A 56,906-nucleotide genomic window follows, 5' to 3' on the forward strand; every position below is an offset into this window, starting at 1 on the left:
ACCTCCACCAGCGCGCAGACCACCTTCCCCTCCGCCAACGGCTCCCACCACCAGCACCGCACCAACTGCCGCAGCATGGCGAGCCCCCGCCCGTGCTCCCCGGGCTCCCGCCGCACCCGTCGACCGAAGAACCCCGGGTGCGCATCACTGACCCGAATCACCACCGCGCCCGCCTCGGCCACCTGAACCCCGACGCCGACGACCTGCCCACCGGCGTGCGAGACCGCGTTGGTCACCAGCTCGGTGACCACCAACTCCACCTCGAACGAGTCGGCGAGCTCAATGCCCCAGGCTCTGATCTCCGCCACCGTTCTGTGCCGCGCATAACCGACAGCCTCCTCCCGCGAGGGGACGACCCATGAGACCTGCCGAGGTTCGGTCTGGATGGACAGCACCGACTGCCTCCTATGAGCTCACGCACCGACACGAGCCGCGACGATGCCCTCACGTATCGCTACCTCCGGCAGCATGCCTCGGCACTCTCAGAGTGGGCAATATTCCCAGTCGGATTTCCCTCATTCGAGTTGCCTCAGGGCCCTCAGGTGGCACACTGCTGCCCATGGCATGGAAGAGGAACCCGGCACCACCCTCGGTGTACCGACGTCAGCTCTCCGCTCGCTTCAAGGAGTTGAGAGCGCAGGCCGGCCTGACGCTGACCGAGGTGTCCGCCGTGGTGGAGGTCAGTCAGGGCTCGCTGAGCCGCATCGAGAACGGCGACCGTGGGACAACCCCGGTGCTCGCGAAGGCTCTTCTGGACTGCTACGGCATAACCGACCCGGCAGCCCGCGAGGACATCCTCGACCTGGTCCGCGCCGACGCGGCGCAGCGGCAACCGTGGTGGAAGAAGTACTCCGCCGTCATCAACACGACCAAGTACGGCGGCTACCTGGCCCTGGAGTCCAGCGCGGACTCCCTCCGGACCTACGAAACCGAACTCGTTCCCGGCCTACTGCAGACCGAGGAGTACGCACGGCAGGTCATCGCCAACATGCGCTTCGACCTCACTCCGCAGCAGATCGAAGCCCTTGTCGAGGTGCGGATGGGTCGCCGCAACCTACTGGAGGGCGAGAACGCCATCAAGCTGTGGGCTGTGATCGACGAAGCAGCGCTTCACCGGATTCCGGAACCCGCCGTACTCTGCGGCCAGCTCGAGCACCTGCTTGCCATGGCAGAGCGGACGAACATCACCGTGCAGTTCCTGCCCTTCAGTGCAGGACTTCACCCGGGCCTCGACGGCCCGTTCGTTCTGATGGGCTTTCCCGACCCCAACCCGGAAGTCGTGTGGATGGAGAATGGCCCCAACTCGGTGTACTTCGAGGGTGCGGATGAGGTCGATCACTACACCGAGGTCTTCGACCACCTGCGAGCGCGCGCTCTCGGCCCGCCCGAGACCCATGCCCGTCTGACCAGCTTGCTCAAGGAGAAGCGCACGTGATCAACAAGCCCGACCCCGTCGAGATCGACTTCTCCGACGTCATCTGGGAGAAGTCCCCGTTCAGCGGCGGCAGCGACAACTGCGTGGAGTTCGGCACCGTCGGCCAGTTCATCGCTATCCGCGATTCCAAGAACCCGACGCAGACCCCACTCGTCTACACCCGCGCCGAAATCGGCGCCCTGCTCGACGGCGCGAAGTCCGGCGCCTTCGACCACCTGCGCTGAGACCCTCCAGCAGACACACATTCGGCCGCCTTCGTCCCACGCGACGAAGGCGGCCAGAGGTCTGCGCTATGTCGAGCCGCTACTCGTCCGCGAAGAGAAGCGTCGACTCAGCGAGGATGTCGCGGCCTGCCTCGCTCTTGTAGATCTCGTCGACGCTGCCGAAGCGGGCCTCGGAGTAGTCGAGTTCGAGCAGGGCGGCGGCCTGGCGGACGGACGCCTCGTCGGGGCCTTCGATCTCCACGAATGTAGGGAGGTCGGGCCAGGTGTCGAAGTCGAACGCGACCTCGCCCAGGCGCCACTCCTCGCGGTAGTTCTCCTGGTAGCGGACCTCCCGCAGGCCGAGGCTGCGGAGGATTTCGGCCATGGCCGGCAGATCGGTGACCTCGGTCTCGATCTCGGTGGTGCCGTCGATCGTGGTGGAGTCGGTGACCTGCTTGAGCGTCAGGGTGGAGCGGGTGCCCTCGTCGCGCAGACGGACCCATGCACCGCCGTCGAGTGCGTCGTTCTCGAAGATCTTCCTGGTGAGCAGGGTGCGGGGGAACGCCTGGACGGCTCCCAGGGCGGTCAGGCGCGCCTGGAGGTCGGACACGTCGACGGCGAGGAACTTGGCCTCGTACTCGTGCTTCATGAGTTCTTCTTCTCTTGCAGGTGAGGGGGGCCGGGCGTACGGGCTGCGAGGAGCAGTCCCATCCGGTGGGTGTGGTCCTGGAGCCGGCCGAGGTGGGCCCGCTCGGTGAACTCCGTCGTCCGCAGCGTCAACAACAGATGCCAGGCGCTGATGAAGTAGCGGCTGAGCTTCTCAGGTGACGTGTAGTGCTCGACCAGGTGGTGGCGCGGCTCCACCGGCATCATGAACTCCGCGCCGAACAGGCCGCCGGGGCGCACCAGGAGCTGCATGCGGGCGACGAATTCGGCGAGCGGGCGGTGGTGGTTGGCGCTGTAGTGCCAGGAGCAGCTGGTCCAGACCGCGTCGCAGGGCCTGTCGAGCGGTTTGGAAGCGAGGAAGTCCTCCTCGACGACTTGGACCCGGTCGTAGAGCCCTTCGAGCTTGAGACGGTCGATCAGCCCCATTGCTCGGGCAATGACGAAGCCAGGCAAGCGGACCTCACCGCCGTGAAGGGCGAGCGGGTCGCGTTCGACGGCGATGACGCGGTAGCCGGCGGCGGCCAGCGGAAGGACGAACTTGCCGTCACTCGCACCGATGACCGCGACGGTGGCATCAGGGGATGTGTGCTCCTTCAGCGCGGAGAGGAACTGGGGGAAGAAGGTGAGGGTGTGCTCCCACAGGCTCTGCGTCTGCATGGCGCTGGGCTCCCTGGGTATCGGTGGCGAGGATGGCCTGGACGACCTGCTCCGGTTCGAGACCAGTGGTGTCCACCCGGTGCATCGGGAACAGCGCGTAGGCGGTGGTGATCCGCCCTGCGGCGTCCTCACCGAGGACGTCCCACCGGGAGATCGGCTTGTCCCGCTCGGCAAGGCGGCGCAGGCGCTCCTTCTCCGTGCAGAACAGCAGGTAGGTGACGGGTTGGGGGAGGTCCGGCGGCAGTGTGACGCCGAGGCGCGCTCCGAGGGCGTGGTGGTTGGCCAGGCAGCGGGCGAAGTAGCTCTCCACCACGACCGGGATGCCGGCGGCGAGGTAGCGCTGTATCTCATCGACGGCGGTGAAGAGCGCGGAGAGGTAGAAGCTCATCCGGGCCTCGACGTTGTCCCGCAGGTCGATCTCGCGCCGCAGTGATTGGTAGAAGACCGGCACGGTGGGGACGAGGACTGCCTTGCGGGCTGCGGCGAGCATCGGTGCGACGGTCGACTTGCCGGTGCCGCGGAGCCCTTCGACGCTCTCGAACAGCGGGCGGTCAGACACGGGTGTACACCACGTCCGGCACAGCGAGGGCGAGCTCGTCGGTCGCGGAGGGTCGGTGGACGATGTGGCCGGCGAGCTTGTCGTACCAGAAGGCGTGCGAATCCTTGCCGACGGCCTTGCAGGACATGGTGAGCGCTCCGCGCGGGTCGGCCTCGATCCGCTCGATCTCCCGCGGTCCGCCGACGGGAGTACAAACCTCCGGGGCGCCGTCCTCGGACAGGTCCTCGTCGACGATCACCTCGATCGCGAGCTCCGCACCCTTCAGCTGTTCGCGTAGGGCAGCGTAGGCGGCGGGCTCGGTCACGAGCAGCTCGGGGTGGTCGGCCGCATTGCCGACCGGGCGCATGCAGTGGAGCTTCAACTGTCGGACCCCGAAGCCCTGGAGAGTGCGAGCCAGCGGGACCACCTCGTCGATATTGCGGGCGGTCACCGTCATGGTGGCCCCGGTGGCGACGCCGAGCTCCCGCGCCAGGTCGAGCGCGCTCAGCGCGCCCTGGTAGCTGCCGAACCTGCGGATGTGGTCGTTGGTCGCGCCGATGCCCTCCAGCGACACTCTCAGCAGGCCGAGGTAGGGGGCGATCTCCGTGAGGCGGCGCTCGATGCGGTAGCCGTTGGTGCAGATCTCGACCTGCAGACCGAGCTCCTGCTTGGCATGGCGGACGACCCGCGTCAGGTCCTTGTAGACGAACGGCTCGCCGCCGAGCAGGGTGACGGCCTCGGTGCCGTACCGGTCATGCATGAGGGTGAGAAGGTCGATGGCTTCCTCTGCGGAGAACGCATCGACGTGCTTGAGGCGCTCGCCGTGGAAGCAGTGCAGGCACTCGAAGTTGCAGCGGTACAGCAGCTGCAGGTAGAGCATCCGGATCCGCTGGATCCCGGTCACTTCGCCGATCATCTGGGTCTCTCTCGGCCGGTTGCGTGGCTGGTGACCTGATGGTGGCGGAGAGTGTCGGGACCGCGGCACCGCGTCCCAGGACGGTTCCGGGACGTCCTGGGACGTCTTCAGCGCGCTGCAAACGACCGCAGGAGTGCCAGCAGACCCGCACTGTCCGACAGATCGGGCAGCACGGTGCGCGCGCCGGCAGCAACGAGGTCGGCCTGGCTGTCGACTCCCGTGGCCACCGCGATGACCTCGGCGTTCGAGGCGAGCGCCGCCTCCACATCGCGAGGGGTGTCTCCCACCAGGACGACCGGGACATCGACGGACAGGCCGCGGTGCCGATGGACGCGTCCACGGGCGACAGCAACCAGCTCAGGTCGCTGGACCGCGTCGGCCCCGTAGGCGCCGACGGCCATGTCCAGCAGCCCGTCGAGGTCGAAGGCCGCGAGCTTCACCCGCGCGTTGGCCGCAATGTTTCCGGTCAGCACCGAGGAGACCCAACCGGGCTGGTCCGCTGCCGATGCGAGGGCCGCCCGGACGCCTGGCAGGGCTGTGCCGCGCCGACGCAGCTCGCCGAGCCGCTCAGCTCCCGCAGCTTCGAGGGCTGCCTGGACGGTCGGCCAGTCGGGCTCCGGCCGGTGGTTGCGGAGGAACATCTCGCGCATGATCAGGCGGTCGGTGCGGCCTTCGGTTCTTGCCGCCTGCATCGGCGGACGTCCCGCCAGGGAGGTGAAAGCAGCGGCGTAGATCTCCTTGCTCACTCCCGCGTTCTCGATGAGCGTGTGATCGATGTCCCAGAGGATGATCAGCGGCATGCCGCCAGCGTAAGCACCCTGTCGCCCCGTCAGCTCCATGAAACGTCCCGTGACGTCCTTGCGGGCCCTACTCCGCCTCGGCTTGTATTGGATCCGTGAACGAGCGACTTCGCTCCGTACTCGCCCAGCGAGGTGTCTCCCCCGAGTCTCTCGCCGCAGCATGCGAGGTGGACCCCAAAACCGTAGGCCGTTGGCTCGGCGGGCGCGTGCCGCATCCGCGACACCGCTTCGCTGCCGCCCAGCACTTACGAGTGGAGGAGGCCTTCCTCTGGCCTGTGCCACAGCCCCGGTCAGGCCGGCCGGACACGGTCGGCATCGAGCTGGTCGCCACCTACGCCAACCGTGCCAGCGTGCCCAGGGAGGTGTGGCTGTCTCTGCTGCAGGAGGCCGAGACCCAGATCGACGTGCTCGTGTTCTCCGGGACGTTCTTCGCCCAGACCAACCCGTACGTTGCCAGGATGCTCGTGGAACGGGCCGCCGCCGGCGTTCGCGTGCGCCTCTGCTTCGGAGACCCGAAGGGCCGGGCCGCCGCTGTCCGGGGCCGCGAGGAGGGCATCGGCGACACCCTGGCCGCGAAGATCCGGGCCTCGCTCACCTACTACCGGAGCCTGCCGACGAAGGCCGGCTGCGAGGTACGCCTCCACGACACCACGCTCTACAACTCGCTGTTCCGCTACGACAGCGATCTCCTGGTCAACCCGCACGTGTGGGGTCAGCCCGCGAGCGCCAACCCTCTGCTCCACCTCAAGCGAGTCGACTCCACGGGCTGGTTCGACAACTACGCTCAGAGCTTCGAAGCCGTCTGGGACAGCTCACGGCCCTGGACGCCCGAACCGGAGGGGACCACCACGCATGGGCAGGACTGAGTACCTCAACGACCCCGACGCCCCGAAGGCCAACACCCTGATCCCCGCCAGCAATCTGCTCGTGGTGGACGACAGCGGTGCCATCCTGCTGCAGCGCCGTCGTGACACCGGCCAGTGGGCGCTGCCCGGTGGAGCGCAGGACATCGGGGAGACCGCCGCCCAGTGCGCGGTGCGCGAATGCCTGGAGGAGACCGGCGTCATCGCCGAGGTGACCGGTTTCCTGGGCGTCTACACCAACCCCAACCACATCGTCGCCTACACCGACGGCGAGATCCGCCAGCAGTACGAGAACACCTACATCGGCCGCCCCGTCGGCGGCGAACCCACGATCAACGACGAGGCCGACGGCGTCCGCTGGATCCGGCCCGCCGACCTCGACCGGTACGACATCCACCCCAGCATGCGCCAACAGATCGGTGACTACCTCGCCGGCACCTACCCCTATCTCGGCTGAGCAGCCAGCAGCGCCTCCACCCGCGCCACCGCTGCGAGGATCTCCGGCATCGCCCGACGGATGAACCGGCCGACCACACTGTCCGCACCGTAACGGCCGACGATCTCCGTCAGCCTCGACTCCGCCGCCGTCGGCTCTCCGTCGGGCGTCGTCGTCATGTCGCACCACACCAACGCATCCACCAGGAGCCCGTTCTCCACTACGGGAAATTCCAGCTCAAGCGGTTCTCGCACACCTCGCTCCTCAGCCTCCAGAAGCGCGAACGAGTGGTTCGCCACCAGCCGAACAAGCCGATCGTCAGCGCCGTGGACATCACGGAGGAACCGAGCTCCGTCCAGCGGATGAAAGCCCGTCATCGCGAGCCTCGGGGCGTAACCGACATCATGAAGTACCGCGGCCGAGGCCAGCAGCTCCACCTGCCCGTCCAGGACCGGCGCAAGGTACAGAGCCCGCCGGGCGACCCCCTTCGAGTGCGCCCATCGTCGGGGAAGCGAAAGGGCGAGCTCCTGCTCGGCGACCGACTGCGCCCACGCGGAAAGAGCTGACTCCATGGGCAGGCCATTCCCCCGACCCCGGTAATCAACCCGCATGAAGGTGTCCGGAGCCCGCTCCGCCCCCGGCAACCGGGCCCGGCGGCCACTTTGCCAAGTCCGGCCGCGCTCGATCACGTACGGCTTAATCCGGAGGCACCCGCGCGACCCCTCCGGCTATCGTGGCGCCAGTCCCCGGGCGGCCGTCTACCGCCCGAACCAGTGGCGCGACCAACGCGCCCGCAATCAGGGAGTTGCCAACCATGACGCGCACCCTCGTCGCAGACCTTCCCAGCCACCTCGACGAGACGGTCACCGTCTTCGGCTGGATCAACACCCTCCGCCTCCAGCGGCGCATGCAGTTCGTGCTGGTCCGCGACCACACCGGTCTCGTCCAGGTCACCCACGCCCGGGGCGGTGAGGGCGACGGGATCGAGGCGGCCTTCGAGGGTGTCACCACCGAGTCCGCCGTGAAGATCACCGGCAAGGTCGTCGGCAACCCCCACGTCAAGCTCGGCGGGCTGGAGATCGTCCCCGAACGCGTCGAGGTCGTGTCACCGGCCGAGCCGAAGCTGCCCGTCGACGAGAACACCGGCCTGGACCAGCGCCTCGACTGGCGTTTCCTCGACGTCCGCAGGCCCTCGCAGCAACTCGTGTTCGCCGTCCAGACCACCGTCGAGCAGGCCATGCGCGAGGTCACCGCCGAGGAGGGCTTCACCGAGCTGCACACCCCGAAGCTCATGGGCACCGCCTCCGAGTCCGGGGCGGAGGTCTTCAAGGTCGACTACTTCGACCGCACCGCCTACCTCGCCCAGTCCCCGCAGTTCTACAAGCAGATGGCCATCGCGGGCGGCATCGACAAGGTCTTCGAGATCGGCCCCGTCTTCCGTGCCGAGCCGTCCTTCACCTCCCGCCACGCCACCGAGTTCACCGGCGTCGACGCCGAACTCGCCTGGATCGACGGCGTCGAGGACGTCATGGCCTTCGAGGAACGGCTCCTCCGGCGCGTTCTTCAGCGGGTCTCGGAGCGCCACGGCGACGCCGTCGCCGAGCACTTCGGCGCCCGGGTCGTCGTCCCCGAGCAGCCGTTCCCGCGCATCACGATGGCCGACGCCCTCACCCGGCTCCGGGCCACCGGCTGGGACCCCGAGGGCGTCAAGGAGGACCTCGACCCCGAGGGCGAGCGCAGGCTCTCCAGCCTCGTCGCCGAGGAGACCGGGCACGAGTTCGTGTTCGTCACCCGCTTCCCCGCCTCCGTCCGCCCCTTCTACCACCTGCGGCCCGAGGACGACCCCACCGTCACCGAGTCCTTCGACCTGCTGTGGAAGGGCGTCGAGATCACCACCGGCGCCCAGCGCGAGCACCGCCACGAGCGCCTCGTCGCCCAGGCCCGCGAGAAGGGCATGGACACCGGGCCGCTCGCCGGCTACCTCGACTGCTTCCGCTTCGGCACCCCTCCCCACGGCGGGCTCGGCCTCGGCCTCGGCAGGCTGCTGATGCTCCTGCTCGACGTCCCCAACCTCCGCGAGGTCACTTTCCTGTTCCGCGGCCCGCACCGTCTGGAGCCGTGAGGTCCGGGCAGACCGGCACCGAGTCCCGCGCAGGAAGTCGGCCACGCCGACTTCCTGCGCAACAAAAGCCACGCCCTACGCGGCGTCCAGCTCCGCCAGGAAGTCCAGGGCGACCGCCCACGCCTGCTCCGCCGCCTCGGCGTCGTAGTCCGGCAGCTCCGGGTCGGTGAAGAGGTGCCCGGCGCCGCGGTAGCGGTGCACCTCCACGTCCGCGCCGGCCTTGCGCATCCCCAGGTACCAGGCGTTCAGCCAGTCCTCCGACTCGAACGGGTCCGGCTCGGCGACGTGCAGCTGGACGGGGATCGCGGTGGCCGCGTCCTCGCGGATGTCCGAGGTGCCGTGCAGGAGCAGCAGACCGAGGGCCTTCTCGTCGGCGAGCGCGAGGTTCTGGGCGAGCGAGCCGCCGAGCGAGAGGCCGGCGTAGACGAGCGGTGTCCCGGTGCCCAGCAGCGGAGCCGCGGCCCCGACGGCCCGGCGCAGCAGTTCGTCGCTGCCGATCTCCTCCTTGTGGGCCATGGCCTCCTCGACGTCGTCGAAGGTCCGCCCGTCGAGGAAGTCGGGGGTGTGCACGGTGTGCCCGGCGGCGCGCAGCCGGTCGGCGGCGGCGTGGACTGCGGGGCGCAGGCCGTACACGGAGTGGAGGAGCAGGACGTGTGCCACGGGCGGGACTTCCTTGCGACGGGGCCGGAACAGCCTCCCATCATCGCGCATGTCCGCCGGGTGACCGCGCCCACCCGGCGGGGTGGCGGGACGTCACGTCACGGTGAAGCGACAACGAACAGTCAGTTCAGCATATGGAACACTGCATTACCCGCCGGTAGCCTGTCCGCCGTGACTGACCTTGTCAATGACATGACCGCCGCCCGCCCCCACCGACGCCAGGTGCTCAAGGCCACCGCCGTCGTCGCGGGCGCCGCCGCCCTGCCGCTCGCCCTCGGCGCCACCGCCCAGGCCGCCACCGCCCCGCAGTTCCTCCACGGCGTCGCCTCGGGCGACCCGCTGCCCGACGGCATCCTGCTCTGGACCCGGGTCACCCCGTCCCCCGAGGCGGTGCCCGGCTCCGGCCTGGGCGCCGGCACCGAGGTCCGCTGGGAGATAGCCGCCGACAAGGGCTTCACCCGGATCGCCGCCAGCGGCACCGTGACCAGCGACGCCGCCACCGACCACACCGTCAAGGTGGACGTCCGCGGCCTCACCCCGGACACCGCCTACTGGTACCGCTTCACCGCGGGCACCGTGGCCTCCCCCGTCGGCCGCACCCACACCACCCCGGCCACCGACGCCGCCCTCGACCGGCTCCGCTTCGGCGTCGCCTCTTGCGCCAACTGGGAGGCCGGCTACTTCTCGGCCTACCGCCACCTCGCCGCCCGCGGCGACCTCGACGCCTTCCTCTTCCTCGGCGACTACATCTACGAGTACAAGAGCGGCGAGTTCTGCGCCCGCGGCTCCGTGGTCCGCCCGCACGCCCCCACCCACGAGATCCTCAGTCTCTCCGACTACCGCACCCGGCACGGCCGCTACAAGACGGACGAGGACCTCCAGGCGCTGCACGCGCAGATCCCGACCATCGCGATCTGGGACGACCACGAGTTCGCCAACGACGCCTGGTCCGGCGGCGCCGAGAACCACACCCCGGGCACCGAGGGCGACTGGACGGCCCGGATGGCCGCCGCCAAGCAGGCCTACTTCGAGTGGATGCCGGTCCGCCCGTCCATCGCCGGCACCACCTACCGCCGCCTGCGCTACGGCAAGCTCGCCGACCTGCACCTGATGGACCAGCGCTCGTTCCGCTCCCAGCAGGTCAAGGTCGGCAACGGCGACGTCGACTCGGCCGACCGCACCCTCACCGGCCGCGCCCAGATGGACTGGCTGAAGTCCGGGCTCGCCGCCTCCGACACCGCCTGGCGCCTGATCGGCAACGAGGTGATGATCTCCCCGGTCGCCCTCTTCTCGCTGCCGGACTACCTGCTGCGCCCGCTGGCCAAGCTGCTCGGCCTGCCCGGCGAGGGCCTGGCCGTCAACACCGACCAGTGGGACGGCTACACCCACGACCGCCGCGAGCTGCTCGGCCACCTGAAGTCGAACGGCATCACCAACACCGTCTTCCTGACCGGCGACATCCACTCGGCCTGGGCCTCGGACGTCCCCGAGGAGGCCGCCACCTACCCGCTGTCGGGCAGCGTCGCCACCGAGTTCGTGGTCACCTCGGTCACCTCGGACAACATCGACGACTTCCTCAAGGTCGCGCCGCAGACCCTCTCGCTGGTCGCCGCCGCCGCGATCAAGGCCGCCAACCGCCACGTCCAGTGGGTCGACCTCGACTCCCACGGCTACGGCGTCCTGGAGGTCACCCCGGCCCAGACCCAGATGGACTACTACGTCCTCTCCGACCGGACCCGCAAGGACGCCACCACCAAGTGGTCGCGCTCCTACCGCACCAAGTCCGGCACCCAGCAGATCGAACGGGTCTACTCCCCCGTCAAGTAGTCCCACCAGCGACGGACCCCGCCCGCCGTCCCCCGGCGGGCGGGGCCACTCCCCCGGCGTCCGCTACGACACCACGTCCTTGCGCGCGAAGCCCCGGAACGCGAGCGCCAGCAGCACCACCGCGTAGGACAGCGACAGCGAGACCCCCTGCACCATCCCGCCCCACTCCATCCGCGGCTGCAGCGCGTCCGCCCACGCCCACTGCCAGTGCGCCGGCAGCCAGGCCCGCAGGTCTCCGAGGGCGGTGATGGCGTCCAGCACCCCGGCGACGATCGAGGCGAACACCGCCCCGCCGACCGCCCCCAGCGGCGCGTCCGTGGCCGTGGAGAGCCAGAACGCCAGCGCCGCGATCACGACCTCGCTGAGGAACACGAACGCCACCGCGACCGCCAGCCGGGGCAGCGCCTCGCCCGCGGTCAGGCTGGCCCCGGCCGGCAGCCGCAGGTCGCCCCAGCCGTACGCCGCCGTGCCGACCGCCAGCCCGACCAGCGGCAGCAGCACCACGGCCGCCGCCGAGAACAGCAGCCCGACCAGGAACTTGCGCATCAGCAGCCGCGCCCTCGGCACCGGCGCGGCCAGCAGGTACCGCAGCGAGGACCAGCTGGCCTCCGAGGCCACCGTGTCACCGCAGAACAGCGCCACCGGGATCACCAGCATGAAGCCGGTGCCCATGAAGAGCATGGTGGTCGCGAAGTTCGGCCCGGACGAGGTCGCGAGCTCGATGAACGTGGTCCGGTCGGCCCGCCCGGGCGTCCCGGCCACCGCGAACGCCGCCAGCACGACCAGCGGCATCGCGGCCAGCACCCCGCCGATCACCATCGTGCGGCGCCGCCGCAGCTGGCGGACCACCTCGACCCGGAACGGCAGCGTCCGTCCGGGCCGGTAGCCGGCCGCGTGATCGGCCGACACCTCAGCAACCGCGGCACTCACGCCGTACCTCCGATCAGCGACAGGAACGCGTCCTCCAGCCGGCGCTGCGGCCCGGCCGACTCCACCGGCACCCCGAGCCGCACCAGCTCGGCCAGCAGCCGGCTCGCCGCCATGCCGTCCAGCCCGACCAGCAGCCCGCCCTCCACGGCCTCCGCCGTGCCGACCCCGTCCAGCGCGGCGACCTTGTCGGCCGCCGCCGCCAGCTCCGCCGCGCCGTACGACGCCCCGGTGCCGATCAGCAGCTGCGAGCCCGCGCCGACGATCTCCGCGACCGCGCCCGTGGTGACCAGCCGGCCCCGGTCCATCACCACCAGGTCGGTGCAGCTCTGCTCGACCTCGGCCAGCAGGTGGCTGGAGACGATGACGGTCCGCCCGGCCGCCGCGTACCGGATCATCACCTCGCGCATCTCGCGGATCTGCGGCGGATCGAGCCCGTTGGTCGGCTCGTCGAGGATCAGCAGGTCCGGCAGCCCGAGCATGGCCTGGGCGATCGCCAGCCGCTGCCGCATGCCCTGCGAGTAGGTGCGCACCGCCCGGTCCAGCGCCTCGCCGAGCCCGGCGATCGCCAGCGCCTCGTCCAGGTGGGCGTCCGCCTCCGGACGGCCGGTGGCCTGCCAGTAGAGCCGCAGATTGGCCCGCCCGGTGAGGTGCGGCAGGAAGCCGGCGCCCTCGACGAAGGCGCCGACCCGGGAGAGCACGGGTGCCCCGGGCCGGATCAGATGGCCGAAGATCCTGATCTCGCCGGCGTCCGGCCGGATCAGCCCCATCAGCATCCGCAGGGTGGTGGTCTTGCCGGCACCGTTGGGGCCGAGCAGGCCGAGCACCTGGCCCCGTTCCACCCGGAAGCCCAGGTCGCGGACGGCGTACCGGTCGGCGGCGCCCTTGTAGCGCTTGCTCAGACCGGTGATCACCAGCGGCACCCCGGCGAGCGCCGGGTCGTACGCGGGTCCGTGCGCGCGCCGCCCGGCCCTGGCCGCCCGCAGCCGCGGCACCAGCACCAGACCGGCAGCCAGCGCGAGCGCGACCAGCGGCAGCACCCAGGTCCGGGACGGCAGCGGCGCGGCCTCGGTGGCCAGCCCGTCGACGGTGGGCAGGGTGACCGGCCCGGTGACGGCCGCCCGGTAGGTGGCGGGCTCGACCGGCGAGGCGTACGCGAGGTCGGTGGAGGCGAGCACCAGCCGCAACCGGTGCCCGGCGTCGAAGGTGTGGTCGACGGTGGGCAGCGCCACGGTGACGCTCCGGCCGTCGGGGGCGTCCGCCCCGGTCACCCGCAGCGGGGCGGACAGCTGCTGCGGCAGGCTCTGCTTGCCGTCCGGGGCGACGTCGTACAGCTTGGCGAAGAGCACCGCGTCCGGCCGGTCGGCCCGGACCCGGACCGGCACCGTCGGCTGCCCGGTCAGGTGGACCGAGGAGTCCAGCGGCGCCGATTCGAAGGTGGCGAACTGGCCGGGGAAGTCCAGCGCGAGACCGGCCCCCAGCGCGGACGCCTGGCCGAGCAGGCCGCCGAGGCCGGGCACGGCGGAGATGTTGGACGGCGCGCCGCCGGGCGGGTTGGCGAAGACCTGCTCGGGTGCACCGTCCGGGGCCTTCAGCTCGAACTGCCGCGAGCCGGTGCCGCCGAGGCCGGGGTAGCTGTCGGCGGTGGCCCCGCGCAGCACCGCCTGGAAGCCGGTCGAGTCGACCCCGCCGGTCCGGGTGACCCGGAACGCCGCGCCGGTGCCGGCCCCGCCGTCGCCCGCGCCCCCGGCACCCTTCAGATAGTGGTCGAACCAGGCCGTGACCCGGTCGTCCACCCGGTCGCTGGTGTCGGTCGCGCCGTCGTGCCCGCCCGCGAACCAGTCGACGGCCACCGGGGCGCCGTTGGCGGCCACCGCCCGGGCGATCGCGTCGCCCTGGTCGAGCGGGAACAGCGAGTCCTGCTGGCCCTGGACCACCAGCGTGGGCACCTTGAGCCGGTCCGCGACCGAGGAGGGGCTGGACCGGTCGAGCAGGGCCACGGCCTCCGGGTCGGCCCGCCCGGCGGTCGCCACCCGGTCGTACATCCGGCACAGCTCGTCCAGGAACCGCCCGCAGCCGACCTGCCCGTCGCCCTGCTCGGGGGCGAGGGCCGGACGCGCCGCGCCGCCGGACGGGCCGAGCTCGCCCACCGAACCGGTGGTGAAGAAGATCCCGGACCACAGCTTCTTGAACACGCCGTCGACCGCGCCCGAGCCGCGCACCCCCTGCGGGAACAGCGCGTCGGCCAGGTTCCACCAGGTGATCGCACTGGCCACGGCGTCGATCCGCCGGTCGTACGCGGAGCCGAGCAGCGCCACCGCGCCGCCGTAGGAGGCGCCGGTGATGCCCACCCGGGGGTCGCCGGGCCCGTCCAGCTGGACCTCGGGGCGCTGCGCCAGCCAGTCGACCAGGTGCTTGACGTCCTCGACCTCGCGGTCCGGCGCGTTCAGCCCGATCTTCCCGCCGGAGCGCCCGAAGCCGCGCGCCGACCAGGTCAGCACCGCGTACCCCTGCCGGGCGAGCTTCTGGGCGCGCTCCCGCTCGCCCTCCTTGGAGCCGCCGAAGCCGTGCCCGAGCAGGACGGCGGGGCGCGGGCTGCTGCCGGTGGTGAAGAAGGAGGTGTCGAGCTGGACGATCTGGGTGCTGCCGGGGGTCTCGGCCATCGCGAGGAACCGGTCCTCCTGACGGACGGGCTGTTCGCCCCCGGCGGCGACGGCCGCGGCCGTCCCGACCGCGACGACGGCCGTCAGGGCCACCGCCCCGGCCACCAGTCTCCGTCCGGCGACCGTCCCACGGCCTCGCCACCGGCGCCACGCCCCACCGAGCTCCATGGGCGTGATCGTAGTCGCCCCCGGAGTAGGCGTCCGATAAGAACACCGGACCCCGGGAGCGCGCGGGCCCCCGGGAGCTCTCCCGGGGGCCCGCGCCCTGTCTGTCGCCTCCGGGCGCTACAGCACCCGGGTCATCGTCCGGTGCGGAATCCCGGCGTCGTCGTACACCGGACCCTCCGCCGCGTACCCGAGTCGCTCGTAGAACCCGAGGGCCTGCACCTGGGCGTGCAGCTCCATCTCGCGCGCCCCGCGCGCCCGCCCGGCGGCCTCGACGGCCCGCACCAGCTCGGCGCCGAGCCCGGTCCCCCGGGCCGTCTTCAGCACGGCGAGCCGGCCGAGCAGCACCCGACCGGCGACCCCGCCGGTGATCCCGAGCGCCTGCTCCCCGAAGATCAGCCGCGCCGTGCCGACGGCCTCACCGTCCGGTCCGACCGCCAGCAGGTGCTCCGAGGTGGGGTCGAGGTCGTCCCACTCCTCCTCCTCGGCGATGCCCTGCTCGACGATGAAGACATCCCGCCGGACCTCGTGCACCAGCGCGAGGTCCGCCTCCCCCCGCGCGACCCTGATCGTCACCGTCATCCCGGTTCTCCCTCGGCTCTCCGGCTCAGCTCTCCGACGCGATGATGTCCAGCGCCTTCCGCAGGTCCGCGGGGTACTCGCTGGAGAACTGCACCCACTCGCCGTCCGACGGGTGCTCGAAGCCGAGCGAGACCGCGTGCAGCCACTGCCGGGTCAGCCCGAGCCGCTTGGCCAGGGTCGGGTCGGCCCCGTAGGTGATGTCGCCGACGCAGGGGTGACGCAGCGCGGACATGTGCACCCGGATCTGGTGGGTGCGGCCGGTCTCCAGCTTGATGTCCATCAGCGAGGCGGCCCGGTAGGCCTCGATCAGGTCGTAGTGGGTGACGGACGGCTTGCCCTCACGGGTGACCGCCCACTTCCAGTCCGCGCTGGGGTGGCGCCCGATCGGCGCGTCCACGGTGCCGCTGAGCGGGTCCGGGTGGCCCTGGACGAGCGTGTGGTACTTCTTCTCGGTCACCCGGTCGTGGAACTGCCGCTTGAGGTCGGTGTAGGCGCGCTCCGACTTGGCGACCACCATCAGCCCGGAGGTGCCGACGTCGAGCCGGTGCACGACACCCTGGCGCTCGGCGGCGCCGGAGGTCGAGATCCGGTAGCCGGCCGCGGCCAGCCCGCCGATCACGGTGGGGCCGGTCCAGCCCGGGCTCGGGTGCGCGGCGACGCCGACCGGCTTGTCGACGAGCACGATGTCGTCGTCGTCGTGGACGATGCGCATGCCGTCGACCGGTTCGGCGACGATCTGCACCGGCGCGGCGGGGGCCGGGATCTCGACCTCCAGCCAGGAGCCGGCGGTGACCCGGTCCGACTTGCCGGCGACGGCCCCGTCGAGCGTCACCTTGCCCTCGGCGGCCAGCTCGGCGGCCTTGGTCCGGGAGAAGCCGAACATCCGGGCGAGGGCGGCGTCGAGGCGTTCGCCCTCCAGGCCGTCGGGAACGGGGAGGCTTCGGGTCTGCGCTGCGGTACTCACCCGTACGAGTATGCCGGACTCGCGGGCCCCCGCCCGCGCCATGCCCGGCGGGAGCGGAGGCGGGCTCCGCCCCGCTCGCCCGGGGACGGAGGCTGCTCCGCCCTACTCGCCCTTGTCCGCCTGCTCGCCCTTGTCCGCCTGCTGGTGCACGGTGCCGTCCGGGTTGCTGCCCCGGAAGGAGAGCAGGACGACCAGGATCCCGCCGCAGACGATGGCGGAGTCCGCGAGGTTGAAGACCGCGAAGTGCTGGACGGAGATGAAGTCGACCACGTGCCCGCGGAAGACGCCGGGCGAGCGGAACAGCCGGTCGGTCAGGTTGCCGAGCGCGCCGCCCAGCAGCAGGCCGAGCGCGATCGCCCAGGGGAGGCTGTACAGCCGCCGGGCGATCCGCCAGATCACCACGATGACGGCCGAGGCGATCATGGTGAAGACGACGGTCAGCGCCTGCCCCATGCCGAAGGCGGCGCCGGAGTTGCGGATCACCTGGAAGGTCATCACATCGCCGATCACCTTGATCGCCGAGTGGTTCTCCAGCCGGGCCACGACCAGGAGCTTGCTGCCGAAGTCGACCAGGAAGGCGAGCAGCGCGACGACCAGGAGCACGCCGATCCGCCTGCGCCCCTTCGGCTCCTCCGCCCCGGCCGGCTCGACCAAGGGCGATGCCGGGGCCGACGCCGGAGTCGGCGCGGGGGTGGACACCGGAGCCGGCGCCGGGCCCGCGGCGGCCTCGGGGGCCTCCGGCCGGGCCGGGGCCCCGCCACCGGGCCCGGCCACGTCCCCGGCCGGGGCCACGACGTCGGCGGGCGTGGGGACGGAGTCGTCCCGCGTCTGGGGGGAACCTTGCGTACTGATGATCCGCTCCGCTGCCGTGACGTGGGGGGCCGATGGGCCGGTGGGAAACCCGATCTCCGAGGGATCATCCGACGGATCGGGCGACGTTACGGGGTCGAGCCTACGGCAAGCCCGACCCCTCCCGTCGTCCCGGTCGGCCGCCCGGAGCGGTCAGCGGCGTTCCTGCTTGGCCTTGCACTGGACGCAGAGCGTCGCCCGCGGGAAGGCCTGCATCCGTGCCTTGCCGATGGCCTGGCCGCAGGACTCGCAGGTGCCGAATCCGACGCCCTCCAGCCGGGCCAGCGCGTGCTCGGTCTGGGCGAGGCTGTCGCGGGCGTTGTTGGCCAGCGCCACCTCGCTCTCGCGCGAGATGTTCTTCGTACCGGCGTCCACCTGGTCGTCGCCGGCCCCGTCGTTGGAGTCCCGCATCAGACCGGTGATGGCCGCCTCGGCCGCGTCGATCTCCTGCTGGAGCCGCTCCAGATCGTTGATCAGCTCGGCGTGCAGCTCGCGCACCTCCTCGGAGGTCCACGGGTCCTCGCCGGGACGGACCGGCAGCTCGGCCGGGTCGACCGACTCGGCACCGCCGGTACGGGCGGCGGCCCCGGCCCCGGCCGGGGTACGGGTGCGGCCGGGGGCCACGAGAGTGGTGTCGGTGGTGTTCTTGCGCCGTGCGGTAGTGGTCACGGTCCCCTCCCCTGGATCGCCTGCCACGGCCTTGCGTGCCCGCTTGGTGGCGGTACCCGCGACGGTTGTCTTCTCAGCCATGGCTTCGACCCCATCTACGAACGAATCGAGCCGCCGGTTCCCGGCGGCCTCCAGTGCCGGAACGATAATCCCGATCAAAAATGGTCACAACATGACATACCGACGCCTCACCATGATCCCACCCAGCCAGCCGCCACACGCGACACGCCCACCGCGCCGAACAGAGTTGTGCCCCCCGCCCCGGCGCGCCGAAACCGACTTGCGACGGCCGATACACTGGGCCTGCAAGGCGCAGATGGGGACGAGTACCGCAGTACGCAGCCACCAGCGACCCGGGGACGGTGCGAGCCCGGGGGTGTGCACCGCGCGAAGATCACCCCGGAGCCGCCGGAAGAACGGTCCGCGATCCCCTTCGTCGGCCCGCTAGACCCGGCAGCAAGCCCAAACAAGAGGGCCGCGGACAGCATCGCGGCCAAGGAGGGTGGTACCGCGGGGCGGCATGCCGTCTCGTCCCTCCGTCGGATCCCGTCCATGCATCCGCCGGAGGTAGACGCCCGTCATGGCCAGCTCCTACAACCCCGTCCCCGCGCAGGTCGACCTGCCCGCCCTCGAACACCGGATCCTGTCGTTCTGGCAGGACAACAAGGTCTTCCAGCGCAGCCTGGAGCAGTCCGAGGGCCGCCCCGAGTGGGTCTTCTACGAGGGGCCGCCGACCGCCAACGGCATGCCCGGCGCCCACCACATCGAGGCCCGCGTCTTCAAGGACGTCTTCCCGCGGTACCGGACGATGAAGGGCTACCACGTCGCCCGCAAGGCCGGCTGGGACTGTCACGGCCTCCCGGTGGAGCTCGCCGTCGAGAAGGAGCTCGGCTTCTCCGGCAAGCAGGACATCGAGGCGTACGGCATCGCCGAGTTCAACGCCAAGTGCCGCGATTCGGTGACCCGCCACACCGACGCCTTCGTCGAGCTCACCAACCGGATGGGGTACTGGGTCGACCTCGACCAGGCCTACCGCACCATGGACCCGTCCTACGTGCAGTCCGTCTGGTGGTCGCTCAAGCAGATCTTCGACAAGGGCCTGCTGGTCCAGGACCACCGGGTCGCCCCCTGGTGCCCGCGCTGCGGCACCGGCCTCTCCGACCACGAGCTGGCCCAGGGCTACGAGACCGTCGTCGACCCCTCGGTCTTCGTCCGCTTCCCGCTGACCAGCGGCCCGCTGGCCGGCCGGGCCGCGCTGCTGGTCTGGACCACCACCCCGTGGACCCTGGTCTCCAACACCGCCGCCGCCGTGCACCCCGAGGTCACCTATGTGGTGGCCACCGACGGCACCGAGCAGCTGGTGGTCGCCGAGCCGCTGCTGGCCAAGGCCCTCGGCGAGGGCTGGGAGGCCACCGGCGAGTCCTTCACCGGCGCCGAGATGGAGCGCTGGGCCTACCGCCGCCCGTTCGACCTGGTCGAGATCGAGAACGCGCACTACGTCCTCAACGCCGAGTACGTCACCACCGAGGACGGCACCGGCATCGTCCACCAGTCGCCCGCCTTCGGCGCCGACGACCTCGCGACCTGCCGCAAGTACGGCCTGCCGGTGGTCAACCCGGTGCTGGCCGACGGCACCTTCGGCCCCGAGGTCCCGCTGGTCGGCGGCCAGTTCTTCAAGAAGGCCGACGAGGCCCTGGTCGCGGACCTCAAGGACCGCGGCCTGCTCTTCCGCCACCTCCCGTACGAGCACAGCTACCCGCACTGCTGGCGCTGCCACACCGCGCTGCTGTACTACGCGCAGCCGTCCTGGTACATCCGCACCACCGCGGTCAAGGACGCGATGATCCGGGAGAACGAGGCCACCAACTGGTTCCCGGACAACGTCAAGCACGGCCGCTTCGGCGACTGGCTGAACAACAACATCGACTGGGCGCTCAGCCGCAACCGCTACTGGGGCACCCCGCTGCCGATCTGGCGCTGCGAGGAGAACCACCTCACCTGCGTCGGCTCGCTGGCCGAGCTGTCCGAGCTCACCGGCACCGACCAGGGCGGCCTCGACCCGCACCGCCCCTTCATCGACGAGGTCACCTTCGACTGCCGCGAGTGCGGCGGCACCTCGACCCGGGTGCCCGAGGTCATCGACGCCTGGTACGACTCGGGCTCGATGCCCTTCGCCCAGTACGGCTACCCGTACCAGAACAAGGAGCTGTTCGAGAAGCGCTACCCGGCGCAGTTCATCTCCGAGGCGATCGACCAGACCCGCGGCTGGTTCTACACCCTGATGGCCGTCGGCACCCTGGTCTTCGACAAGAGCTCGTACGAGAACGTCGTCTGCCTGGGCCACATCCTGGCCGAGGACGGCCGCAAGATGTCCAAGCACCTGGGCAACATCCTGCAGCCGATCCCGCTGATGGACCAGCACGGCGCCGACGCCGTCCGCTGGTTCATGGCCGCCGGCGGCTCGCCCTGGTCGGCCCGCCGGGTCGGCCACGGCACCATCCAGGAGGTGGTCCGCAAGACCCTCCTCACCTTCTGGAACACCGTCGCCTTCCAGGCCCTGTACGCCCGCACCTCCGGCTGGGCGCCGTCCGCGGGCGACCCGGCCCCGGCCGACCGCCCGCAGCTGGACCGCTGGGTGCTCTCCGAGCTGAACACCCTGGTCCGCGAGGTCGACGCGGCCTTCGAGGCCTACGACACCCAGCGCGCCGGCAAGCTGCTCTCCACCTTCGTCGACGACCTCTCCAACTGGTACGTCCGCCGCGGCCGCCGCCGCTTCTGGCAGGGCGACGCCGCCGCGCTCGCCACCCTGCACGAGGCGCTGGAGACCGTCACCCGGCTGATGGCCCCGCTCACCCCGTTCATCACCGAGCAGGTCTGGCAGGACCTGGTCGTCCCGGTCGTCCCGGACGCCCCGGCCTCGGTCCACCTGGCCTCCTGGCCGGAGGCGGACGAGTCGCTGATCGACACCGACCTCTCCCGCCACATGGCGCTGGTCCGCCGGCTGGTCGAGCTGGGCCGGGCCACCCGCGCCGAGTCGGGCGTGAAGACCCGCCAGCCGCTGTCCCGCGCGCTGGTCGCCGCCCAGGGCTGGGACGAGCTGCCCGAGGACCTGCGCGCGCAGATCGCCGAGGAGCTCAACGTCTCCGCCCTGGAGTCGCTCGCGAACGTCGGCGGCTCGCTGGTCGACACCACCGCCAAGGCCAACTTCCGCGCGCTGGGCAAGCGTTTCGGCAAGGGCGTGCAGGACGTCGCCAAGGCGGTCGCCGCCGCGGACGCCGCCCGGCTCGCCGCCGAGCTGCGCGCCGGGGGCACCACCTCGGTCGAGCTGAACGGCGAGACGGTGGCCCTGTCCCCGGACGAGGTGATCATCACCGAGACCCCGCGCGAGGGCTGGGCCGTCGCCAACGAGTCCGGCGCCACCGTCGCGCTGGACCTCGCGATCACCCCCGAGCTCAAGCGCCTCGGCGTCGCCCGGGACGCGATCCGCCAGATCCAGGAGGCCCGCAAGAACTCCGGCCTGGACGTCGCCGACCGGATCGTCCTGCGCTGGCGGGCGACCAACGACGAGACCGCCGAGGCCATCGCCGAGCACGGTGCACTGGTCGCCGAGGAGGTGCTCGCCACCGACTTCGCCGCCGGCGCCGCCGACTGGGAGTCCGACACCTTCGCCGACGAGTCCCTCGGCCTCGCCTTCCAGCTGCGCAAGGCCTGACCGACTCCGGAGCCGCCGTCGCCCACCGGGCGGCGGCGGCTCCGCCGTTCCCCCTCCGCCGCACCCGAGCACCCGCGGAGACAGGCCCCCGCGCACACGAAAGCGCCCCCTCCCCGACCCCGAAGGGTCGAGCAGGGGGCGCCTGTGCCGACGGCTACCGCTTAGTTGTCGCCGTCCTCGTCGATCAGGAAGCCCCGCATCGGAGCCGGCGCCTGCTGCATCGGCTGCGGCGGCTGCGGCCGGACGGCCGCCATCGGCTGGGTCATCCCGGCCGGCTGCATCTGCGGCGCACCCGAGTTGCCCGCGGAGGACGGCCCGCCGAAGCTCGGCGCACCGTTCCCGCCGAAGGCGCTCTGCCCGCCGAAGGACGGCTGGCCGCCGAACGACTGCTGGCTGCCACCGAAGCTCGGCGACGGGCTGCTCATCGCGCTCGCACCGGCCGGAGCCATCGACGACGCGGCCGGCGGCAGCGAAGCGGTGGCCGGGATCCGCGGCGGCGCGAGCGAGTCGTCCGCCTGCGACTCCAGCTGACGCAGCTGGGTCTCCAGGTAGGACTTCAGGCGCGTCCGGTACTCACGCTCGAACGCCCGCAGGTCCTCGACCTTGCGCTCCAGCGTGGCGCGGGCGGACTCCAGCGAGCCCATCGCGACGCGGTGCTTCTCCTGCGCGTCCCGCTCCAGCGCGTCGGCCTTGGCACGGGCGTCCCGCTCCAGGCCCTCGGCGCGGCTGCGCGCCTCGCCGACGATCTTGTTGGCCTCGGAACGGGCCTCGGAGATCGCCTGGTCCGCGGTCTGCTGGGCGAGCGCCAGCACCCGGGCGGCGCTGTCGCCACCGGGGTTCTGCTGCTGCTGCATCGGGGCGCCCATCGGGCCGCCCATCTGCTGCGGGCCGCCCATGGGGCCGCCCATCTGCTGCATCTGCTGCTGGCCCATGCCCTGGCCCATCGGGTTGCCCATGCCCTGCGGGCCACCGGGGCCGCCCATCGGCTGGAGCATCTGACCGCCCATCGGCTGGACCAGCTGCTGCTGGCCGCCCATGGTCTGGCCCATCTGCTGCTGGCCGGGGCCGCCCATCGGGCCGCCCTGACCGGCGGGGAGCTGCGGGGCGCCGGACGGCAGGCCGAGCGGCTGGTTGCCCATCTGCTGCTGCTGCTGCGGGCCGGGACCCATCTGCTGCTGCTGCGGGCCGCCGGGGCCCATCTGCTGCTGCGGACCGGGGCCACCCTGCTGGCCGGGAACCGGCGGGCCGGATATGGCGGCCGGCACCGGGGCGCCGGGGCGCGCGTCCTGCGGCGGCTCCTTGCGCATGTTGGCCTGGTTCTGCGCGGCGGCACGGGTCGCGGCGGCCAGCTTGGCGCGCAGGTCCTCGTTCTCGCGGAGGAGACGGGTCAGCTCCGCCTCGACCTCGTCGAGGAAGGCATCGACCTCGTCCTCGTCATAGCCTTCGCGCAGGCGGACGGTCGTGAACTGCTTGTTCCGAACGTCCTCGGGGGTCAATGGCATCTCTTCACCTCAACGTGATCGTCGGCACACCGGCATCCTGTCGCATCGCTCACCTACGACTAGGGCCGCACAAGCGAGATCAGGACATACACAATGATCATCAGTACGAAGAAGGACAGGTCGAGCGCCACGCCCCCGAGACGCAACGGCGGAATGAACCGCCGCAGAAGCTTGAGCGGCGGATCCGTGACAGTGTACGTGGCCTCCAGGACCAGGACCATGGCCTTGCCGGGCCGCCACGAACGCGCGAACTGGAAGACCCAGTCCATCACCAGCCGCACGAGCAGGAACACCAGGAAGACGGTCAGTGCGTAATAGAGCACCGCCCACACGATCTCCATCGCGCTTCCCTCTCCCCGGTTGTCGGCCCTTGGGCCGCTCGCTGTCGCTAACTCACTGTCGATCAGATCCACACGTAAAGTCGTGGTCGGGTCAGCTCTGGTTGAAGAACCCACCCTCGGCGATCCGAGCCTTGTCCTCCGCCGTGACATCGACGTTAGCAGGCGACAGGAGGAACACCTTCTGCGTCACGCGCTCGATACTGCCGTGCAGACCGAAGACGAGTCCAGCGGCGAAGTCTACGAGCCGCTTGGCATCGGTGTCGTCCATCTCGGTCAGATTCATGATCACAGGAGTCCCGCCACGGAACTGTTCCCCGATGGTACGGGCCTCGTTGTAGGTCCTCGGGTGCAGCGTGGTGATGCGGTAGGGCTCTCGTTCGTTCACTACCTTGGGCATGATCACCGGGGCGCTCTTCTCCAGGTTGTGGCGGCGTTCGGGTGTGATGGACGACACTGGTGCCATCCTCGGGGTCTCCTGGCGAATCGGGACCGCGGCCGGCACCGGCTGCGGGGTGATGGAGGAGACCGGCGCGGGCGCCGGGGAGGCCGGCCGCGGAATGTCCTCGGTCCGTCCGGTCCGGATCGGCTCGGGATCCGCGTCGTAGTCGTCGTCGGGGTCGTACCCCTGGCCGTCGTACGTCTCGTCCTCCACGAGGCCGAGGTAGACCGCCATCTTGCGCATTGCGCCGGCCATGCTCCTGTCTCCTCCGCTTGTGGTGGACCGACTCCGTCCCGACGGCCGGGCCGAACGGCCCCGTCCGCGGATTCCGCGGTCCGCCCACGACGCTTCGTCAGGCCGACGGCCAATCAGAGTTCGTGGATGAGGGCCGCGGAGCTGCGATCCACGGTTGGCTAGCGCTCCGATAAGCTGCTAGCTTCTGTCCTATTTTGTCCTGCAGTCTGATCTACTACCCGGTGACGTTACCTGAGGGGTGACCGCACTCCGAGTACCGCCGTTCCGACGCGCACATGTGTCGCTCCGGCGGCAATGGCCTGCTCCAGATCGCCGCTCATCCCTGCCGAGACCATGGTGGCAGCCGGATGGGCCGCCCGTACGGCGGTTGCGATTTCCGCCAGCCGATCGAAGGCCGCGGCCGGATCACCGGCCAGCGGGCCCGCGAGCGGAGCGACCGTCATCACACCGTCCATGCGCAGTCCGGGCGTGTCGGCGATCGCGTCGGCCAGTGCGAGGACGTCCGCCGGGGCGACCCCGGCACGGTGCTCGCCCTCGCCGGCCTCCTTGTCCAGCGCCACCTGCACCAGGCAGCCGAGGTCGGCGCGTCCGGCCTTGGCGACCGCGGCGCCGAGCGACTCCACCAGCCGCGCCCGGTCCACCGAGTGGACGTAGTCCGCGTACCGGACGACCGAGCGGACCTTGTTGGTCTGCAGCTGGCCGACGAAGTGCCAGTCAAGAGGAAGGTTTCTGCACTGCTCCGCCTTGGGCGCGGCGTCCTGGTCGCGGTTCTCCGCGACATCGGTGGCGCCCAGCCCGGCCAGCAGCGCGGTGTCCTCGGCGGGGTAGGTCTTGGTGACCACGATCAGACGGACCTCGTCGCGGGCCCGCCCGGCGGCGGCGCAGGCGTCGGCGATCCGCCGCTCGACGACCTCCAGGTTGGTACCGAGTTCCTCGTACCGGGCCCGCTGGCCCTCCGTCAGCGCGTCCAGCCAGGACTTGTCCGGGAATCGGGCGGAATCGCCCGGGAACGGTCCGTAGATGTCATTCGTCATCAGTGTGAAGAGCCCAACCAGACGTAGCTCGCGAGCCGGCCCGTGCGCTGCTCGCGCCGATAGGAGTAGTGGTCGGCGGATTCGAGGGTGCAGACCGGTGACAGCACCGGCCCGGTGACACCCGCGGCGGCCAGCTGGGCCGCGACTCCCGCCGGCACGTCCAGGGCCGGGGTCCCCCAGGAGGTCTCCGCGTGGGCCGCGGGCACCCGCCCGGCGACCTCGGCCCGCAGCTGCGCGGGCACCTCGTAGCAGCGGCCGCAGACGGCGGGGCCGGTGGCGGCGGTGATCCGCGCGGGCTCGGCGCCGAGCGCCACCATCGCCCCGACCACCGCCGGGACCACGCCGGCCGCGAGGCCGGGCCGTCCGGCGTGGGCCGCCCCGACCACCCCCGCGACCGGGTCCGCCAGCAGCACCGGGGTGCAGTCCGCGGTCAGCACCGCCAGCGCCAGCGGCCGGTCGGTGACCACCGCGTCGACCGCCGGGGCCTCCCCCGCCGGCTGGCGCTCCGTCACCACGGCGACCTCCGCCCCGTGCACCTGGTTCATCCACACCACGTCGGCCGGGTCCAGGCCGAGCTCGCGGGCCGCGATCGCCCGGTTCTCCAGGACGGCCGCCGGGTCGTCCCCCACCGCGCCGCCGAGGTTCAGCTCCCCGTACGGCGAAGTGCTCACCCCGCCCCACCGAGTGGTGAAGGCGAAGTGAGCACCGTCGCGGACCGCGTGGTCGATCACTTAAGGAAGTCCGGCACGTCGAGTTCCTCGGCCGGGCTCTCCACGAACGGCTGCCGGGCCGGCTGCACCTGCGGCGGCACCGGGGCGGCCGTGGTGGTGGCCGGCGACTCGGCCGAACGGGAGGAGGAGGCGCTGTCGCCCTCCGAGCGGGAGGTGACCGAGCCGATGCCGCCGTACGAGGGGCGGCCGGCCGGACGCTCGGGGGTGCCCGAGGAGGCCGGCGGGTTGGCCGGGGTCGCGCTCGCCTTGACCACCGGCTCGCGGACGATCGCCGGCGGCTGGCCGCCGTCGAAGCCCGCCGCGATGACGGTGACCCGGACCTCGTCGCCCAGGGCGTCGTCGATGACGGCACCGAAGATGATGTTGGCCTCGGGGTGGGCGGCCTCGCTGACCAGCTGGGCGGACTCGTTGATCTCGAACAGGCCGAGGTCGGAGCCGCCGGAGATGGACAGCAGCACGCCGCGGGCGCCGTCGATCGAGGCCTCCAGCAGCGGCGAGGAGATCGCCATCACGGCGGCCGCCTTGGCACGGTCCTCACCGCGGGCCGAGCCGATGCCCATGAGCGCCGAACCGGCGTCCGACATGACGGACTTGACGTCGGCGAAGTCGAGGTTGATCAGGCCCGGGGTGGTGATCAGGTCGGTGATCCCCTGGACGCCGGAGAGCAGCACCTGGTCGGCGGAGCGGAACGCGTCCAGCACGCTGACCTGGCGGTCCGAGATGGACAGCAGCCGGTCGTTGGGGATGACGATGAGGGTGTCGACCTCTTCGCGCAGGGAGGCGATGCCGTCCTCGGCCTGGTTGGCGCGCCGCCGGCCCTCGAAGGTGAACGGACGGGTGACCACGCCGATGGTCAGCGCGCCCAGCGAGCGGGCGATGTTGGCGACGACCGGCGCGCCGCCCGTGCCGGTGCCACCGCCCTCGCCGGCGGTGACGAAGACCATGTCGGCCCCCTTGAGGACCTCCTCGATCTCCTCGCGGTGGTCCTCGGCGGCCTTCCGGCCGACCTCGGGGTTGGCGCCGGCGCCGAGGCCCCGGGTGAGTTCACGGCCCACATCGAGCTTGACGTCGGCGTCGCTCATGAGGAGGGCCTGCGCATCGGTGTTGATCGCGATGAACTCGACGCCCTTGAGACCGACCTCGATCATCCGGTTGATGGCGTTGACACCACCGCCGCCGATACCGACGACCTTGATGACTGCGAGGTAGTTCTGCGGTGCTGCCACGTCGAAGGCCTCTCGCCTCGAATTTCCAGGTCGGCCCGAATGCCCGATCAGGGCCGGACCGACGGATGTCGATGGGTAGGGAGCCTGGTTCCTGACGTAATGTCCGAAATGCCGACCGCCGACCCCAACCCTAAACTTGACCTTTAGGGTTAGTGCTGTGCCTCTGTCAGATCACCAGGGAACACAGTCTGGTGAGACAGGACACTAGGTGGCTCCGGCCACGTGTTTCAACGAACACGCCGAGCTTCCCTTTTTCTTTTGAGCCTATGTGATCATCGACCGGCGGATGACACCGGGGTGACCACCAAGGGTCGGGCCGACACGAACCCGCGTCAACCCCGCCCGCAGCCCGCCGCCGTCCTTCCGACGACGCGCTCCACGCGCACCCCTGCGCACAGAACCTACCGGATCATCCGGACACCGCAGGCGCGTCCGGAGCGCTCACATCGAAGTTCGTACCCTTCTGACGCAGCAGCGCCACCAGCACCCGGGCTTTGCGATCCGTCTGCTCGGGACTCCCCCAGCGCACCGTCGCACCCCCGGCCAACTGCAGCTGGATGTCGTCGAACGAATGCACCAGAACGGCCCCGGCCCGCTGCCGGACCTCCTCCGGCAGCCCGGCCGCCACCGCCACCGCGCCCTCCACCAGCTGCGTCCGGCCGATCACCGACTCGGTGTCCAGTGCCTGCTGGCTGAGCCTCAGCTCCACCACGGGCACCCCGGACGGGGCGGCCGGCTCGGTGGCGAAGCTCACTCCGACCGCGTCGACCTGGGTGAAGCGGCCGTCCTCGCCCTTCACCGCGGCGACCGCCGTGCGCTGGGTGACCTTCACCCGGAGGGTGTTCGGCCAGCCCCGCCAGACCTCCGCCCCGGCCACCCGGGGGATCGCCTCCACCCGCGCGCGGGCGTCGTCGAGGTCCACCCGGGCCAGCGGCCCCGAACCGACCCCGCCGATCGCCGTCCTGACCTCGTCGGCCGTCAGCCGCTCGTCCTGGAGGCCCTGCACCGCGACGGAGCGCACCTCCAGCACCGAGGAGAAGAAGACCAGCCAGGACAGCACTCCGAACAGCAGCGCGACCAGGGCGCCCAGCACCACCACACCCCGCCGGGAGAGCCGAAGCCGAGGAGCGTGCTCCTCGGCCTCGAACTCCTCGTCCAGGGGGTCGGCGAGCCGGGCGTCAGCCACGACGACGGCCGCCCCGGGCAGCCTCGATGGCCTCGTAGACCATGCCGACGAGCAGCTCGTCGGCATCCCGGCGGCCGAACTCGGCGGCCGACCGGCTCATGTCCCAGAGCCGCTGCGGGTCCGTCAGCACCGGCAGCACGTTCTGCAGCACCCAGTCCGGGGTCAGCTCGGCGTCGTCCACCAGCAGGCCGCCGCCGGCCTTCACCATCGGCTGGGCGTTCAGCCGCTGCTCGCCGTTGCCGATCGGCAGCGGCACGAAGGCGGCCGGCAGGCCGACCGCGGCCAGCTCGGCCACCGTCATGGCACCGGCCCGGCAGAGCATCATGTCGGCCGCCGCGTAGGCGAGGTCCATCCGGTCCAGGTACGGCACCGCGCGGTACGGCGGCATCCCGGGGATGTCGTCCACCTGGGGCAGCTCGTTCTTCGGGCCGACCGCGTGCAGGATCTGCACCCCGTACTGCTGGAGCCGGGGGGCGATCGCGGTGATCGTCTCGTTCAGCCGGCGGGCGCCCTGCGAGCCGCCGGTGACCAGCAGGGTGGGCAGCCGCTGGTCGAGGCCGAAGTAGTGCCGCGCCTCCGGGCGGGCCGCGTTCCGGTCCAGGGTCGCGATGGTCCGGCGCAGCGGGATGCCGATGTACCGGGAGTCGCGCAGCTTGCTGTCCGGCGTGGAGACGGCGACGAAGTCGCTGTACCGGGCGCCGATCTTGTTGGCCAGGCCGGGCCGGGCGTTGGCCTCGTGCACCACGATCGGCACCCCGGCCCGCTTGGCGGCCAGATAGGCGGGCATCGCGACGTAGCCGCCGAAGCCGACCACGGCGTCCGCGTTCACCCGCTCGATGATCTCCTGGGCGGCCCGGACGGTGCCGCGCAGCCGGCCCGGTACGGTGATCAGCTCGGGGGTGGGCTTACGGGGCAGCGGGACGGCCGGGATCAGCTCCAGCTGGTAGCCGCGCTCGGGGACCAACCGGGTCTCCAGGCCGCGCTCGGTGCCGAGGGCGGTGATCCCGACGGACGGGTCGTGCCTGCGGAGGGCGTCCGCGAGGGCCATGGCCGGCTCGATGTGACCGGCGGTCCCCCCGCCGGCGAGTACGACATGCACCGAAATTCACCGCTCCCTGCGTGCCGGTCCTGGGACCGGGCGCGCTGTGGTTCGTCGTCGTGGCAGCACCCGGGCCAGCTGCTTCCTGATCCGGGAGTTCTTGCTCCGGGCGGCCAGGGCCGCCTTCGCGCCCGAGCTGCTGCGTGCCAGGCAGAGCAGCACCCCGATCGCGGACATGGCCGACAGCATGGCGGAACCGCCGTAGGAGAACAGCGGGAGCGGGACGCCCGCGATGGGCAGCAGTCCCAGCGCCGACCCCAGGTTGATCACGGCCTGAGCCATGATCCAGGTGGTGGCGGCCCCCGCGGCGTACCTGACGAAGGGATCCCTCGTACCGATGGCCACACGGATACCCGCGTAGCCTAGTGCCGCGAAGAGACCGATCACCGACAGCGTCCCCACCAGACCCAGTTCCTCGCCGGTGGTGGCGAAGATGAAGTCGGTGTGCGCCTCCGGGAGCTGGCCCCATTTCTCGACGCCGGCGCCGAGTCCGGAGCCGAACAGGCCCCCGAGGCCGAACGAGTAGACGCCGTGCAGGGCCTGGAAGCAGGCGCCGGCCGGGTCGAGCTTGGTCACCCCGATGCAGGAGAGCCGCTCGGCCCGGTGCGGGACGGTGACGACGAGCGCGGTGCAGACCACCACGGCCACCCCGAGGGTGGCGACGAACAGCCGCAGCGGCGCTCCGACCATCCACAGCAGCCCGAACAGCATGGCCACCAGGATCATCGTGGTGCCCATGTCGCCGCCGAGCATGATCAGCACGATCAGCAGCAGGGTGCCGGGCACCAGCGGGATCAGCAGGTGCTTCCACTCGCCGAGGGTGTTGGTCCGCTGCTTGCGGGCCAGCAGGTCGGCGCCCCAGAGCACGAGGGCGAGCTTGGCGAACTCGGAGGGCTGGAACTGGAACACGCCGAAATCCAGCCAGTTCCGGTTGCCGTTGACCTCCATGCCGATGCCGGGGATCGCCACCAGCACCATGGCCCCGATCACCGCGAGCATCACCGGGTAGACGATCACCCGCAGCACGGCCACCGGGACGAGGGCGAAGCCGAGCAGCAGCGCGAAGCCGAGGACCACGGCGAGCAGCTGCTTGTAGAAGTAGAACTGGGTCGAGCGGTGCTGGCCCAGCGCGAGGATCTGCGAGGCCGAGAAGACCATCATCAGACCGAGCACGACCAGCAGCAGCGCCGTACCGGCGATCAGCAGGTACGGCGTCAGCGGCCGGTCCAGGGTGTACCGCGCACGGGCCCGGAAAGCCTGCAGGCGGGCCAGCGGACCGGCCGACTTGTAGGCGGTGGTGGTGGCCGAGATCACCCGCAGGGACTCGGCCGGGCGCCCCTTCTCCGGCGCGCTCGAACCACCCGCCCTGCCGCTCCCGGCCACAACGCTCCCCTTTTTTCGTGCCTGGTCGGCCTCCGGCCGGGCGCGGCGACGGCGGCCGGAGGCCGTCCGTCCCGCTACTTCTCCCCGTCCGCCAGCTCCCGGACGGACGCGGCGAAGAGGTCTCCGCGCTCGCCGTAGTTGGTGAACATGTCCATCGAGGCACAGGCCGGGGCCAACAGCACCGTGTCACCCGTTCGGGCGAGCGAGGCGGCCGCGCGGACCACCTCGGTCATCGCCACCGCGCCAGTCTGGCCCTCGGCCGCCTCGATCACCGGGACATCCGGCGCGTGTCGCGCCAGCGCCTCCCGGATCAGCGCGCGGTCCTCGCCGATCAGCACGGCGGCCCGCAGCCGGTCGGCCGCGTCCCGGACCAGGTCGTCGAAGGACGCGCCCTTGGCCAGGCCGCCGGCGATCCAGACCACCGGCCGGTACGCGGCCAGCGAGGCCGCGGCGGCGTGGGTGTTGGTCGCCTTGGAGTCGTCGATCCAGGTGACCCCGTCGACCACCGCGACCTCGGCGATCCGGTGCGCGTCCGGGCGGAAGGCCCGCAGGCCCTCGCGGACCGCCTTCGGCTCCACGCCGTAGGCGCGGGCCAGCGCGGCGGCGGCCAGCGCGTTGGTGATGTTGTGCGGGGCCGGCGGGTTGACGTCCTCGACCGAGCCGAGCTCGGCGGCGTTCTTGGCCCGGTCGGACACGAACGCCCGGTCCACCAGCAGGCCGTCGACCACGCCGAGGTTCGACAGGGCGGGCGCGCCGAGGCCGAAGCCGATCGCGCGGCAGCCCTCCTCGACGTCGGCCTCGCGGACCAGCGCCTCGGTGGCCGGGTCGGCCAGGTTGTACACGCAGGCGACGGTGTTGCCCTGGTAGATCCGGCCCTTGTCGGCGGCGTACGCCTCCATCGAGCCGTGCCAGTCCAGGTGGTCGGGGGCCAGGTTGAGCACGGCCGCCGAGTGCGGGCGCAGCGAGGACGCCCAGTGCAGCTGGTAGCTGGAGAGCTCGACGGCGAGCACGTCGTACGGCTCCTCGGCGAGCACCGCGTCCAGCACCGAGACGCCGACGTTGCCGACGGCGGCGGTGCGCAGGCCCGCGGCGGTCAGGATCGAGGCGAGCATCTGGACGGTGGTGGTCTTGCCGTTGGTGCCGGTGACGGCCAGCCAGGGGGCCGGCTCGCCGGTGGCGGGGTGCGGCCTGCGCAGCCGCCAGGCCAGCTCGACGTCGCCCCAGATGTCGAGGCCGGCCCGGTCGGCGGCCTCGAACAGCGGGCTGCTCGGCGGCCAGCCGGGCGAGGTGACGACCAGCCGGGTGCCCTCGGGCAGGGTGTCGCCGTCGCCGAGGCGGACGGTGACGCCGAGCGCCTCCAGCTCGGCCGCGCGGGCCTTCAGCCCCTCGCCGGAGCCGCCGTCGACGACCGTGACCAGGGCGCCGAGGCCGTGCAGGACCCGGGCGGCGCTGATGCCGGAGACTCCGAGCCCGGCGACGGTGACCGGCAGGCCGGACCAGTCGGGCAGGTCGGCGGCCCGGCGCTCGGGCCGGTCGGAGTCGGTCATCCGGTCACCCATCCCGCGTAGAAGAGGCCGAGGCCGACGGCCACGCACAGGCCCTGGATGATCCAGAACCGGACCACGACCAGGACCTCGCTCCAGCCCTTGAGTTCGAAGTGGTGCTGCAGCGGGGCCATCTTGAAGACGCGCTTGCCGGTCATCCGGAACGAGCCGACCTGGATGATCACCGAGAGGGTGATGATCACGAAGAGGCCGCCCAGCAGGACGAGCAGGATCTCGGTGCGCGAGCAGATCGCCAGACCGGCCAGCGCACCGCCGAGGGCCAGCGAGCCGGTGTCGCCCATGAAGATCTTGGCGGGCGAGGTGTTCCACCAGAGGAAGCCGAAGCAGGAGCCCATCAGGGCGGCCGCGACCACCGCGAGGTCCAGCGGGTCGCGGACGTCGTAGCAGTTGGCGGTGGCCGAGGCGACGTAGGCGCAGCTCTGGCCGTACTCCCAGACACCGATGAAGGTGTAGGCGCCGAAGGCCATCACCGAGGCACCGGTGGCCAGGCCGTCCAGACCGTCCGTCAGGTTGACGCCGTTGGAGGTCGCGGCGATCAGGAAGTACGCGAAGATGACGAACAGGACCGGGCCGACGGCCCACTCGAAGTCCCGGACGAAGGAGAGGTGCTCCGAGGCCGGGGTACGGCCCGCGTTGTCGGGGAACTGCAGCGCCAGCACCGCGAACGCCAGGCCGACGATGGACTGGCCGGCCAGCTTGGCCTTGGCCCGCAGGCCCAGGGAGCGGCGCTTGACGACCTTGATGTAGTCGTCGAGGAAGCCGACCAGGCCCAGACCGGTCGTCAGGAACAGCACCAGCAGGCCGGAGGCGGTCGGGCTCTCGCGCGTTATCGCCTTGGTGGCGAAGTAGGCGATCAGGGTCGCCAGGATGAACGCGATGCCGCCCATGGTGGGCGTGCCCTTTTTGCTGTGGTGCGCCTTGGGGCCGTCGTCACGGATGTACTGGCCGTAGCCCTGCCGGGCGAGCAGCTTGATCAGCGCGGGGGTACCGGCCAGCGACAGGATCAGACCGATCATGCCGGAGAAGAGGATCTGCTTCATTACTCGGCCGCACCGTCCGCGAGGAGGGCCTCGGCCACCTTCTCCAGCCCCACCGAACGGGACGCCTTCACCAGCACCACATCCCCCGGCCGCAGCTGACTGCGCAGCAGTTCGACCGCCGCGTCCGCGTCGGACACCAGCACCGACTCCTCACCCCACGAACCTTCGTTCCTCGCGCCCAGTTCCATGCAGGCCGCCTCGCGTCCGCCGACCGCCACCAGCTTGGTGACGTCGAGCCGGACCGCGAGCCGCCCGATGGCGTCGTGCTCGGCCAGGCTGTCCTCGCCGAGCTCCCGCATCTCGCCGAGCACCGCCCAGGTACGACGGCGCTCCGGGCCGCGCCCCCCCATCGAGATCAGCGCCCGCAGCGCGGCCCGCATCGAGTCGGGGTTCGCGTTGTAGGCGTCGTTGACGACGGTGACACCATCGGCCCGGTCGACGACCTCCATGCGCCAGCGGGACAGCGCACCCGCCTCGCTCAGTGCTTCGGCGGTGTCGTCGACGGTCATCCCGAGCTCCGTCGCCACCGCTGCGGCGGCGAGGGCGTTCGAGACGTGGTGCTCACCGTACAGGCGCAGCTGCACGGGTGCGGAACCGGCCGGGGTGCTCAGCGTGAACGATGGACGTCCGGTGGAGTCGAGGCGAACATCCCGTGCCCGGACCTCGGCCTCGGCGGACTCGCCGAAGTACACCACCCGGGCCTTCGTCCGGGAGGCCATCGCGCGCACCAGGCGGTCGTCCGCGTTGAGGATCGCGACGCCGTCGGCGGGCAGGGCCTCGACCAGCTCGCCCTTGGCCTCGGCGATCGCCTCCTGGGAGCCGAACTCGCCGACGTGGGCGGTGCCGACGTTGAGCACCAGGCCGATCCGGGGCGGGGTGATCGAGGTGAGGTACTCGATGTCGCCCTTGTGCCGGGCACCCATCTCCAGCACCAGGTGCCGGGTGGTGTCCTCGACCCGCAGGGCGGTCATCGGGTGGCCGATCTCGTTGTTGAGCGAGCCCGGCGGGTAGACGGTGTCGCCCAGGCGCTGGAGCAGCTGGGCGATGAGGTCCTTGGTGCTGGTCTTGCCGGCCGAGCCGGTCAGCGCGACCACGGCGGCGTCGGCGCGGCCGACCACGGCGCGGGCGAGCTTGCCGAGCGCGTCCACCACGCTGTCGACCAGGACGGTCGGACCGCCGACCGGACGGGAGGCCAGCACCGCGACGGCACCGGCCGCGAGCGCCCGGTCCGCGTAGTCGTGGCCGTCCACGTGCTCGCCGACGAAGGCCGCGAAGAGCCCGCCGGGGCGGACCTTGCGGGAGTCGACCTCGACCGGGGCGGTCACCAGGGCGTCCGGGTCGGCGTCGGCCAGGGTTCCCCCGACTGCGGCGGCCACCTCGGCGAGGGTCAGTGCGATCACGGCTGCTCTACTCCTCGGGTACCCCGGGCGGCCGTGGTCCGCGCGATGGATTCGCGCAGCACCTCCCGGTCGTCGAAGGGGCGGATCTCGTCTCGTACGTACTGGCCGAGCTCGTGGCCCTTGCCGGCCACCAGCACGGTGTCGCCGGCCTGGGCCCGGGCGACCGCCAGCTCGATCGCCTCGGCGCGGTCCGGCACGACCAGGACGGCGCCGCGCTCGGCCTCGGGCACCGCGGCGGCGCCGTTCAGCATGGTGGCGAGGATCGCCAGCGGGTCCTCGCTGCGCGGGTTGTCGCTGGTCAGCACGGCGGTGTCGGCGAGCCGGGCAGCAATACCGCCCATCGGGGCGCGCTTGTGCGGGTCGCGGTCGCCGCCGCAGCCGACCACCACGTGCAGCCGACCCTTGGTGACCTCGCGCAGCGAGCCGAGGACGGCCTCCAGGGCGTCCGGCTTGTGGGCGTAGTCGACCACCGCGACGTACGGCTGTCCGGCATCCACCCGCTCCAGCCGGCCGGGTACCCCGGGGACGGCGGCGATGCCGGCCACGGCCGACTCCAGCGGGAGTCCGGCGGTGGCCAGCAGCACGATCGCGGCCAGCGCGTTGGCGACGTTGAAGGGGCCGGGCAGCGGGACGGCGGCGTCCGCCTCGACGCCGCCGGGGCCTAGCACCCGGAAGGTCGAGCCGACCGGGCCGAGCTGGACGTCCACCGCGCGCCAGTCCGCCTCCGGGGCGCCGGTGGCGGAGAAGGTGGCGACCGGGATCTTCGCCTCGGCGGCGAGCCGGCGGCCGTAGGCGTCGTCCAGGTTGACCACGCCGGCGCGGGACTTGCCGGGCTGGAAGAGCCGGGCCTTCGCCTGGAAGTAGTCCTCCATGTCCGGGTGGAAGTCGAGGTGCTCGGGGGTCAGGTTGTTGAACAGCGCGACGTCGTAGACCACGCCGTCGGTGCGGCCGTAGACCAGGGCGTGGCTGGAGACCTCCATGGTCACCGCGTCCGCGCCGCGCTCGCCCATCACGGCGAGGATCGCGTGCAGGTCGGTGGCCTCGGGGGTGGTGCGCTCGCTCTTGATCCGCTCGTCGCCGACGCGCATCTCCACGGTCCCGATCACCCCGGGGTGGCGCCCGGCGCCGCGCAGGCCGCCCTCGACCAGGTAGGAGGTGGTGGTCTTGCCGTTGGTGCCGGTCAGTCCGATCATCAGCAGCCGCTCGGAGGGGCGGTCGTAGACGGCCGCGGCGAGCTCGCCCATCCGGGCCCGGGGCCGGTCGACGACCAGCAGCGGCAGACCGGTGCCGGCCGCCAGCTCGGCTCCCGCCGGGTCGGTGAGCACCGCGACGGCGCCGGCTCCGGCGGCCTGTCCGGCGAAGGCCGCGCCGTGGTGGTTGGCCCCCGGGAACGCCACGTAGAGGTCGCCGGGGCGGACCTCGCGGGCGTTGTGGGTGACGCCGGTGACCTCGGGCCCCTCCACGGGGTCCAGGCCCAGCAGACGGGCGACCTCGGCGAGCGTCCGGGCGCCGGTCCGCGCGGGGCGGGGCGGGCTCACGGTGTTTTGATCGGGTTTCGGCACGGCGGAGAGGCTATCCGCCGAAGGGTGTCCAGGGCCAAACCGGCCCTTTTGCGCACCGGCGGCCGCACCCGCCAGGTCGTTGTCCATGGTCGATCACGGCTTCCACTCGACGGGCAGGTTGGGCGCCTCGCTCCCGCTCGGCGGGACCTGGAGGGTCTTGAGGGTGAACTCCATCACCTGCTTGAACACCGGGCCGCACAGCTGGCCGCCGAAGTGGCCGTTGACCGGGTCCTGGATCACGCAGGAGACGGTGACCCGGGGCTGATCGGCCGGCGCGAAGCCGATGAAGGAGGCGGTGTACCCGCGGTACCCGCCGTTCTTCGGGTCCACCCGGTTGGCGGTGCCGGTCTTGCCGGCCACCCGGTAGCCCGGGATCGCGGCCTTGCCGCCGGTGCCCTGCTCGTCGGAGACGACCGATTCCAGCATCTCGGTGAGGGTCTTCGCGGTCTGCTCGCTCACCACCCGGGACTGCGCGCCCGCCGGTGCCGGGGAGTACTTGCCGTCCGGCGCGGTGGTGCCCTGGACCACGCTGGGTGCCACCCGCACACCGCCGTTGGCGATGGTGGAGAACACCGAGGTCGCCTGGAGCGCGTTGACCGACAGGCCCTGGCCGAACGGGATGGTGTACTGCTTGGACGCCTTCCAGTCCTCCGGCTTGTCGAGCAGTCCGGCGGTCTCGCCGGGGAAGGCCAGACCGGTCTGCTGGCCGATGCCGAACTTCCGCAGGTAGTCGTAGAGGACCCGGTTGGCCTCGGGCTGGGTGGCGCCGAGGGTCTGGGCGGCCTCGATGGTGCCGATGTTGGAGGACTTGGCGAGCACGCCGGCCAGGGTCAGGTACCAGGTGTCGTGCTCGACGTCGTCCTTGAACGCCACATCGCCGCGCACCAGCGGGTACGGCACGGTCACCTTGGTGTCCCAGGTGGCCTTGCCGGTGTCCAGGACGGCCGCCATGGTCATCAGCTTGGCGGTGGAGCCGGGCTCGTAGGCGTCCTGCAGGGCCGTGTTGCCGAGCTGCGAGTTCTTGGCCGTGCTCAGGTCGTTCGGGTTGAAGCCGGGCGAGGTCGCCATGGCCAGGACCTGGCCGTTCCTGACGTCCTGGACGATCACATAGCCCTTCTCCGCCCCGGCGTTGGCGACCTGGTCGGTGATGGCCCGCTGGGCGGCCCACTGGATGTCCCGGTTGACGGTCAGCCGCAGGTCGGTGCCGGGCACGGCGGGCTCCAGCGAGCCGCCCGCGGTCGGCACCAGCCGGCCGCCGGCCTGGGCGTAGCTGCTGTGGCCCTCCTTGCCGGCCAGCTGGTTCTGGTACTGCTGCTCCAGCCCGCCCGCGCCCTCGCCCTCGGCGTTGACGAAGCCCACCAGGTTCGCGGCCAGCCCGTCGGAGGGGTAGACCCGCTTCTGGGTGTCCCGGTTGAAGACGCCGGCCAGCGGGTTGACGCACTCGTTGTCGACCCGGGTCCGGCCGCCCTCGTCGACGGACTTGTTCAGCAGCCGCTTCTGGGCCTGGCAGGCACGCGAGCCGGCCTGCTTCTCCAGGCTGGACTTGAGGTCGGTGATCTGGTTCTTGACGTCCGGGGTCTGCTGGGCGGCGAGCCGCTTGTAGCGGGTCTTGGGGGTGTGCAGGTCGGCGGCGATCCTCTCCTTGGGCAGGCCGAGGATCGGGGCCAGCAGCGCGGCCGCCTGTTCGGGGGCGTCCGGGATGCCGGCCGCCTCCGGGGTGAACATGGCCGGGTCGGCGGTGATGTCGTAGGCGTCCACGGTGGTGGCCAGCGCGACGCCGTCGGCGGACGTTATCGAGCCGCGCTCGGCGGTGATCGGGATGTTCAGGTAGCGGTTGGTGTTGGCGTCGGAGGCCAGCGCGTCCGAGTCCAGCAGCTGGAGCTGGACCAGCCGCCCGGCGAAGACCGAGAACACCACCGACAGCACCACGGTGATCACCCGCAGCCGGCGGCGCGGATCGGCCAGCCGGATCCCCCGGGGGGCCGGACGGCGCTGCGGGGGGCGCCGGCGCGGCGGCGCACCGGCCGGCGGGCGCCCCTCGGCGCGGCGCTGCTGCGGGGGGCGGACCCCGCGCACGGCGGGGCGGACCGTCGCGGCCGACGGCTGACCGCCGCGTGCGGGGCGGCCCTCGGCGGACTGCGGACGGGGCTGGCGGGCCCTGGCGGGCTGGTCCTTCGGGGACTGCCCGCGCGCGCCCTGGCCCCTGGCGGCCGACGGCTTCGGCGGCTGCGACTTGGCGGCCGCCGGCCTGGGCGCCTGCGACTTGGGCGGCTGCGACCTGGGCGGCTGGGGCTTCGCGGGCTGCGCCCCGGGGGGCTGCGGCTTGGGACTGCGGGCCCGTCCGGCGGCCGGCGGCTTGCCGCCGGACTGTCCGCGCGGGACACCCGGGCGCGGCGCGGCGCCCTTGATCGTCCGGCGCCCGCCGGCGCCGCCGCCGGAGGGCTGACGGGGCGTGCTCATCGGGCGCCACCCCCGCCCGCGGCCGGGGCCGGCCTGGCCGGGCCGGGGTTGACCTGCACGGTGACGTCGCCGCCGGTGCCCGGCGCGGCCGGCGCCGCCGGGGAGGGCTGCGCACTCGGCTGAGCGGTCGGCTGCGCACTCGGCTGGGCCGGCGCGGGCTGCTTTCCGGGCCACGGTTCCACGGTGGACCGTTTCACCGGCGGACTGTCCTGGGCCGGCTTGGGCGTGCCGACCACCGCGCCGCCGTTCGGCAGGTCGAGGAAGGCCATCCCGCCGGCCGGCACCATGCCCAGCTCGACGGCCCGGCGCGACAGCGCGTCCGGCGCGGAGTTCTGGTCGATCTGGTGCTGGAGCCCCTGCTGCTCGTCGGTCAGCACGGTGGTCTGCCGGTTCAGCCGCGACAGCTCGAAGGAGCCCTCGTTGAGCGCGGTGTTCAGGGCGAGCAGCCCGAGCAGCCCCGCCCCGAGCAGCAGCACCACCAGCACCGCGAACGGCGTCCGCCCCCGTACCGACCGGCCCGGGCGCACGGTGATCCGCGCCCTGCCGCCCTGCCCGGGGAGCACCCGGCTCCCCGCCCCGCCTCCGGCCACCGGCCCCACTGCCTTCCTCCGCCCTTCGGACCGCCCCGGTTCCGGTCAGCCCCGGGTGCTTCGGTCCCTGATCCTCTCCGCCACCCGCAGCCGCACGGGTGCGGCACGCCGGTTCTCCTCGATCTCCTCCTCGGTGGCCTGCTCGGCACCGCGGGTGATCAGCTTGAGCCAGGGCTGGTGCTCCTCGGGGACGAACGGGAGCCCGGGCGGCGCGGTGCTGGTCGCGCCCGCCGCGAGGTACTGCTTGACCAGGCGGTCCTCCAGCGACTGGTAGGACATCACGACGATCCGTCCGCCGAGCGCCAGCACGTCCAGCGCCCCGGGGATCGCCCGGTCCAGGACCTCCAGCTCGCCGTTGACCTCGATCCGCAGCGCCTGGAAGGTCCGCTTGGCCGGGTTGCCGCCGGTGCGGCGGGTGGCGGCCGGGATGGCGTTCCGCACCAGATCGACCAGACGCGCGCTGTTGGTGAACGGTTCCTTCTCGCGCTCCCGGAGGATGACCGAGGCGATCTTCCCGGCGAACCGCTCCTCGCCGTACACCTTGAGGATCCGGGCCAGCTGGCCGTGGCTGTAGGTGTTGAGCACCTCGGCCGCGCTGATCCCCCGGGTCTGGTCCATCCGCATGTCCAGCGGCGCGTCCTGCGCGTACGCGAAGCCCCGGTCGGCCTCGTCCAGCTGCATCGAGGAGACACCGAGGTCGAACAGGATGCCGTCGACCCTCGGGATGTCCAGGCGGTCCAGCACCTCGGGGATCTCGTCGTAGACCGCGTGCACCAGGGTGGCCCGGTCGCCGAAGCGGGCCAGCCGCTCGCCGGAGAGCTTGAGCGCGGCCGGGTCGCGGTCCACCGCGACCAGCCGGACGTCCGGGAACTGGGTGAGCAGCGCCTCGCTGTGTCCGCCGAGGCCGAGCGTGGCGTCCACCACCACCGCGCCGGGCCGGGAGATCGCCGGGGCCAGCGCGTCCATGCACCGCTGCAGCATCACCGGGACGTGCTTGGGACCCGGATCGTTGGTGGTCATGCGCTGTGGCGCCCTTCCTCGGTGCGAAAGCCGCCCGATATCCGGGGAGCCCCGCCCATTCTGTCCCACCGTGGGGCGGAGCCGTCGCACGGGCCGGGCCGCGCGGCCCGTGGTCCCCGCCCGCTCCTGGGGAAGGCCGTGCCCGCCCGGCGCCGGGGAAGGTGCGCCAGGTTGGTACGGGGAGCGGGTGGAGGCCGCGGGCCGCGTCGGTCGCGCACGGCCGGAAAGGCCCGGTTGACGGGCCTCGGCGGGTGTGCTCCACTGCGCCGCAACTCTATCGCGCGCGCCCCTCCAGTCAATGGTCCGCTCCGGCGCACCACCCGGGCGGCGGAACGGATCACCGCAGGTCGCGAGGGTGCTCGTGGCACATGCCAGCCGCCGGACCGCGACCGGCCGGACGGCGGGCGCCCCGGCGGACGGCGTTGTGGATATGCCCTCGGTCACAAGCGCCCGCTCTGTAGCAATCAGCCCCACCACGACCGGGTAAATCGCACTAACGTCTTCACCATGACAGTGACCCCCGACCGGCCCACGCCGACCGCCGCTGCCGATTCCGCCACCCCGACCATCATCGACCGCTTCGTCGCCTCCAACCGCGACTACGCGGTGACCTTCCGGGACGGCGGCATGGACGCCCGCCCCGTGCAGAAGATCGCCGTGGTGGCCTGCATGGACGCCCGCCTCGACCTGTTCGCCGCCCTCGGCCTCGAACTCGGCGACGCCCACGTCATCCGCAACGCGGGCGGCGTGGTCACGGACGACACCATCCGCTCCCTGACCATCAGCCAGCGCGCCCTCGGCACCCGCTCGGTCGCGCTGATCCACCACACCGGCTGCGGCCTGCTCGGCCTCACCGAGGACTTCCGGCGCGAGCTGGAGCTGGAGGTCGGCCAGCGCCCGCAGTGGGCGGTCGAGGCCTTCGTGGACCTCGACGGCGACGTCCGGCAGTCCATGCAGCGGGTCCGCACCTCCCCGTTCCTGCTGCACACCGACGACGTGCGCGGCTTCGTGTTCGACGTCCACACCGGTCTGCTGCGCGAGATCGACTGATCCCCTGCCCGCCCGACCGGCCCGGCCAACGGCGTCCGGGCCGCCGGACGCCCCCGGCCCGGCGCCGAGGGAACGGGCGGGCGGCCCCGCCCGGAGGCGGGCGGACGGGAACAGGGTGACTTCCTCCGCCGCGCAGGGGAGAATGCGCCTGCCGGTCTGACCCCGAACCACCTGGGGCGGCCTGCCGCAGGCCGTAACCCGGCACCGGCTCCCCCACACGGAACCGCGACCGGAGAGGCCGCGTCCAGCATGGGGTGGGGGCCGGGCTCGGACGGAGCCGGTCGTTGGTGTGCCAGGGAGCGTACGGGTGACGAGCTACAGCGATCAGGCCGGTATCGACGGTCGTGCGGGAGGCGACCGGGAGGCGGCGGACCACCGCCCGATCGGTCTGCCGGAACTCGCCGCCGTCGTCGACCGGATCCGGGGCAACATCGAGAGCGTGATCGAGGGCAAGCCGGAGGCCGTCCGGATCGCCCTGACCGTCCTGCTCGCCGAGGGCCACCTGCTGCTGGAGGACGTGCCCGGCGTCGGCAAGACCATGCTGGCCAAGGCACTCGCCCGCTCGGTCGACTGCACCGTGCGGCGGATCCAGTTCACCCCGGACCTGCTGCCCTCGGACGTCACCGGCACCAACATCTTCGACCAGCAGCAGCGCGACTTCGAGTTCCGCCCCGGCGCGATCTTCGCCCAGATCGTGGTCGGCGACGAGATCAACCGCGCCTCGCCGAAAACCCAGTCCGCGCTGCTGGAGTCGATGGAGGAGCGCCAGGTCACCATCGACGGCACCAGCTACGAGCTGCCCTCGCCGTTCATGGTGGTCGCCACCCAGAACCCGGTGGAGATGGAGGGCACCTACCCCCTCCCGGAGGCCCAGCGGGACCGCTTCATGGCCCGGATCTCGATGGGCTACCCCAGTGCCGAGGCCGAGTTCGCCATGCTCGACGTGCACGCCGGCGCCAGCCCGCTGGACGACCTCCAGCCGGTCGCCCACGCCGCCGACATCCTCAAGCTGATCGACCTCGTCCGCACCGTGCACGTCGCCGACCCGGTCCGCCGCTACGCCGTCGACCTGGTCGGCGCCACCCGCAACAGCCACGAGCTGCGCCTCGGCGCCTCCCCCCGGGCCACCCTGCACCTGGTCCGGGCGGCCCGCGCCGCCGCCGCCCTGGACGGCCGCGACTACGTCACCCCGGACGACATCCAGCGCCTCGCGGTGCCGGTGCTCGCCCACCGTCTGATGCCGACCGCCGAGACGCAGCTCAGCCGCCGCACCTCCGAGCAGATCGTCACCGACCTGGTCGCCCGTCTGCCGCTGCCGCGCCCGCAGGGCGGCCCGGCCGTCCGGAGGGGCTGAGGTGGGACCGTCCGACGAACCGTCGGGCCTGCGCGCCGGCCTGCGCGGCCTCACCACCCGGGGGCGCTCCTTCCTCGCCGCCGGACTGACCGCGGTGGTCTGCTCCTACCTGCTCGGCCAGGACGCGCTGCTGCGCGTCGGGGTACTGCTCGCCGCGCTGCCGCTGGCCGCCGCGCTGCTGCTGGCCAACACCCGCTACCGGGTCGCCAGCGGACGCCGGCTCAGCCCGCACCGGTCGGTGGCCGGCCAGGAGGCCCGGGTGCACCTGCGGGTGGACAACGTCTCCCGGGTGCCCACCGGCCTGCTGCTGCTGGAGGACAAGGTCCCGTACGTGCTCGGGCCCCGGCCCCGGTTCGTGCTGGACCGGGTCGAACCGCGCGGCCACCGCGAGGTCTCCTACCGGGTCCGCTCCGACCTGCGCGGCCGCTACCCGCTCGGCCCGCTCCAGCTGCGGCTCTCCGACCCGTTCGGGATGTGCGAGCTGAACCGTTCCTTCGCCGCCTCCGACGTGCTCACCGTCGTCCCGCAGGTACTGCCGCTGCCGTTCGTGCGGCTCACCGGCGAGTGGGCCGGGCAGGGCGAGAGCCACACCCGCTCGCTCGCGCTGGCCGGCGACGACGACGTCATCCTGCGCGAGTACCGGGCCGGCGACGACCTGCGCCGGGTGCACTGGAAGTCCACCGCCCGCTACGGCGAACTGATGGTCCGGCGCGAGGAGCAGCCCCGCAGGGCCCGCGCCACCGTGCTGCTGGACACCCGCGAGACCGGCCACCGCGGCAGCGGTCCGGCCTCCTCCTTCGAATGGGCCGTCGCCTGCGCCGCCTCGGTCTCCGTCCACCTGCTGGAGCGCGGCTACCAGACCCGCCTGCTCACCGACACCGGCCACGCCGTCCCCGGCATCCAGGCGGACAGCGGCCACACCGCCGCCGACACCTCCGGGGTGATCCTGGACGCGCTCGCCGTGGTCGACCTCTCCGACGGCGCCGGGCTCTCCCGCGCCGAGGAGCCGCTGCGGGCCGGCGGCGAGGGCCTGCTGGTGGCCGTCCTCGGCGAGCTCGACGAGGAGCAGACAGCCCGGCTCGCCCGGCTGCGCGGCCGCACCGGCGGCGCCGTCGTCCTCCTGCTCGACACCGGCACCTGGGCCGGCCTGCGCATGCTCTCCCCCGACACCGGCGGCGAGGAGTTCCGCGACCGGGCCCGCCGGCTGCGCGAGGCCGGCTGGACGGTGCTGACCGTCCGCGCCGGCGACTCCCTCCCCGACCTCTGGCGCGCCGCCGACCGGCCCGAGTCGTCCGCCCCCTACCGAGAAGAGGCCGGCGCGTGACCACCCGGGCCAAACTGACCGTGTACTCGGCGCTGGCCACCGCCCTGGCCGCGCTGTGCCTCACCCCGCTGCTGACCACCAAGGGCTGGATCACCCACGCCTTCCTGGTGGTCGCGGTCGTCGCGGCGGTCGGCGCCGGGCTGCGGCGCACGCCGTTCTACCGGTGGACCGTCCCGGCCGGCCAGCTGCTGGTGCTGTTCCTCCTGCTGCTGATCGGCTTCGCCTCCTCGGTCGCGGTCTTCGGCGGCCTGGTGCCCGGCCCCGAGTCGGTCCGGCTGCTCGGCCGGACCCTCTCCCGGGGGCTCCACGACGTCCGTGACTACGCCATCCCCGCCCCGCCCAGCCCCGGGCTGCGGCTCATCCTGGTCGGCTCGGTCGGTCTGATCGCCGTCGTGGTGGACACCCTCGCGGTCACCTACCGGCGCTCGGCCCTGGCCGGGCTGCCGCTGCTCGCGCTCTACTCGATCGGCAACGGCCTGGCCGGGGACGACGGCAACTGGCTCTGGTTCGCCACCGCCGCCGCCGGCTACCTGGTGCTGCTCTTCGCCGAGGGCCAGGACCGGGTCTCCCGCTGGGGCCGGATCTTCCGCGGCTCCGAGCGGGACGGTGAAGGGAGCGGCACCGGCACGCTCGGCCGGAGCGGGCAACAGGTCGGCGTGCTGGCGCTGGCGTTCGCCCTGCTGCTGCCGGTCTTCCTGCCGCGCTGGGACTCCGGCCTGGTGCACAGCGGCACCGGCACAGGTGCCGGCACCGGCGGCGCGGTCAGCAGCCTGGACCCGCTGATCACCCTGACCGGCGCGATCCCCAGGCCGCGCAACGTCGAACTGTTCAGCTACAAGTCCGACAGCCCGGCCGCCGACTCCACCTATCTGCGCACCGGTTCGCTGGACGTCTTCGACGGCAGCAGCTGGAAGCGCGGCTCGGCCGCCACGGTGCCGTTCACCGGCACCTTCCCCGCCCCCGAGGGCCTGGGCAGCATCGACCTGGCCGAGCAGCTGAGGGCCGAGGTCCGGATCGGCCCCCAGCTGGACGACGCCTGGCTGCCGATGCCCTACCCGCCGGTCGGCGTCACCCTCCGCGACAACGCCGCCTGGCAGCTCGACCCGGTCACCTCCAGCCTCCTGCCCGCCCGGGAGAAGGCGATCAAGGGCCTCAACTACACGGTCACCGCACTGGACGTCCGGCCGACCGCGACCGTCCTGCGCACCGTGCCGACCCCGCCCGAGCGGATCCGCGACCAGTACCTCGTGGTGCCGCGCGACCTGCCGCCGGTGGTCCGGGACACCGCCCTGCGGGTCACCGGGAAGGCGAAGACCGGGTACGACAAGGCGGTCGCCCTGCGCGACTGGTTCACCGGCCCCGAATTCACCTACGACGCCACCACCAGGACCGACAGCGGCAGCGACGCGATGAAGGACTTCCTGGAGCGCCGCCGCGGCTTCTGCGTCCACTTCGCGTCCACCATGGCCGTGATGGCCCGCATCCTGGGCGTCCCGGCCCGGGTCGCGCTCGGCTTCACCCCCGGCAACACCAAGGGCAACAACGTCTACGCGGTGACCGACGCGATGTACCACGCCTGGCCCGAGCTCTACTTCGAGGGCTACGGCTGGCTGCGCTTCGAGCCCACCCCGACCCGCGGCGTCCAGCCCGACTACTCGGACCCGGTCTCCTCCCCGGCCACCCAGCCGACCACCCGGCCGACCGTCGAGCCGCAGGCCAGCGCGCCGGTCCAGCTGCCGTCCGCCAACCCGGACTGCGACGCGAAGCTGCGCCGGACCGGCGACTGCGGCGAGCGGCGCGAGAGCGCCGGGGGCGCCGGCGAGGAGTCCTGGCTGCTCTCCGGGAAGGTCCTGACCGGCCTGGCCGCGGCCGCGCTGGTGCTGCTCCTGCTGCTCACCCCGATGCTCTGGCGGGCCCGGCTGCGCCGGCGCCGGCTGGGCGGGGGCGGGCGGCGACGCCCCGGCGGGCCGGGACCGGTCCCGCTCACCGACGCGCAGGTGCTGGCCGCCTGGGACGAACTGATCGACTCCGCCTGGGACCTCGGCATCCCGCCGGACGACTCGCGCACCCCGCGCGCCGCCGCACGCCGGATCGCCGAGGCCGCCGAGCTGGACGAAGGCGCGACGGCGGCCGCCGGCCGGGTGGCGCTGGCCACCGAACGGGTGCTCTACGCCCGTTCCGCGGAGGTCGCGGAACCGCTCGCGGCCGATGTCAGGACCGCCAGGGACGGCCTGCAGGCGCACGCCGGACGGCGCGGCCGGATCAGGGCGCTGCTGCTGCCGGCCTCCTCCGCACAGCTGCGGTGGCGGATCTCGGAAGCCCTGCTGACGGCCCGGCTCGCGGTCGGCGGCCGGTTCGCCCGGGCGGTCGGCGCGGTCACCGGGCCGGTCCGCCGGCTGACCACCCGCCGACCCCGCCGGGGCGGCCGGGACGGTACCGGCGGCACCGGGTCCTGAACCGGGGCCGGATACACCGAGGGCGGGCAGTCGGTCGACTGCCCGCCCTCGGTGCGTCCGTACCGGCGGCGGTACGGACCTCAGGTCTCAGAATCCGCCACCGGTCTGCTCGTCGCGCCGACGCTGCCAGCGCTGCTCGACCCGGTCCATCATCCCGGCCTTGCGGCGCGGCACGGCGGCCGGACCGGGGTGCTGCGCCTGCCCGGCGGGACCGCGGCGCCAGCCCGTCACGGCGAAGACGGCGCACCCGAGCATCACCAGGAAGCCGACCACACTGACCCAGATCTGGTTGGGTACGACCATGCCGCCCATCAGCAGGCCGATACCGACCACGAAGCCGCCGACGGCGAGATAGACCCGTCGACGGGTGTAGGTGCGCAGACCGGTTCCCTCTAGCGCCGTAGCGAATTTGGGATCTTCGGCGTACAGCGCTCGCTCCATCTGGTCGAGCAGTCGCTGCTCGTGCTCCGAGAGCGGCACGGAGTCCTCCTACTCGTCGGTCGCGGGTGCGACCGGTCCGCCGCCCCGGTCGGGGTGGCAAGTCCAATCAGCCTTCAGAACACGCGGTCGGACGCCTGTGCGGGGGCCCGGGCCCGTGTCGTCCATATGCCCCGAGCATCCGGCGGTCATGCTTTCCGGCTTTACCCAGATCATACGGTCCACGGGCTCGTGACGGAGTGGTCGACCACGCGTGGGCCCGGCCGCTTCGGCGGCTCCTCGCCGCACCACACTCAACGCGGCGGGGGCCGGACTAGTGCCCGATCCGGTGGAATCGGTCCGGACCTGGGGAGATCCCGAGGAGAAGGCGGGGAAACGAGCGGGAGACGCGCCGTCGGTCCGTCGGCGAACGCTGGGAGGTCCGTCGGCGAACGGCGGCGGTCCGCCCGGTCAGGCCAGGGTGGCCAGCAGGTGGAGCTGGGTCGCCACGGCGTGGAAGGCCGGCTGCCCGGCGGCGGCCTCCTCCAGCTTGAGCAGCGCCTCCATCGCGCCGGGCTCGGTGTCCACCAGGACGCCCGGGACGAGGTCGGCGAAGACCCGGACGCCGTGCACCGACTCGACCCGCAGACCGGCCCCGACCGCCAGCCGGTCCAGCTCCTCGCCGGTGAAGCGGCGCGGCATCGGGTCCTGCTCGCCCCAGCGGCCGTCGGCGGCGCCCAGCACCGCGCGGGCCTCGGCGAAGTGGCCGCCGAGCGCCCGGGCGAGCACCGCGCCGTTGCGGTTGGCGGCCAGCAGGCTGACGAAACCGCCCCGGCGCAGGGTGCCGGCCAGGCTGCCGAGCGCCTCCGCCGGGTCGTCCACGACCTCCAGCACGCCGTGGCAGAGCACCGCGTCGACGGTGCCGGGCGGGACCAGCTCGGGGAGCGTCTGGGTGTCGCCCTGGACGGCGCGGACCAGATCGGTCACGCCGGCCTCGGCGGCCCGGCGCTCCAGGGCGAACAGCGCGTCCGGGCTCGGGTCGACCACGGTGACGCGGTGGCCCAGCCGGGCCACCGGCACGGCGAAGTTGCCGGTGCCTCCACCGGTGTCGACCACGTCGAGCACCGGCTGGTCCAGCTCGGCCACCCGCTTCTCCAGGGCGGCCCGCACCACCTCCCACACCACGGCGGTACGCAGGGCGCTGCGGGGACGCGTCGGGTACAAGGCGAGGCTCCTTGGCACGTGCAGGGTCGATCAGGTTGTCTCCAACCTTAGACCGACCGCTCCCCCTCCCCTGACCCCCCGCCCCGCCCCGATCGGCGCCGCCCCGGTCAACCGGCCTCCCGGGTGCCGGCGTCCGTTCCGCCCTCGCCGCTCTCCCCGCCCATGCCGTCCAGCGGCAGCCGCGGGGCGGGCGGAGCGGCCCGCAGGCCGAGCAGGCGCTCGACCAGCCGGAGGAACAGGGCGGAGTTGCGGATCAGGTCGTCGGCGTCACGGGCCGAGGCCGCGCCCCTGATGCCCGCCTCGGCGGCCGCCCGGCGGCGCGCGCCCGCGGCGAAGTACGGCGCCCACTCGGCGAGCTCGGGCGCCACCTCGGGCAGGACCTCCCAGGCGCTGCGGATCGCCCGGCGGCGGCGTTCGCTCTTCTCCGGGCGGCCGCGCACGGCGAGCACCGCTGCCACCGTGCGCAGCGCCGCGAGGTGCGCGGCGGCGTACCGCTCCAGCGGGTCCGCCAGGGAGCGGGCGCGGTCGAGGGTGCGGTGGGCCTCGGCCAGCAGGTCGAGTGCGGCGGGCGGGGCGGCGAGGCGGCGCAGCACCGGGTCGGCCCCGGTGGCGGCGGGCGGGCGGTGGGCGGAGGGACGCGGCGCGGCCCCCGGTCGGTAGGCGGCGGAGTGGAGGCGGGCGGTGACGTGCTCAGGGTGACTGATGGTCATGGTCTCCCCCGTTCCGAGGCAGCGCGCGGACCGGGTGGTCCGTGCTCCTCCATCGTGAACGGCACCACTGACAATTCGGCCCGGTGGCGATTCGGCCCCGCGACGGCCCGTCCGGCCGCCCCCGCCGGTCGCCGAAGCGCCGTCCCCCACGGACGGCGCTTCGGAACTCCCGGTCCCCCGGAGGTGCCGGTCCCCCCTGACCGCGCTCCGCCGCCCCGTGCCGGCGGTGCGCGGTCTCCGACCGGCTCCGGGGCGGACACCCCCTCGACGCGCTTCCGCCGGTCCCCCGTGACCGCCGGACGCCGATCGTCCGCCCCTCGGGCCGCAGGCGCCCGACGCGCCGCCGTCCCGGTGCCACCACTGTGACGTCTTCGCAGGTCGCGGGGCATCCGTGCAGGTACTCAATCGACCGTCTGAGTATCCGTACTCAGACGGTCGGGGGCGGGAACCGCGGGCCCTGGCGGCGGCGTCCCGGTACGGTACGGCGAGGCCGGACCGAACACCGGACCGGATCGCGAGCAGGAAACGGACGGGGAACCGATGACGATCGTCCCGCTGATCTTCACCAGCGGACTGGCGAGCGGGATCAACGCGTACGCGGTGGTCCTGCTGCTCGGCCTGCTGGGCCGGTTCGGCGGGGCCGACTCGGTGCCGCCGGCCCTGGAGCGCACCGATGTGCTGATCGCGGCCGCCGTCCTCTTCCTGCTGGAGGCGGTGGCCGACAAGATCCCATACGTGGACACCGTCTGGGACGCCGTCCACACCGTGGTCCGCCCGATCGCCGGCGCCACCGTCGGTGCCCTGATCGCCGCCGCCGCCACCGACCCGGGCTCGCTGGGCGAGGTCGCGGCCGGCGCGATGGGCGGCACGACGGCGCTGGTCAGCCATCTGGTGAAGGCCTCGCTGCGGATGGCGGTGAACACCTCGCCCGAGCCCGCCAGCAACATCGTGGTCTCGCTGGCCGAGGACATCTCGGTGGCCGGACTGGTCACCCTGGCGATCTTCCACCCCTGGCTGGCCGCCTCGATCTCCGCCGTCCTGCTGCTGGTCGGCATCCTGCTGGTGTGGTTCGCGATCAACCGGATCCGCGCCTTCCGCGCCCGCCGCCGCGAACGCCGGGCCGCCCGCGCAGCCGCCGGACGCCCGGTGGCGGAGGAGGCCGTCCGCCGCACCTAGGATCGAGCCATGGCACGGATCGTCATCATCGGCGCAGGAATGAGCGGACTCGCGGCGGCCTCGCGGCTGGCGACCCTCGGGCACAAGGTGACGGTCTGCGAGGCACGCGACACCTACGGCGGCATGGTCGGCCGCTACGAGCGGGACGGCTTCGCCTTCGACACCGGCCCCGGCCTGCTCACCCTCCCCGCCGTCTACCGCGACCTCGCGCTGAAGACCGGCCGCGAGCCGCTGGAGGAGCTGGTGCGGCTGCGCCCGGTCGACCCGGAGAGCCGGCACCTCTTCCCCGACGGCACGGCGGTGTCCCTCCCCAACGCCTCCCGGGGCGGCGTGGTCCAGGCCCTGGACGGGGCCTTCGGCCCCGGCTCCGGGGAGCGGTGGGCCACCGTGCTCAACCACGGCCGCACGGTCTGGGAGGCCACCCGCCGCCCGCTGCTGGAGGAGCCGCTGCCGGCCGACCCCACGGCGCTGCACACCGACCCGTACCCGGTGCCGGGCGCGGCCCCGGCCCGACGCGGCCTGTTCGGCCGACGGCGCGGGCCCCGCCGGTGGACACTCGCCGACGTCGCCGCGGAGGAGCTCGGCGGGCACCCCGGGCTGACCGCCCTGCTGCACGAGCACGCGCTGCGGTTCGGCCTCGATCCGCGCACCGCCCCCGCCGGGGCCACCGTGCTGCCGTACATGGAGCAGTCCTTCGGCGTCTGGTACGTCGAGGGCGGCCTGCGCGCCCTGGCCGACGCCTTCTTCCGCCGCTGCGAGCAGCGCAAGGTGGAGTTCCGGTTCGGGACGCCGGTCGCCCGGGTGGTCGTCGAGGACGGCCGGGTGACCGGTGTGCAGACCAAGGGCGACCGGATCGACGCCGACCTGGTGGTCTCCTCGATCGACGCGCGGGTGCTGCACACCCAGTGGATGGGCCCGGCCGAGAGCTCAGACGAGTGGCCCGCCTCGGCGTCCCGGCTGCACGGCGTCCCCGGGCGGGTCTCGGTGCTGCTGGCGCTGCGCGGCGAACGCCCGGAGGGCACCCCGCACCGCACGGTCGTGCACGCCGCCGACCCGGCCGCCGAGCTGGCGGGGGTGTTCGACCCGGGGGCACCGCTGGACGACCGGCCGACCGTCCAGGTGCTGCGGCCGGACGACCCCTCGCTGCACCCGGCGGGGCACGAGGCCGTGGTGCTCACCGCGACCACCCCGTCGCTCGACCTGGACTGGGGCGTTCCCGGTGTCCCGGAGGCCTTCGCCGACCGGATGCTCGACCAGGTCGACGCGGCCGGTCTGGGCCTGCGCGAGCGGATGCTCTGGCGGGTGGTCCGCACGCCCGAGCACACCGAGCGCGAGACCGGCTCCTTCTTCGGCTCCGTCCCGCCGCCGGCCCTGGCGGGCCTCGACGGCGACCTCCTCCAGGCGCCGAACGAGGACCACCCGGGCCTCTACCTGACCGGCGGCGCCGCTCATCCCGGTGGCGGGCTGGCCCGGGTCGGCATGTCCGCCTGCATCGTGGCCAACCTCATCGGCCCGGCCTGAGTCCCACCCCGACGCCCCGCCCGGGCTCCGGCGGGGCTCCGGCGGGGCTCAGCCCTGGTGCTGCTGCCAGGTGGGCTGCTGCTGGTAGCCGTACTGGTCGTACTGCGGCTGCTGGGGGATGCCGGTGGGGTGCTGCTGGTCGGGCTGCTGCTGGGCCTGCCACTGCTGCTGTTGCTGCTCGTAGCCGTACTGGCCGGCCTGCTGCAGGTCGTGCTGCGGGTCGTGCTGCTGCTCGTGCGGCTGGGGCTGCTGCTGGTAGGCCGCATAGGGGTCCGGCTGCTGCTGGTAGCCGCCGTACGGGTCCTGCTGCTGGTAGCCGCCGTAGCCCTGGTCGTAGCCGAACACCGGCTGCTGCTGGGCCTGCCACTGCTGCTGTTGCTGCTCGTAGCCGTACTGGCCGGCCTGCTGCTGGAGCTGCTGCTGCGCCGGGTCGTAGCCGCCCTGGTAGGCCTCCGCGTAGGCGTCCTGCTGGGGCGCCGCCTGGGTGTTCTCGACCGCGTGGAGCACCTCGGTCTGCTGCTGCTCGTAGTAGGCGGCGGCGTAGACCCCGTCGGCGGCCAGCTCCTGCATCTCGAAGGCGGCGGTCTGCTCGACGGGCGCCTCCTCCGGCAGCCGGGGCGCGCTGTCCGCGGCCGGCCGGGCCTCCTCGACGGCGCCGACCTCGCCGACCCGCTCCGCCGCGACCACGGCAGCGGCGGCGACCGCACCGCCGCCGGTGAGCGCGCCGAGCAGCGGCACCTTGGCGAGCGGCCCGGGCAGGCTCCCGTCCGCGCGGCGCAGCGACCAGCCGGCCCCGTACCCGCGCTTCACCGAGAGCGTCACAAACGTCTGGCCCACCGCGAACATCGCGGCGCCCCCGCCGATCACCGGGACCGAGCCCATCGCCATGCCGCCGGCCACCGCGAGGAAGCCGACCAGGGCGAGGCCGCGCCAGTGCAGCGGGGCCCGGTTCTGGAGCAGCAGCTCGGCGACCAGCCAGAGCGCCACCACCGCCAACGCGGCGTACAGCAGCAGGTATCCGATCCCCATCCCGCCCGCTACCTCCAGTCGCGTGCCCGCGCCCGCCGCGCGTGTGCCGCGACTGTACCCGTTCAACGGCCCGGGTACCGCATCGCGTTCCCACCCGTCGGGCCTACCGGGAAGGGCGCCCCGAAGGGTGGGAAGCGCGCAGCTCAGCGCTGGTGCAGACCGAGGTTCTGGTAGATCTCCAGGGTCGCGGTGGAGTGGTTCAGGGTGATGAAGTGCAGGCCGGGGGCACCCTCGGCGAGCAGCCGCTCGGACATCGCGGTGGCGTGCTCCATCCCGACCTCGCGCAGCGCCACCGGGTCGTCGATGACCGCGCGCAGCCCGGCCTCCAGCTCGGCCGGGAAGGGCGCGCCGCTCAGCTGGGGGAACCGCTCCAGCTGCCGGGCGTTGGTGACCGGCATGATCTCCGGGATGATCGGCGTCTCGCAGCCGGCGGCCGTCACCCGGTCGCGCAGCCGCAGGTAGTCGTCGACCTCGAAGAACATCTGGGTGATGGCGTAGTCGGCGCCGGAGCGGATCTTCGCCACGAAGTGCCGGATGTCCTCGTCCCAGTCGGTCGACCTCGGGTGCATGTTGGGCGAGGCCGCCACCCCGACGCAGAAGTCGCCGATGCCCTTGATCAGCTCGACCAGCTCGTACGCGTAGGTGACGCCCTCCGGGTGGCTGACCCACTCGCCCATCGGGTCGCCGGGCGGGTCGCCGCGCACCGCGAGGACGTTCCGGACGCCCTGGTCGGCGTACTGGCCGATGATGTTGCGCAGTTCCGCGACCGAGTGGTCGACGGCGGTCAGGTGGGCGACCGGGGTGAGCGTGGTCTCGGTGGCGATCCGGCCGACCATGTTCACCGTGCGCTCCCGCGAGGAGCCGCCGGCGCCGTAGGTCATGCAGACGAAGTTGGGGTCGAGCGGTTCGAGCCGCCGGATGGCGTCCCAGAGCTTCTGCTCGCCGACCTCGGTGCGTGGCGGCATGAACTCGAAGGAGAAGGACCGCTTTCCGGCCGCCAGCAGGTCGCGGACGGTCTGTGCGCGGTCCGGTCTGGTCGAAGCGATACCGAGTGCCATGGTGGCAGGTTAGCCGTCGGCGGAAGGGCTCGGACAACTCCGTCCCATGTTTTGAGACATCGGATGGACGAGGAGCGAACCCCGGACGGACTGCGCCGGGGGCGGGTGCGAAGCCCGGGTGAACAGCGCTTCACCCGTCCGGCCGAATCTCGCCCGTACGGCTGTTCTCCTCCGCCCCGGATACCCTTGCTGCACCCCAGCTACCTCCGGAGCCCCATCGTGACCTCGTCCAGCCCGCGGCCGGCCAACCCCGTTGACATGGAGGACGTGCGCGAGCGCGTCAACGCCGCCCTCGTCGGCTTCATGGACGGCCAGTCGGCCCTGCTCAGCAAGGTCTCCCCGCAGCTGGACCCGGTCACCGACGCGCTGCGCGACTTCCTGCTGGACGGCGGCAAGCGGCTCCGCCCGGCCTTCTGCTACTGGGGCTGGCGCGGTGCCGGCGGCCCGGCCAGGGGCGAGGGGATCACCCGGGCGGCGGCGGCGCTGGAGCTGCTTCAGGCCAGCGCGCTGGTCCACGACGACCTGATGGACCGCAGCGACACCCGGCGCGGTCTGCCCTCCGTGCACCGCCGGTTCGAGGCGCTGCACCGCGCCCGGGGGTGGCGCGGCGACCGCGAGCAGTACGGCGCCTCGGCCGCGGTGCTGCTCGGCGACCTGCTGCTGATCTGGTGCGACGAGCTGTTCCTGAACTCCGGCCTGGACCCGGAGGCGGTGCTGGCCGCCAAGCCGATGTTCGACCTGATGCGCACCGAGGTCATGGTCGGCCAGTACCTGGACGTGCTGGAGCCGGTCGCCGGGGACTCCACCGACGGCGGCGCACTGGAGCGGGCGCAGACCGTCCTGCACTACAAGTCGGCCAAGTACACGATCGAGCGGCCGCTCCAGGTCGGCGCGCTGCTCGCGGGCGCCGAGCCCCGGCTGGTGGAGGCCTACGGGGCGTTCGGCCTGCCGCTGGGCGAGGCGTTCCAGCTGCGGGACGACCTGCTCGGCGTGTTCGGCGACCCGGCGGTCACCGGCAAGCCGGCCGGCGACGACCTGCGCGAGGGCAAGCGGACGCTGCTGGTCGCGCACGCCATGCGGGGGCTGCCGGCCGACGAGGCGCGCCGGCTGGACGAGCGGCTGGGCGCACCCGACCTGACGCCCGCCGAGGTCGCCGGGCTGCGCGAGCTGGTGGCCCGCAGCGGGGCGCCGGAGCGGGTGGAGCGGCGGATCGACGAGCTGCTGCACCAGTCGCTGAAGGCGCTGGACGCGGCCCCGCTGGCGGACGGGCAGGCCCGGGCGGCCCTGCTGGCGCTGGCCGAGGCCGCCACCGTCCGCAAGTACTGAGCCGGACGACGACGGCCCCGAAAGGCCCCGAGGACCGCGAAGACCGCGAAGACCGCGAGGACCGCGGAAGGCCCCGCCGGCCCCTGGAAACCGCCGGGAGCCCCGGGGTCAGACGGCGCGCAGCCGCCGGGCGAACTCGGCGGCCGCCGCGCCCGGGTCCTCGGCCGCGGTGATGGCCCGGACGACCACCACCCGGCGGGCCCCGGCGTCCAGCACCTCGTCCAGGTTGCCGAGGTCGATGCCGCCGATGGCGAACCACGGCCGCCCGGTGGACAGCTTCGCCGCGTACTCGACCAGGCCGAGGCCCGGCGCGAAGCGGCCCGGCTTGGTCGGGGTCGGCCAGACCGGACCGGTGCAGAAGTAGTCGACGCCGGGCTCGACGGCCGCCGCGTCCACCTCCGACTCGGCGTGGCAGGAGCGCCCGATCAGCACGTCCTCGCCGAGGATCGCGCGGGCGGCCGGCACCGGCAGGTCGTCCTGCCCGAGGTGCAGCACGTCGGGGCCGGCCGCGTGGGCGACATCGGCCCGGTCGTTGACCGCGAGCAGCTTGCCGTGCCGGCGGCAGGCGTCGGCGAAGACCTCCAGCGCGGCCAGCTCCTGCTTGGCCTCCAGGCCCTTGTCCCGGAGCTGGACGATGTCCACGCCGCCGGACAGCGCGGCGTCCAGGAACCCGGCCAGGTCGCCCTGCTCGCGCCGGGCGTCGGTGCACAGGTACAGCCGGGCGTCGGCGAGCCGTCCGCGCCGGTCCGTCACCACGCCATCGCCTGGGCCCGCCGCTTCACCTCGGTGGCCCGGTTCTCGCAGAGCGCCTGCATCGGGGTGCCGGGCAGCGACGGGTCCTCGGTGAACATCCACACCAGGATCTCGTCGTCGCTGAAGCCGCTGTCGCGCAGCACCGTCAGCGTGCCGAGCAGGTGCTTCACCAGGCCGGTCTCGTCGATGAACGCCGCCGGGACCTGCAGCGACTTGTTGGGGCCGCGACGGACGGCGATCAGCTCACCCTTCTTGACCATGTTGCGGACCTCGGTGATCACCACACCCCACCGCTCGGAGATGTCGGGCAGGTAGAGCCACGCGGGGACCAGGGATTCAATCTTGGCTTCGATCTCACTCACCCCACCAGACTGCCACCTCCGCGGCCCCCCGCGCACCAATCGGCCTCCCGGCGGCTACCCGGCGAGCGCCGACTTCAGCGGAACGGCCGGGTCGGCCGCCCGGACCGGGTCCAGCACGGCGCCGCGCTCGACCAGCCGCCGGCCCTGGGTCAGGTCGCGCGGCCGGTCCACCGCGAGCAGCGCCCGCAGGACGCCGTCGCGCAGCCACAGCACCGACCAGTCGGCGCCGTCCGGGGAGCCGCGCCACAGCAGTTCGTCGTCCGCGCCGTGCCGTCCGGCGTACTGCACCATCCGCCCGAACTGCTCCGACCAGAAGTACTGCACCGGGTCGTACGGCGGCGCGTCCGCTCCGAGCAGGGTGGCGGCGGCGGCCTCGCCGGACTGCAGCGCGTGGTCCCAGTGCTGGACGGTCAGCCGGGTGCCGGAGCGCGCCGAGGGGTAGCCGACGCAGTCGCCGGCCGCGAGGACGCCCGGCACGGTGGTGCGCAGCCGCTCGTCCACCAGCACGGCGCCGGCCGCGTCCAGCTCGACGCCGGTGCCGGCCAGCCAGCCGGTGGCCGGGCGGGCGCCGATGCCGACCACGACCTCGTCCGCGGGAAGCCGCGAGCCGTCGGCGAGCAGCACCGCGCCCGGTTCGACGGCGGCCACCCCGGTGCCGC

The 56,906-nt window shown here is 72.7% G+C and carries 52 protein-coding genes (1 of these 52 running past the window's edge); 14 read left to right on the forward strand and 38 right to left on the reverse strand.

Annotated elements, in window-relative coordinates:
• A partial coding sequence (locus tag ADK60_RS21230) for an ATP-binding protein (RefSeq protein WP_053648124.1) occupies positions 1–395 on the reverse strand: 395 nt, incomplete at its 3' end.
• A 164-nt stretch (positions 396–559) separates the two neighbouring features.
• On the opposite strand from ADK60_RS21230, the gene ADK60_RS21235 reads away from it, so the two are divergent.
• Together ADK60_RS21235 and ADK60_RS21240 are read left to right on the forward strand one after the other, a co-directional pair.
• Positions 560–1,435 (forward strand): helix-turn-helix domain-containing protein, encoded by an 876-nt coding sequence (locus tag ADK60_RS21235; RefSeq protein ID WP_053648126.1) that lies wholly within the window; start codon positions 560–562, stop codon positions 1,433–1,435.
• Positions 1,432–1,659: a DUF397 domain-containing protein gene (locus ADK60_RS21240; RefSeq protein ID WP_053648128.1), complete on the forward strand. Its 228-nt coding sequence runs from the start codon at positions 1,432–1,434 to the stop codon at positions 1,657–1,659. Before ADK60_RS21235 ends, ADK60_RS21240 begins: the two co-directional genes overlap by 4 nt.
• Positions 1,660–1,738: 79 nt before the next feature.
• On the opposite strand, the gene ADK60_RS21245 is transcribed toward ADK60_RS21240, so the two are convergent.
• From ADK60_RS21245 to ADK60_RS21265, 5 genes are all read right to left on the reverse strand, one after another.
• Complete coding sequence (locus ADK60_RS21245; RefSeq protein ID WP_053648130.1) at positions 1,739–2,287, reverse strand: class IV adenylate cyclase; 549 nt, start codon at positions 2,285–2,287, stop codon at positions 1,739–1,741.
• Positions 2,284–2,961 carry a class I SAM-dependent methyltransferase gene (locus ADK60_RS21250; RefSeq protein ID WP_053648132.1) on the reverse strand — a complete coding sequence of 226 codons (678 nt, stop codon included), beginning with the start codon at positions 2,959–2,961 and terminating at the stop codon, positions 2,284–2,286. Before ADK60_RS21250 ends, ADK60_RS21245 begins: the two co-directional genes overlap by 4 nt.
• Complete coding sequence (locus tag ADK60_RS21255; protein ID WP_234371195.1) at positions 2,879–3,520, reverse strand: P-loop nucleotide/nucleoside kinase family protein; 642 nt, start codon at positions 3,518–3,520, stop codon at positions 2,879–2,881. Before ADK60_RS21255 ends, ADK60_RS21250 begins: the two co-directional genes overlap by 83 nt.
• Positions 3,513–4,415, reverse strand: coding sequence for a radical SAM protein (locus ADK60_RS21260; RefSeq protein ID WP_053648134.1), 903 nt, complete (start codon positions 4,413–4,415; stop codon positions 3,513–3,515). Before ADK60_RS21260 ends, ADK60_RS21255 begins: the two co-directional genes overlap by 8 nt.
• Positions 4,416–4,522: 107 nt before the next feature.
• A complete protein-coding gene (locus ADK60_RS21265) occupies positions 4,523–5,215 on the reverse strand; it encodes an HAD family hydrolase (RefSeq protein ID WP_053648240.1) in 693 nt (230 codons plus the stop codon).
• A gap of 95 nt (positions 5,216–5,310) precedes the next feature.
• Here ADK60_RS21265 and ADK60_RS21270 point away from each other — a divergent pair, with 95 nt between their 5' ends.
• Both ADK60_RS21270 and ADK60_RS21275 read left to right on the forward strand, forming a co-directional pair.
• Entirely contained in the window at positions 5,311–6,081 is a 771-nt protein-coding gene (locus ADK60_RS21270) for a DUF5919 domain-containing protein (protein WP_053648136.1), read from the forward strand.
• Entirely contained in the window at positions 6,068–6,535 is a 468-nt protein-coding gene (locus ADK60_RS21275; RefSeq protein ID WP_053648138.1) for an NUDIX hydrolase, read from the forward strand. Before ADK60_RS21270 ends, ADK60_RS21275 begins: the two co-directional genes overlap by 14 nt.
• Here ADK60_RS21275 and ADK60_RS21280 read toward each other — a convergent pair.
• Positions 6,523–7,086 carry an HD domain-containing protein gene (locus tag ADK60_RS21280; protein WP_053648241.1) on the reverse strand — a complete coding sequence of 188 codons (564 nt, stop codon included), beginning with the start codon at positions 7,084–7,086 and terminating at the stop codon, positions 6,523–6,525. The two genes, ADK60_RS21275 and ADK60_RS21280, sit on opposite strands and share 13 nt — an antisense overlap.
• A 242-nt stretch (positions 7,087–7,328) precedes the next feature.
• Between ADK60_RS21280 and aspS the strand changes: the two genes are divergently transcribed.
• Entirely contained in the window at positions 7,329–8,636 is a 1,308-nt protein-coding gene (gene aspS / locus ADK60_RS21285; RefSeq protein ID WP_053648140.1) for an aspartate--tRNA(Asn) ligase, read from the forward strand.
• 75 nt (positions 8,637–8,711) lie between these two features.
• Here aspS and ADK60_RS21290 read toward each other — a convergent pair whose 3' ends face one another.
• Positions 8,712–9,347, reverse strand: a complete 636-nt coding sequence (locus ADK60_RS21290) for a dienelactone hydrolase family protein (protein WP_053648142.1) — start codon at positions 9,345–9,347, stop codon at positions 8,712–8,714.
• Positions 9,348–9,488: 141 nt separating this feature from the next.
• Here ADK60_RS21290 and ADK60_RS21295 point away from each other — a divergent pair, with 141 nt between their 5' ends.
• Positions 9,489–11,123, forward strand: a complete 1,635-nt coding sequence (locus tag ADK60_RS21295) for an alkaline phosphatase D family protein (protein WP_053648144.1) — start codon at positions 9,489–9,491, stop codon at positions 11,121–11,123.
• 63 nt (positions 11,124–11,186) lie between these two features.
• Here the strand turns inward: ADK60_RS21295 and ADK60_RS21300 are convergent, their stop codons facing one another.
• The 6 genes from ADK60_RS21300 to ADK60_RS21325 form a co-directional block, all read right to left on the reverse strand.
• Positions 11,187–12,053: an ABC transporter permease gene (locus ADK60_RS21300; protein ID WP_053648146.1), complete on the reverse strand. Its 867-nt coding sequence runs from the start codon at positions 12,051–12,053 to the stop codon at positions 11,187–11,189.
• Positions 12,050–14,881 (reverse strand): alpha/beta fold hydrolase, encoded by a 2,832-nt coding sequence (locus tag ADK60_RS21305; protein ID WP_053648148.1) that lies wholly within the window; start codon positions 14,879–14,881, stop codon positions 12,050–12,052. The genes ADK60_RS21300 and ADK60_RS21305 overlap by 4 nt, the downstream gene beginning before the upstream one ends.
• A 117-nt stretch (positions 14,882–14,998) precedes the next feature.
• Entirely contained in the window at positions 14,999–15,460 is a 462-nt protein-coding gene (locus ADK60_RS21310) for a GNAT family N-acetyltransferase (protein ID WP_053648150.1), read from the reverse strand.
• A 25-nt stretch (positions 15,461–15,485) separates the two neighbouring features.
• Positions 15,486–16,424: an RluA family pseudouridine synthase gene (locus tag ADK60_RS21315; protein ID WP_030391438.1), complete on the reverse strand. Its 939-nt coding sequence runs from the start codon at positions 16,422–16,424 to the stop codon at positions 15,486–15,488.
• A gap of 102 nt (positions 16,425–16,526) precedes the next feature.
• Positions 16,527–17,330: a signal peptidase II gene (lspA, locus tag ADK60_RS21320; RefSeq protein ID WP_502687443.1), complete on the reverse strand. Its 804-nt coding sequence runs from the start codon at positions 17,328–17,330 to the stop codon at positions 16,527–16,529.
• A gap of 96 nt (positions 17,331–17,426) precedes the next feature.
• The gene (locus tag ADK60_RS21325) at positions 17,427–17,942 is read right to left on the reverse strand and encodes a TraR/DksA family transcriptional regulator (protein ID WP_234325820.1); all 516 of its coding nucleotides are present in this window, start codon (positions 17,940–17,942) and stop codon (positions 17,427–17,429) included.
• 580 nt (positions 17,943–18,522) lie between these two features.
• Between ADK60_RS21325 and ileS the strand changes: the two genes are divergently transcribed.
• Positions 18,523–21,654, forward strand: coding sequence for an isoleucine--tRNA ligase (ileS, locus tag ADK60_RS21330; protein WP_045938176.1), 3,132 nt, complete (start codon positions 18,523–18,525; stop codon positions 21,652–21,654).
• Positions 21,655–21,815: 161 nt separating this feature from the next.
• On the opposite strand, the gene ADK60_RS21335 is transcribed toward ileS, so the two are convergent.
• The 16 genes from ADK60_RS21335 to rsmH form a co-directional block, all read right to left on the reverse strand.
• A complete protein-coding gene (locus ADK60_RS21335) occupies positions 21,816–23,156 on the reverse strand; it encodes a DivIVA domain-containing protein (RefSeq protein WP_053648152.1) in 1,341 nt (446 codons plus the stop codon).
• A gap of 59 nt (positions 23,157–23,215) precedes the next feature.
• The gene (locus ADK60_RS21340; RefSeq protein ID WP_030301231.1) at positions 23,216–23,497 is read right to left on the reverse strand and encodes a YggT family protein; all 282 of its coding nucleotides are present in this window, start codon (positions 23,495–23,497) and stop codon (positions 23,216–23,218) included.
• 91 nt (positions 23,498–23,588) lie between these two features.
• The gene (locus tag ADK60_RS21345; RefSeq protein ID WP_030391444.1) at positions 23,589–24,191 is read right to left on the reverse strand and encodes a cell division protein SepF; all 603 of its coding nucleotides are present in this window, start codon (positions 24,189–24,191) and stop codon (positions 23,589–23,591) included.
• 227 nt (positions 24,192–24,418) lie between these two features.
• Entirely contained in the window at positions 24,419–25,225 is an 807-nt protein-coding gene (locus ADK60_RS21350; RefSeq protein ID WP_078896203.1) for a YggS family pyridoxal phosphate-dependent enzyme, read from the reverse strand.
• Entirely contained in the window at positions 25,225–25,956 is a 732-nt protein-coding gene (pgeF, locus tag ADK60_RS21355) for a peptidoglycan editing factor PgeF (RefSeq protein WP_199839711.1), read from the reverse strand. The genes ADK60_RS21350 and pgeF overlap by 1 nt, the downstream gene beginning before the upstream one ends.
• Entirely contained in the window at positions 25,953–27,182 is a 1,230-nt protein-coding gene (ftsZ, locus tag ADK60_RS21360) for a cell division protein FtsZ (RefSeq protein WP_053648154.1), read from the reverse strand. Before ftsZ ends, pgeF begins: the two co-directional genes overlap by 4 nt.
• 409 nt (positions 27,183–27,591) lie before the next feature.
• A complete protein-coding gene (locus ADK60_RS21365; protein ID WP_052708814.1) occupies positions 27,592–28,368 on the reverse strand; it encodes a cell division protein FtsQ/DivIB in 777 nt (258 codons plus the stop codon).
• Complete coding sequence (gene murG, locus ADK60_RS21370; protein ID WP_053648156.1) at positions 28,361–29,467, reverse strand: undecaprenyldiphospho-muramoylpentapeptide beta-N-acetylglucosaminyltransferase; 1,107 nt, start codon at positions 29,465–29,467, stop codon at positions 28,361–28,363. The genes ADK60_RS21365 and murG overlap by 8 nt, the downstream gene beginning before the upstream one ends.
• A 6-nt stretch (positions 29,468–29,473) precedes the next feature.
• Positions 29,474–30,850 carry a putative lipid II flippase FtsW gene (gene ftsW / locus ADK60_RS21375; protein ID WP_052708817.1) on the reverse strand — a complete coding sequence of 459 codons (1,377 nt, stop codon included), beginning with the start codon at positions 30,848–30,850 and terminating at the stop codon, positions 29,474–29,476.
• 74 nt (positions 30,851–30,924) lie between these two features.
• The gene (gene murD, locus ADK60_RS21380) at positions 30,925–32,397 is read right to left on the reverse strand and encodes a UDP-N-acetylmuramoyl-L-alanine--D-glutamate ligase (protein WP_053648157.1); all 1,473 of its coding nucleotides are present in this window, start codon (positions 32,395–32,397) and stop codon (positions 30,925–30,927) included.
• Positions 32,394–33,455, reverse strand: coding sequence for a phospho-N-acetylmuramoyl-pentapeptide-transferase (gene mraY / locus ADK60_RS21385; protein ID WP_045938193.1), 1,062 nt, complete (start codon positions 33,453–33,455; stop codon positions 32,394–32,396). Before mraY ends, murD begins: the two co-directional genes overlap by 4 nt.
• A complete protein-coding gene (locus tag ADK60_RS21390) occupies positions 33,455–34,855 on the reverse strand; it encodes a UDP-N-acetylmuramoyl-tripeptide--D-alanyl-D-alanine ligase (protein WP_053648159.1) in 1,401 nt (466 codons plus the stop codon). Before ADK60_RS21390 ends, mraY begins: the two co-directional genes overlap by 1 nt.
• Positions 34,852–36,504 carry a UDP-N-acetylmuramoyl-L-alanyl-D-glutamate--2,6-diaminopimelate ligase gene (locus ADK60_RS21395; protein ID WP_079008582.1) on the reverse strand — a complete coding sequence of 551 codons (1,653 nt, stop codon included), beginning with the start codon at positions 36,502–36,504 and terminating at the stop codon, positions 34,852–34,854. Before ADK60_RS21395 ends, ADK60_RS21390 begins: the two co-directional genes overlap by 4 nt.
• Before the next feature lie 6 nt (positions 36,505–36,510).
• Complete coding sequence (locus ADK60_RS21400) at positions 36,511–38,877, reverse strand: peptidoglycan D,D-transpeptidase FtsI family protein (protein WP_079008583.1); 2,367 nt, start codon at positions 38,875–38,877, stop codon at positions 36,511–36,513.
• On the reverse strand, positions 38,874–39,440 hold the full coding sequence (gene ftsL / locus ADK60_RS21405; RefSeq protein ID WP_199839712.1) for a cell division protein FtsL: 567 nt from the start codon (positions 39,438–39,440) through the stop codon (positions 38,874–38,876). The genes ADK60_RS21400 and ftsL overlap by 4 nt, the downstream gene beginning before the upstream one ends.
• Positions 39,441–39,512: 72 nt before the next feature.
• Entirely contained in the window at positions 39,513–40,487 is a 975-nt protein-coding gene (gene rsmH / locus ADK60_RS21410) for a 16S rRNA (cytosine(1402)-N(4))-methyltransferase RsmH (protein WP_045938196.1), read from the reverse strand.
• Positions 40,488–40,994: 507 nt separating this feature from the next.
• Here rsmH and ADK60_RS21415 point away from each other — a divergent pair.
• The 4 genes from ADK60_RS21415 (at position 40,995) to ADK60_RS21430 (ending at position 46,671) form a co-directional block, all read left to right on the forward strand.
• The gene (locus ADK60_RS21415; RefSeq protein WP_045938197.1) at positions 40,995–41,537 is read left to right on the forward strand and encodes a beta-class carbonic anhydrase; all 543 of its coding nucleotides are present in this window, start codon (positions 40,995–40,997) and stop codon (positions 41,535–41,537) included.
• A 382-nt stretch (positions 41,538–41,919) separates the two neighbouring features.
• The gene (locus ADK60_RS21420) at positions 41,920–42,891 is read left to right on the forward strand and encodes an AAA family ATPase (protein WP_045938222.1); all 972 of its coding nucleotides are present in this window, start codon (positions 41,920–41,922) and stop codon (positions 42,889–42,891) included.
• 1 nt (position 42,892) lies between these two features.
• A complete protein-coding gene (locus ADK60_RS21425; RefSeq protein WP_045938198.1) occupies positions 42,893–44,215 on the forward strand; it encodes a DUF58 domain-containing protein in 1,323 nt (440 codons plus the stop codon).
• On the forward strand, positions 44,212–46,671 hold the full coding sequence (locus ADK60_RS21430) for a transglutaminase TgpA family protein (RefSeq protein WP_053648166.1): 2,460 nt from the start codon (positions 44,212–44,214) through the stop codon (positions 46,669–46,671). The genes ADK60_RS21425 and ADK60_RS21430 overlap by 4 nt, the downstream gene beginning before the upstream one ends.
• A gap of 87 nt (positions 46,672–46,758) precedes the next feature.
• Here ADK60_RS21430 and ADK60_RS21435 read toward each other — a convergent pair whose 3' ends face one another.
• The 3 genes from ADK60_RS21435 to ADK60_RS21445 form a co-directional block, all read right to left on the reverse strand.
• The gene (locus ADK60_RS21435; RefSeq protein WP_045938200.1) at positions 46,759–47,151 is read right to left on the reverse strand and encodes an SCO2097 family morphological protein; all 393 of its coding nucleotides are present in this window, start codon (positions 47,149–47,151) and stop codon (positions 46,759–46,761) included.
• Between the two features lie 408 nt (positions 47,152–47,559).
• Positions 47,560–48,312 carry a methyltransferase domain-containing protein gene (locus ADK60_RS21440; RefSeq protein ID WP_045938201.1) on the reverse strand — a complete coding sequence of 251 codons (753 nt, stop codon included), beginning with the start codon at positions 48,310–48,312 and terminating at the stop codon, positions 47,560–47,562.
• 107 nt (positions 48,313–48,419) lie between these two features.
• A complete protein-coding gene (locus ADK60_RS21445; RefSeq protein WP_053648168.1) occupies positions 48,420–49,022 on the reverse strand; it encodes an SAV_6107 family HEPN domain-containing protein in 603 nt (200 codons plus the stop codon).
• A gap of 540 nt (positions 49,023–49,562) precedes the next feature.
• Between ADK60_RS21445 and ADK60_RS21450 the strand changes: the two genes are divergently transcribed.
• Positions 49,563–50,198 carry a DUF4126 domain-containing protein gene (locus tag ADK60_RS21450; RefSeq protein ID WP_045938202.1) on the forward strand — a complete coding sequence of 212 codons (636 nt, stop codon included), beginning with the start codon at positions 49,563–49,565 and terminating at the stop codon, positions 50,196–50,198.
• A gap of 9 nt (positions 50,199–50,207) precedes the next feature.
• Positions 50,208–51,719 carry a phytoene desaturase family protein gene (locus ADK60_RS21455; RefSeq protein WP_199839713.1) on the forward strand — a complete coding sequence of 504 codons (1,512 nt, stop codon included), beginning with the start codon at positions 50,208–50,210 and terminating at the stop codon, positions 51,717–51,719.
• Positions 51,720–51,767: 48 nt separating this feature from the next.
• Here ADK60_RS21455 and ADK60_RS21460 read toward each other — a convergent pair whose 3' ends face one another.
• Together ADK60_RS21460 and metF are read right to left on the reverse strand one after the other, a co-directional pair.
• A complete protein-coding gene (locus ADK60_RS21460) occupies positions 51,768–52,748 on the reverse strand; it encodes a hypothetical protein (RefSeq protein WP_053648171.1) in 981 nt (326 codons plus the stop codon).
• A 143-nt stretch (positions 52,749–52,891) separates the two neighbouring features.
• Positions 52,892–53,806 (reverse strand): methylenetetrahydrofolate reductase [NAD(P)H], encoded by a 915-nt coding sequence (gene metF, locus ADK60_RS21465; protein WP_053648173.1) that lies wholly within the window; start codon positions 53,804–53,806, stop codon positions 52,892–52,894.
• Positions 53,807–54,025: 219 nt separating this feature from the next.
• Between metF and ADK60_RS21470 the strand changes: the two genes are divergently transcribed.
• The gene (locus ADK60_RS21470; protein ID WP_234371197.1) at positions 54,026–55,132 is read left to right on the forward strand and encodes a polyprenyl synthetase family protein; all 1,107 of its coding nucleotides are present in this window, start codon (positions 54,026–54,028) and stop codon (positions 55,130–55,132) included.
• Between the two features lie 108 nt (positions 55,133–55,240).
• Here ADK60_RS21470 and thiE read toward each other — a convergent pair whose 3' ends face one another.
• The 3 genes in view from thiE to ADK60_RS21485 are tightly spaced (at most 54 nt apart) and all read right to left on the reverse strand, a layout consistent with a single transcriptional unit that may run on beyond the window.
• A complete protein-coding gene (gene thiE, locus ADK60_RS21475) occupies positions 55,241–55,885 on the reverse strand; it encodes a thiamine phosphate synthase (RefSeq protein WP_234371198.1) in 645 nt (214 codons plus the stop codon).
• Positions 55,882–56,247: an Rv2175c family DNA-binding protein gene (locus tag ADK60_RS21480; RefSeq protein WP_045938206.1), complete on the reverse strand. Its 366-nt coding sequence runs from the start codon at positions 56,245–56,247 to the stop codon at positions 55,882–55,884. The genes thiE and ADK60_RS21480 overlap by 4 nt, the downstream gene beginning before the upstream one ends.
• A 54-nt stretch (positions 56,248–56,301) precedes the next feature.
• Positions 56,302–56,906 carry the final stretch of an NAD(P)/FAD-dependent oxidoreductase gene (locus tag ADK60_RS21485; protein WP_045938207.1) on the reverse strand. 622 nt of this gene lie beyond the right edge of the window, so 605 of the gene's 1,227 nt are visible here — the last part of the coding sequence; its start codon lies beyond the right edge, outside the window — the gene reads right to left on this strand; it ends in the stop codon at positions 56,302–56,304.

Source organism: Streptomyces sp. XY431, assembly GCF_001279805.1.
Taxonomy (GTDB): domain Bacteria; phylum Actinomycetota; class Actinomycetes; order Streptomycetales; family Streptomycetaceae; genus Kitasatospora; species Kitasatospora purpeofusca.

Bases quoted from the DNA above. Each gene is read 5' to 3' on its own strand.
- ADK60_RS21235 (WP_053648126.1), top strand. From the start codon at position 560: ATGGCATGGAAGAGGAACCCGGCACCACCCTCGGTGTACCGACGTCAG.
- ADK60_RS21245 (WP_053648130.1), bottom strand. From the start codon at position 2,287: ATGAAGCACGAGTACGAGGCCAAGTTCCTCGCCGTCGACGTGTCCGAC.
- ADK60_RS21250 (WP_053648132.1), bottom strand. From the start codon at position 2,961: ATGCAGACGCAGAGCCTGTGGGAGCACACCCTCACCTTCTTCCCCCAG.
- ADK60_RS21260 (WP_053648134.1), bottom strand. From the start codon at position 4,415: ATGATCGGCGAAGTGACCGGGATCCAGCGGATCCGGATGCTCTACCTG.
- ADK60_RS21265 (WP_053648240.1), bottom strand. From the start codon at position 5,215: ATGCCGCTGATCATCCTCTGGGACATCGATCACACGCTCATCGAGAAC.
- ADK60_RS21275 (WP_053648138.1), top strand. From the start codon at position 6,068: ATGGGCAGGACTGAGTACCTCAACGACCCCGACGCCCCGAAGGCCAAC.
- ADK60_RS21280 (WP_053648241.1), bottom strand. From the start codon at position 7,086: ATGGAGTCAGCTCTTTCCGCGTGGGCGCAGTCGGTCGCCGAGCAGGAG.
- aspS (WP_053648140.1), top strand. From the start codon at position 7,329: ATGACGCGCACCCTCGTCGCAGACCTTCCCAGCCACCTCGACGAGACG.
- ADK60_RS21290 (WP_053648142.1), bottom strand. From the start codon at position 9,347: ATGCGCGATGATGGGAGGCTGTTCCGGCCCCGTCGCAAGGAAGTCCCG.
- ADK60_RS21295 (WP_053648144.1), top strand. From the start codon at position 9,489: ATGACCGCCGCCCGCCCCCACCGACGCCAGGTGCTCAAGGCCACCGCC.
- ADK60_RS21305 (WP_053648148.1), bottom strand. From the start codon at position 14,881: ATGGAGCTCGGTGGGGCGTGGCGCCGGTGGCGAGGCCGTGGGACGGTC.
- ADK60_RS21310 (WP_053648150.1), bottom strand. From the start codon at position 15,460: ATGACGGTGACGATCAGGGTCGCGCGGGGGGAGGCGGACCTCGCGCTG.
- ileS (WP_045938176.1), top strand. From the start codon at position 18,523: ATGGCCAGCTCCTACAACCCCGTCCCCGCGCAGGTCGACCTGCCCGCC.
- ADK60_RS21335 (WP_053648152.1), bottom strand. From the start codon at position 23,156: ATGCCATTGACCCCCGAGGACGTTCGGAACAAGCAGTTCACGACCGTC.
- ADK60_RS21340 (WP_030301231.1), bottom strand. From the start codon at position 23,497: ATGGAGATCGTGTGGGCGGTGCTCTATTACGCACTGACCGTCTTCCTG.
- ADK60_RS21345 (WP_030391444.1), bottom strand. From the start codon at position 24,191: ATGGCCGGCGCAATGCGCAAGATGGCGGTCTACCTCGGCCTCGTGGAG.
- ADK60_RS21350 (WP_078896203.1), bottom strand. From the start codon at position 25,225: ATGACGAATGACATCTACGGACCGTTCCCGGGCGATTCCGCCCGATTC.
- murD (WP_053648157.1), bottom strand. From the start codon at position 32,397: ATGACCGACTCCGACCGGCCCGAGCGCCGGGCCGCCGACCTGCCCGAC.
- mraY (WP_045938193.1), bottom strand. From the start codon at position 33,455: ATGAAGCAGATCCTCTTCTCCGGCATGATCGGTCTGATCCTGTCGCTG.
- ADK60_RS21395 (WP_079008582.1), bottom strand. From the start codon at position 36,504: ATGGACAACGACCTGGCGGGTGCGGCCGCCGGTGCGCAAAAGGGCCGG.
- ADK60_RS21400 (WP_079008583.1), bottom strand. From the start codon at position 38,877: ATGAGCACGCCCCGTCAGCCCTCCGGCGGCGGCGCCGGCGGGCGCCGG.
- rsmH (WP_045938196.1), bottom strand. From the start codon at position 40,487: ATGACCACCAACGATCCGGGTCCCAAGCACGTCCCGGTGATGCTGCAG.
- ADK60_RS21415 (WP_045938197.1), top strand. From the start codon at position 40,995: ATGACAGTGACCCCCGACCGGCCCACGCCGACCGCCGCTGCCGATTCC.
- ADK60_RS21445 (WP_053648168.1), bottom strand. From the start codon at position 49,022: ATGACCATCAGTCACCCTGAGCACGTCACCGCCCGCCTCCACTCCGCC.
- ADK60_RS21450 (WP_045938202.1), top strand. From the start codon at position 49,563: ATGACGATCGTCCCGCTGATCTTCACCAGCGGACTGGCGAGCGGGATC.
- ADK60_RS21455 (WP_199839713.1), top strand. From the start codon at position 50,208: ATGGCACGGATCGTCATCATCGGCGCAGGAATGAGCGGACTCGCGGCG.
- ADK60_RS21460 (WP_053648171.1), bottom strand. From the start codon at position 52,748: ATGGGGATCGGATACCTGCTGCTGTACGCCGCGTTGGCGGTGGTGGCG.
- metF (WP_053648173.1), bottom strand. From the start codon at position 53,806: ATGGCACTCGGTATCGCTTCGACCAGACCGGACCGCGCACAGACCGTC.